This window comes from Alishewanella maricola (assembly GCF_016343785.1).
Lineage (GTDB): Bacteria > Pseudomonadota > Gammaproteobacteria > Enterobacterales > Alteromonadaceae > Alishewanella > Alishewanella maricola.
Genome location: NZ_JAEINI020000005.1, coordinates 172,766 through 230,436 on the forward strand (window position 1 = coordinate 172,766; position 57,671 = coordinate 230,436).

Here is a 57,671-nt window from a genome sequence, read left to right on the forward strand (position 1 = left end):
GTTCTTGTTTAGCGCAAGTGTATAAGCAATTAGGCGATAAAGCGGCGGATTTAGATAGTCCAGAGTTATTGCTGAATTTCTTCCATGCGATGCAGCAATTAACCCGTGAGCAAAAATTGCTGGCCTATCATGACCGTTCAGACGGTGGTTTATTGGTTACGCTGGCCGAGATGGCCTTTGCCGGTAAAGCCGGTCTGCAAGCGGATATTAGTGAATTAGGCGCTGATGCGCTTGCTGCGCTATACAGCGAAGAGCTCGGTGCGGTGATTCAGGTGAAAACCGCGGATTTAGCTTATGTTCAGCAAGTGTTAGCCAAGCATAACTTAGCGCCGTTAAGCCACTTATTGGGTGCAGTCAGTGCCAGCGATGAGTTTGTGATCACGCAGCAAGGTAAAACCGTCTTTAGCGATAGCCGCAGCCGCTTACGCCGCATTTGGGCGGAAACCACCTATCAGATGCAAGCGTTGCGCGATAACCCAGCTGGCGCTGAGCAAGAAATGGCGGCGAAAGCCGATCAGCAGGATCCGGGCTTAAATGTAAAATTAAGCTTTGATGCTAACGTTGATGTTGCCGCGCCTTTTATTTTAAAAGGTGCTGCACCGAAGATCGCTATTTTGCGTGAGCAGGGCGTGAACTCGCAACAAGAAATGGCCGCGGCGTTTAACCGCGCCGGCTTTAATGCGGTTGACGTGCACATGAGTGATATTTTAGCTGGTCGCGTTAAGTTGGCCGACTTTAACGGTTTAGCTGCCTGTGGCGGTTTCTCGTACGGTGACGTATTAGGCGCCGGTGAAGGTTGGGCCAAGTCGATTCTGTTTAACGCGCAAGCACGGGAACAGTTCCAAGCCTTCTTCGAACGGCAATCAACGTTTGCTTTGGGTGTCTGTAATGGTTGTCAGATGATGTCGAATCTGAAGAGCCTGATCCCCGGTGCTGAGCACTGGCCGCACTTTGTCCGTAATAAGTCTGAGCGGTTTGAAGCACGTTTTAGCTTAGTGGAAGTGCAGCAAAGCCCGTCATTGTTCTTTAGCGGTATGGCCGGTTCTCGTATGCCAATCGCGGTATCGCACGGTGAAGGCCATGCGGAATTTGCCAGCGCTGCGGCCTTTGCTGCGGCCAATCAAAGTGGCAATGTGGCGATGCGTTTTGTCGATAACTACGGTCAGGTAACAGAGCAATATCCGGCGAACCCGAACGGTTCACCAGCCGGTATTACCGCCCTGACCACCACTGATGGCCGCGTGAGTATTATGATGCCGCACCCAGAGCGGGTATTCCGCACCGTGGCGAACTCGTGGCACCCGGATGATTGGCAAGAAGATAGCCCATGGATGCGCATGTTCCGTAATGCGCGAGTGTGGTTAGGTTAACCTTTCGCTAAATGGAAAAACGCCAGCAAAACGTGCTGGCGTTTTTGTTTCTGCTGCTCGTTACATCATCCCTTTTAAAAAAGCCACCACACTGCGGCCGAGTGCGCTAAGTGCATAGCCGCCTTCTAGCATGGCGACAATGCGGCCTTCGCAATGCTTATCCGCCAGTTGTTTTAACTCGTTGCCAATCCACTGGTAATCGTCTTCGCGCAACATAAAGTGCGCCATTTCATCTTCGGCATGACCATCGAAACCCGCAGACACTAAAATGAGCTGTGGCGCGAACGCATCAATAGCCGGTATCCAATGTTCAGAGACTTGATCGCGCCATTGCTGGCTGCGACAGCCACCGGCAAAAGGTAAATTGATGATGTGATCATTCTCGGTATCCGCACCGGTATAAGGATAAAGCGGATGTTCAAAAGAGGAGCAAAACAGTACCCGAGGTTCGTGCTGGAAAATATCTTCGGTACCATTACCGTGGTGGACATCAAAATCGACAATGGCTATACGGGATAAACCATAGTGATTGAGTGCATGTTCAGCGGCTACCGCAATATTGTTAATTAAACAAAAGCCCATGGCTTGCTCACGGGTGGCATGATGGCCAGGTGGGCGGACGGCACAAAATGCTTGTTCATTGTTGCCCGCCATAACACGGTCGACCGCATTGATACCACTTCCTGCGGCGTGCATGGCGGCTTCAAGGCTTTTCGGGCTCATCACGGTGTCAGGATCTAACCAAATATGCCCCTCGGTCGGCGCTTTGGCAAAGAGTTCATCCACATAATGTTTACCATGGGCTAAATACAAACTTTCACGACTGGCTGGGGTGGCATCGAACTGCATAACCACATATTCCATTCCCGAGCGGATGATTTGATCATTAATGGCCGACAGCCGTTCACCGCACTCGGGGTGTTCGACGCCGTTGTCATGGTAATAACAGCTGGGATGACTAAAAATGGTAATAGCCATCAGTTTTCTCCTTTACCTGGGATGGTTAATTTTAAATAGACTTCTGTGGGATCGTCGCTTTTTAAACGCACAAAACCGGCATTTTCAAACACTTTTAGCATGGGTTTATTTTCAGAACGAACAAAAGCCTGCATGGAGTTAAGACCTCGGCTGGTTGCAATATTGATCATCTCGGCCAATAAGCGTTTAGCCATACCACGGCCTTGTAATACTTCGCGAGTCACGAAGGCCACTTCGCAGCTATTTTCATTTGGGATCAAGTAATAACGTCCCACCGCTTGGATCTCCACCACCGAGCCTTTTTGTTTCACAATACACAAAGCCAAGTCTTTTGATTGATCAACGCTCACTAAGGTACAGGATTTTTCTCTGCTCATTTGTGTTGGCACAGAGTTGTAGCGCATTTGCAGCGTTTCTTTGGTGTGCGAATAAAAGAACTCTTGCAAACGCCGTTCATCAGACGGGTTTAGTGGCCGAATATCAAATTTTTCGCCATTAAAGGTTAACTCTTTAAAGCCCACTGGGCCAAGCTCAGGTACATCGACCGGTGTTTGTAATTGATAATGCGGTACCCAATAATTTTTGCGAACTTCGGCTAATAACTGATTCCGAAACTTTGGGTGTGCCACTCGAATTAACTCAAGCGCGCGCTCACGAATACTTTTACCGCGCAGTGAAGCAACGCCAAACTCGGTGACCACATAATGTACATGCGCACGGGTGGTGACTACGCCGGCACCTTCTTTGATATGTGGCACTATGCGCGAAATGGTGCCGTTTTTCGCGGTAGAGGGCAGGGCAATAATCGGTTTACCGCCTTGGCTCATGGAAGCACCGCGGCTAAAATCGACCTGCCCACCGACGCCACTGTAAAACATATGGCCAATCGAATCAGAAACAATCTGACCGGTCAGATCCACTTCAATCGCGCTGTTAATCGATACCATGCGATCGTTGCGGGCAATATTAATCGGTGAGTTAACATATTCGCTGGGATAAAAACCGATATGAGGGTTTTTATCGACAAAGTCGTATAGCCTTTTTGTGCCCATACAAAAGCTGGTGACGCTTTTGCCCGGGTGAAAGGTTTTACGCCGATTATTAATCACGCCTTTTTTAATCAAATCTAAAGCGCCATCGGTTAATAACTCGGTATGTAAGCCTAAATCTTTGTGATTGCTTAAATAACGTGTGACCGCCGCGCAAATTTTGCCGACACCAATTTGGATGGTGGCGCCATCTTCGACCAGTAGTGATACATATTGGCCGATCCGCTCGGTGCGCGCATCTAATTCGGGAGGTTCGATTTCCGGTAAGGCTTGTTCGGCATAGAAGAACGCATCAATGTCATCTTTATGTATAAAGGATTGGCCATAGGTTGTTGGCATCGCTGGGTTAACTTGCGCGATAACTATTTTGGCGGCTTTCGCTGCAGCCGAAATGACATCGACTGCAACCCCTAACGAGTGATAACCGTGCTCATCAGCAGGGCTGACCATAATTAATGCCGCATCTAAAGGTAAAATACCGTCCGTGAACAACGCCGGGATGTCGGTCATAAAGCAGGGGGTATAATCGGCACGCCCTTCTGCGACCGCTTGGCGAATAGTATGACCGCCGATAAATAGGGTATTTACTTTGAACAGATGCTGAAATTCGGGAGAGGCCCAACGGTTGTCAGAGAAGGTCACCAATTGCACAATTTCAATATCGTGCAGACTTTTGGCATTAGCAATTAAGTCGTCAATTAATAACGTGGGGACCGCAGCATGCGAGCCAATAAAAATACGGCTACCGGATTTTAATAACTGTTGCCAATTCAATGAAATGGTTTTTTGCGCCATGTGAACTCCGCAGCGAAAATGCTAGACCTTACTGTAGTCTAGATTGTGCAGCGGGAACAGACCCAACTTTGGTCGGATGCAGCTGGCTGCAGCCTTTAGTGAACCTGCTGGCAAGCGCCAGCAGGAGAGGTTTATCGTTTGAAGATATTATAAGGTCCAGCGTAAGCCAATCATCGCAACAAACGGATCAATATTGACATCCACTTGTTGAATGGTATTACCTTGTACTCGAACTTGCGCATCGGTATCGATGTCCATTTTACTGATCATCAGATGCAGCCCTAAGTTTTCGGAGAACTTCACATTAACGCCGGCTTGAGCCGCTAAACCCCAAGAGTTTTTCAGTTTGATGGTTACCGCATCACCATTGTTCGCCGCACCTAAAGCCACCAAGGTTGTCACTAATTGTTGATCGGCTTCGGTATTAAAAAAGTTAGTGTAATTCACCCCTAAACCCACGAACGGTTGAATGTTATCGCTGCCAATATCAAAGTGATATTGTGCCAATAGCGTCGGGGGTAAATGTTTGGTTTTACCAATCTTTAAACCATCTAAGGCGCCATCACCGCTCATTTTATGCGTAAATGGGGTGGCAGCAATCAGTTGTACTGCCCAATTGTTTTCAAATTTATAATCGAATGTTAAGCCAAGTTGGGTATTGTTATTAACTTTAACGCTGGTAGAGCCTGCAGGTAAACCGGCAACGCTTTCTACAACATCAAGATGGCTACTGCTATCGTTTGGCTGCACGCTAATTGCGCCGACATTGACAGAAAAATCAGCTAAGGCGGTGCCACTGAAAACGGTTAAACTTAAGGCTGCTGCGGTAAAGATGGCTTTCATGTTGTTCTCCAGATAATTAACTGTCGCTATTGTGCGCGGTTAGTCTGCAGATACTTTGGGCTGGATCAAAAAAGCCTGTCGGGAGACAGGCTTTTTGCTGTGGAGTTTGTTTTAAATCAATAAAAGCGCCACAGCTAATTTTGCTGTTGTTGACGAGGTGTATTTGCCTCGACGCGCGCAGATTGATTAGCGTCTGGGCGTTGACGGATCCGCTGCTCTTGTACTGGCCGTGTCGCAGGTTGCGCGCGTTGCTCTGGCGCACTGCGATTAAACGATTGGATCCGCTGTTCTTGTACCGGTCGCGTTACTGGCTGTGTACGTGGTTCTTGCACTGGTCGCATCACCGGCTGTGCACGTTGCTCAGGCGTACTGCGTTGCATGCGCTGTTCTTGCACGGGCCGAGTTACAGGCTGTACACGTTGTTCTGGCACACTGCGATTAACGGATGATATGCGCTGTTGTTGCACGGGTTGTGTAACTGGTTGTACGCGCTGCTCTGGCGCGTTGCGACTTAGTACGCTTTTGATACGTTGTTCTTGCTCTGCGCGCGCAACAGGCTGGATGCGCTGCTCGGATGCATTTCGGCTACGAGGTTGCGGCTGTTGTATTGCGGTGTTAGCACGATCAATCGGTTGGATCCGATGTTCATTGTGGCGATTAAAGGGTTGTATGCGTTCAGAGCCTACTCTGTCTTGCTGGCCTTTTACCTGAGAGGTCACAGGCGCAGTGATCGGTTGGGTCCGTTGCTCATTCTCTGCCCACTTTTCAGCAATCCGGCCTGTGTTGCGTTCTCGCTCATTCGGTCGGGTTGTCGACGCATTGCTGCGCTGCGCTTGACGGGCCGCTTCTTGTTCACGTCTTACATTACTTTGACGTAAACGACTGTCGGCAGGGATAAAGCTTCCGACGTTTTGTTCAGGCTGTACATTCGGACGATTAGAATGCTTACGCTCGTCACGCCAGTGGTTATTGCGGTGTACGATCTGGGGTTGACGATAATACACACCCCGGCGATGGTATTGATCATGTTGCCAGCGGGGAGCCTGGTGGAAATGCTGACGCTTAGGGTAATAGCGTGGGGGTTCATAATAGTAGTTATGTTGCACTACGACATGGCGATGCTGCCAATCGAAGATGCTGAAATAAAATGATGGCCGGATCTGAAAACCCGAGCCCCAGTAAAAGCTCACTTGATTGCGGTATGCAGCTGGGCCATGCCAATAAACCGGTGGATGGGTAGGCCACCACCAGTTACCATAGACAACGCGGGTGTCGTAGTAGGGCACATAAATCACTTCGCGCCGCGCCGGTTCAATCACAATCACCTCACGCTGACGTTCTACGATGACATGTTCACTATTACGCAGTGAACCTTGCGCATAGGCGCGTTCACGTAAACGTTGGATACTGGCTAATAAGGCTGCTTCGTCGGTTAAAAAGGCTTCACCAAGTTGCTGTGTCCACTGCAGATCTTCATTTAAGCGGTTTAGCAATTGAGGAAAGGCCGTTAACGCTTGAACGCTAGGATCCCAATCTTGTAAGCTCGCTGCTTCAACCGCCATTTCTGCCGTAAGGTTGGGGTTTTGTTCTAACCAACGTGCCGCTTGCACCACTTCTAATGGATAGGTGGCGGCGATCAGCACATGCGTCAGTACACTGTCGGGATACAGGGCCACTGGGGCCAGCATTTGATCAAATTCTGCATCACTGATTTGCACAGTGGCATTGTTACTTTGCGTTTGCGAAGCACAGCCTGTGCTCACTAATAGCAGGGTGAGCAATAACACCGATTGCAAAGCTCGATAGACTTGCATAATTCCTCCTCAGTGCTGCGTTTGGCAACTGGCCCACAACACTCGTTGGTGTAGCATACACTCAAGTTATAAAGGAAGATGGCTGAATCTTGGCTGAACTTTAAACAATCTTAGCACTAGTCTAGATATCGAGCGCGTTTAGTTGCTGTTACTAAGGATAAATCGACTAACACTAAGCCATCAACACAATTGGCAAACTCAGGATCAATGCCAAAAGCTAAAAACGTTGTGCCACCCGGGGTGCAAAGCTCACTGTATTGCTTATATAGCGTAGGTACACTGACTTTCATATTCGCTAGTAAATGTTTTAATTGGCTAAAGTCTGCAGCATAGTCGTTACCTGTAAAATGTTGGGCTAATTGCTGCACCGTTGGCGCCGCTAATGGGTAAGGACGTTTCGCTTCAGCGCTTGGTAGAGCAGACCCAAAATACAAACCATAGAAATACACTAATAAATCTCTGGCCGGTACGGGATAGCTATTTGACAAACTCACGCCGCCAAATAAATAACGCACCTGCGGATTTTGTTTTAAATAGGCACCAATGCCATACCATAAATATTCTAGGCTGCGCTTACCCCAATAGCGTGGTTGCACAAAACTTCGACCTAACTCTAAACCCTGAGCTAAGTAAGGCTGCATGGACGGAGAAAACTGAAATAAGGTTTGGGTATATAAGCCTGTTGGCCCTTGTTCTGCTAATACCTTGTTAGTATCAGCCAAGCGGTAAGCGCCTACAATTTCTAAATCTTCGTTATCCCATAACAGTAAATGAGCATAGTGGCTGTCAAAGCGATCAATATCTCGGCGTTGGCCGGTGCCTTCCCCGACAGCTCGAAAAGCTAATTCTCTTAAGCGTCCTATTTCCCGCATGATGGGCGAGCTTTGTTGATGTTGATATAAGTAAATTAATTTCCCATCACGGGTTTCACCCAACCGTTGGCACTGACTCATTGCCTTTTTTAATACTGCTCTTGGTTCAGGCCTTGCTATCGCGGTTTGCGTGATGAAAAGTGAGGGGCGATCGGTAGCAAGCCGGTATAGCTGCTTTTTGAACAGTTTTACTTTTACTGGAACCGGCAATGATAACTGGCTAAAGCTGTTACAGGGGATTTGTTCGCCAATACGAACCGCCATGGTTTTTCCTTTTTGTTTAAACATCTCTCTTACCAGTAACATGCTGGCTAGGGGTTTGTATAACGCTGAGGCAGCATAAAAAACCCATGAATTTCGTGCGGTCAGATGCAGTGGGACTATTGGTGCATTAGCCTGGCTGGCTAAGCGTAAAAAGCCACTGTGCCATTTACCATCGCGAACACCTTGCGGGCGTAAGCGTGATACTTCGCCAGCGGGGAATATTATTAAGGCCCCAGCTGCGGCTAGATGCTGTTGAATCGCCTCAAGCTTGTGCCGTTCTGTACCTCCATTAAGGTTATTAACAGGCAACAATAAGTTTTGCATTGGCGCTAAGCTCATCAGCAGTTGGTTGGCCATGATTTTCAGATCTGGGCGCAGCCCACTGACCAGTTTTAACAGGGCTAAACCGTCTAACGATCCTATTGGGTGATTTGCAATCAGCAACACTGGGCCGGTCGAAGGGATATGATCTAGCTCATCATCACGCACGCTATAGCTAAACTGAAAGTATTCTAATACTTGTTCAACAAACTCCATGCCTTGTAAATGTGGATAGCGAGCGGCAAAAGCTTGGAATTCCCGCTCGTGCAATAAATAGCTGAGGAGCATTTTGCCGGGGCGATACCACCAGGGCTTTGGTTGATCGGACATGAAGTGCTGTTCTAATAGTTGCTCTACGTTAAGCATGATTTATTCCCAAGGCAAGATAGACTGGCGATCTAGACGAATCCTTGTAGACTACTCATCGCAGATGACAAATAAGTGGCAGTTTTGTGGCAGTTTTGACACAGCAAACATATGAAATGCTGTAGCTGTTTTCGCAGTGAACGGGGATATTTAAGTACTATCTTAGCGACCCATTTAACAGTGCTATGCTAAGATAAAGCATTAATAGCAAGTAGCATTATAGGGGTTGTTTTGAGTATTGCGCTGATTATTCCCGATAGAAAACTAGATGATTTACAGCAACGTTTGCAGCAAGCCTTACCCACAACGCCAATTGAAATTTGGCCCGATATCGCAAAGCCAGAACACGTGACGTTTGCCGTGGTATGGAAGCAACCCACAGGCTCAGTGGCCAGCTTGCCGAATCTTAAAGCTTTGCAAAGTTTTGGTGCCGGTGTTGATGGGATCCTCAGTGATGCCAGCTTACCGCGTTTACCTTTGGCTCGGATTGTCGACCCGGCGTTAACCGAGGCAATGCTTAGTTATCTGGCGGGCATTGAAGCGTATTACCGTTTGAGGCTCGATCTGTTTCAGCAACAACAGCAACAAGCCTTGTGGCGACCGAAAAGTCCGCGGCGTTTAAGCACATTGTGTGTACTTGGCTTAGGTGAACTGGGTACGGCCACGGCATTACACTTTAAAGCTCAAGGTTATCAAGTGAACGGTTGGTCGCGCCGCCCACAACAATTAGCCGGTGTTCATTGTTTTGCGGGTACCGAGCAATTGGCTGCTGCCGTCGGTTCAGCGGATTTGCTGATCTGTTTATTGCCTTTAACTGCACAAACTGAAAACCTGTTAAATGCTGACTTTTTTGCCATGCTCAAGCCTGGTGCCATTCTGATTAATGTGGCGCGTGGTGCCATCGTCGATGAGCAGGCGTTGCTCGCCGCGTTAGACAGTGGCCAACTAGCGGCCGCCTGTTTAGATGTGTTCCGTCAAGAACCCCTTGTGGCGGAGCATGCGTTTTGGCGGCATCCTGCCATTATGATTACACCGCATATTTCTGCGGTGACTAAAGTGGAGACCGTGGTGGCGCAAATTGCGGAAAACTACCAACGCAGTTGTCAGGGGCAATCGTTGGTTAATGAAGTCGATTTACAACAAGGCTATTAACCCTACTGAAAATAATGACTTGAATAGTAGTATTATCTTTATTAGACTGATTCTGCTAATGAGATTTTGCAGTACTTAGTAGAAATAGAGAATAAGAAGAAGTCATTTGAGGTTTATTATGAGTAAAGCGTCCAATCGTGGTTTTGGCTTTACCACACTCGCTATTGCCGTGGTCCTTATGGCGTTAACAGCGTTTTTTACCAAAGCTGAAGCATTCAGTTGGCTGATCTAAAAAAACAGGGCTGGTTATCCAGCCCTGTTTTTTTATACCTGATGATCTTATTAATTCGACGCGTCGCTATTTAGTATGCCGTTCACGGTTCTCGCGTTTTTGCTCTGCATTTTTCTGCAATAACACATAGGTAGCACTGTAACCCCCATGCTGGCGCTGCGCGGTATGAGCGGCTAAAACGGGGGCAAAACTGGGTAACCACTTAAAAACATAGCTGCGCAAAATAGCAGGGTGTGGCTTACTGTTTCGGCCCATACCATGCTGGATCAATAACGTTCTGACGCCACGTTTATGGCAGTCGGTAATAAATTGCAGTAACTGACTACGAGCTTCTTGCAAGCTTTTACCAAGCAGGTTAAGCGTAGCATCTAATTGATACTTGCCTAAGCGCAGATTGCGATACACACCTTGTTGTACGCCATCTTTACAATAGGCAAATACGTCGTCGGGTTTAACTAAATCAACGTATTCCATGCTCAAATATTGAGGATCGTACTCCATCTCTTGTTCAGCGGCTTTGCGTCTGGCCTGCTGCGCTAAGGTAGGACTGAATTCGCCATTTTGTTGAAGTACCGCATCTTGCGGTAGGGGTTTAACATCGGCCATTTCGCTCAGAAACAGCTCAAATTCGTCTTGTGACATGTCTGACTCCGATGCTTACTGCTAAGAGCCGAGTATAGCCTGTCAGGCTGTTGGAAAAAAGCCGCTTATTTTGTTTGCGCTTGTAACTCAATATTCGCCAGATCATTGGCGGTTGCTGCGGCGGCTTGGGCTTTTTTACGTGCAGCAGCAAAACGCAGCAGGTAATAAGCATTGATCAATAAAACTAATAAGTTGGAAATCACCCCTTGCGGAATGGCGATGTGGCTGTAATACACAAACAATAAGCTGCAACCGATTAATGTAGCTAATCGTAGCCAGAACACATCTTTAATAAAAAAAGCGCCGATACAAATTGTTAGGCCAATCCAGCTGATAATATCGTAGAACAGATTTTCCATGTTAATGCTCCGGCATAGTGTGCGCAATGGCGCGCATTATGAGCAGAGTCGAGTAATTACTCAACTAAGATAAATTACATTTTTCAGATTAGTTTATTTAATGGATTTTTTGCTGGATTTGCCAAAGGCGATAACGCGAATACAAAAGGATTAGCGCCGCAGCGAGCGGCGCTAATGTCACGAATTACTGACGTAAATTAACCTGACTATTGGCAATTTCACGCGTCATAATTAACCATGCTTCGAGGTTTTGCCGCAATGCAGTGGGATCAATTTTATCCAGCGTATCATTTGGGGTATGGTGATAATCAAAGTAATCCGTACCATCCTGCATCAGACTCGCGACGGGTACGCCTTGTGCTTTTAACATCGACACATCTGGCCCCCCAGACGCGGTGTTCGGGCCCATAGCGATACCCAGCGGTGCTAATTTTTTCTGCAGTTCCTGGGCAAAGGCTAATGCTTGTTCACCCATACCGGTGTCAAAACGCCAAATACGACCTGCGCCAAAGTCTGATTCTGAAGCAAACACATGGGTATGTAATTGCTTATGGTGTTTAGCGGCATATGCGCGGGCGCCAATTAAACCGCCTTCCTCATTACCAAATAGCACCACGCGAATGGTACGCTCAGGCTTCTCTTGCTTTAATAAAGCGGCTGTCGCCATCACGATGCCCACACCGGCGCCATCATCTAATGCGCCAGTACCTTCATCCCAAGAATCTAAGTGTGCACTGATTAGCACGATTTCATCGGGGCGTTTGCTACCTTTGATCTCGGCAATCACATTGTGACTGGTAACAGTACCTGGGAGATTATTACTCATTTGCATGTTTAGCGTCAGTTCTGGGTTAATCGCCAGCATCTTGCTCAATTGCTGCGCATCGGGTACGGAAATGGCTGCCGCAGGAATACGTTCAATGCCATCTTCGTAACGCATTTGACCGGTGTGGGCAAAACGGTTATTGCTGCTACCGACTGAGCGGATCACTAAGGCTTTTGCACCAAGTTTTGCTGCTTCAACTGCACCCGTGGCGCGTGCCCCGACGACTTGGCCATAAAAACCACCGCGAATATCTTTCTCTAAGGCATGATTAATAAAAACAATACGATCTTTCACTTTAGAAGCGTCCGCTTTTTTGAGCTCTTCTAAGGTATTAAACATGACAACTTGGCTGTTGATGCCATCAAACGGGGTACCGATTGAACCACCCAAAGCGGTGACCACTAAAGATTGATGAAAAGGTGCTGCCACTTTTAAGCTCGCTTGACCACGCTCCCAGTACAGCATATCAAAGGGTTCGCGCCAGACTTTATCAAAACCCAATTCGGTAAATTTTTGCTCTGCCCACAGTACCGAGCGCATATCGGCCTCACTGCCGGCTAAGCGCGGACCTACTTCTACCGTTAACGATTCAACTAATTTGTAAGCTAAATCTTTATCAATAGTTACATTTTGGGCATGCACATTTAGGCTAAAAGCTGCTAGTATTGTTGTTATCCACACTTTCATGGTTTGTTCCCGCTGTTTAGTTTTGACTGATGTGGAAACGTTATCATGTTTTACGGATTAAACCTATGTAACTCGCTGGACGTCAGTTTTTGCTCGACCAGCCGAAAAATGGAGACGCTGCAAGGATGCAAGCATTTATTCAAACCTGCTATAACCCCACTCCTGTAACCCAACAGTTAACGGCGCTTGTTGTTGATGATACGGTGGCTGTGCGTGCTTACCTTAAAAGTATCTTGCAGCAACTTGGTGTAACTCAGGTGCTAGAGGCAGCCGACGGCGCCAAAGGCGAAGCCTTGTTTATGCAGCATCAACCACAATTAGTTTTTTTGGATATTCAGCTACCAGACATAAACGGTAAGGTATTGTTGCAACGTTTCAGGTGTGTTGACCAGCAATCACATATATTTATGATCTCGGCTTATTCCAGTGTCGATAACTTGAAAGCAGCTGTAGCAGGCGGAGCAAAAGCTTTTGTAGTGAAACCTTTTACTGCAGAAAGAATCTCAAGTCTGGTTCAACCCTTATTGTCGTGTAGTGTCTGATCTGGACTAGCATTATTTTGTCGTAATGAGATCAGGCTAGTATTAGTTTAATGAGCGGTGCAAAACATGAATTTAGAAGATATGCTGAAAAATTCAGCGGAAGCAGTGAAGTTACTGAAAGCGGTGTCGAATGAGCGCCGTTTAATTATTTTATGCCATTTGTTGCAAGGCGAGCTGTCGGTAGGTGAATTAAACAGCAAGTTGGATTTAAGCCAATCTGCACTTTCACAGCATCTCGCGTTATTGCGCAAAAATAAATTGGTGAAAACGCGTAAAGAATCGCAAACGGTGTTTTATCGGATCTCAAGCGATGAAGTAACCGAAGTCATTGCACTATTACACAAACTGTATTGCGCTGAGTAATTTGTCGCGCTGTGCACTGATTGTCGGCTGCTTTGTGTAGCCGAAATGAACAAACAAAAAAACCAGCCGAAGCTGGTTTTTTTGTTTTACATCGCCAATTAGGCTGCTTTTAACGCTTTTACATGGGCGTTTAAGCGAGACTTATGACGAGCTGCTTTGTTCTTATGGATCAGACCTTTGGCTGCCATACGATCAATAACAGGGACCATCTTGTTGAACGCTTCCTGAGAAGCTACTGCGTCAGCAGTTAATACTGCTGCGTAGGTTTTCTTGATGAAAGTACGCATCATAGAACGTTGACTGGCGTTTTGCTGACGACGTTTTTCTGATTGTATTGCGCGCTTCTTAGCAGACTTGATGTTAGCCAAGGTAACACTCCTAAAAACTTAAAACCGGACTCTTTAAAGGCCGCATAATATGCCTATTTACTGGCCCATTGTCAAATGCTTTAAACGAAAAGGCCCGTAATTAAATTGCAGTGAGCACTGGTAATTGATCTCAGTAACAGGTGAAAATAGCGCCGCAGCAAATAAAGGAGTCTCCCGTGTCAGGAAAATTACTAAAGTCAGGGCTGATTGTCAGCTTTATGACGTTGATTTCAAGAGTGTTAGGCCTGGTGCGGGATGTGGTGGTTGCCAATTTTGTTGGTGCGGGTGCTGCTGCTGACGTGTTTTTCTTTGCTAACCGTATTCCGAATTTTTTACGTCGACTCTTTGCCGAGGGCGCTTTTTCTCAAGCCTTTGTGCCTGTGTTAAGTGAAGTTAAAGCTAAACATGGTGATGATGCGGTTCGAGAATTAGTGGCCAAGGTGGCGGGAACGCTGGGTGTTATTGTCACTCTGGTGACGCTGGTGGGGGTGGTCGGCTCGCCTCTGATTGCTTTGCTGTTTGGTATGGGCTGGTTTATCGAATGGCTGAATGACGGGCCTGACGCGCACAAGTTTGAAATGGCCAGTGTGATGTTAAAAATTACCTTTCCTTATCTTTGGTTTATTTCTTTAGTCGCGTTATCGGGCGCGGTGTTAAATACCTATAACCGTTTTGCGGTAGCGGCCTTTACGCCCGTTTTCTTAAATATTGCGATTATTGGCTCGGCGCTGTATCTGGCTCCTGAGTTGGATGAACCCGCTATGGCATTGGCTTGGGGCGTGTTTATTGGCGGTATTGTACAGTTATTATTTCAATTACCGTTTTTAGCTAAAGCCGGTTTGTTGGTGCTGCCAAGATGGCATTGGCAAGATGAAAACGTGACAAAGATCCGTACTTTGATGCTACCAGCACTGTTTGGTGTTTCTGTAAGCCAAATCAATCTGCTGCTCGATACCGTGATTGCCTCGTTTTTACTAACCGGGGCCGTAAGCTGGTTATATTACTCGGATCGGTTAATTGAATTTCCATTGGGCTTATTCGGGATCGCGATTGCCACGGTGATCCTGCCGAACTTATCGCGGCATCATGCCACGGCAGATACTGCGCGCTTTGCTCACACGCTGGATTGGTCAGTGCGCTTTGTGGCGATGTTTGGTTTACCGGCGATGCTGGCGTTAATGGTGCTGGCACAACCGATTATCACGGTGCTGTTTATGCGCGGTGAATTTACCCAGCAAGATGTGTTAATGGTGTCGTACAGCTTATTGGCCTATTGCTGTGGCTTGTTAAGTTATATGCTAATCAAGGTGTTAGCACCTGGCTATTATGCGCGGCAAGACATTAAAACGCCGGTGCGAATTGGCATTATCGCTATGGTGGCCAATATGGTGTTTAATCTGATGTTAGCACCCTTTTTAAGTTATGTAGGCTTGGCTTTAGCTACGGCGATGTCGGCAAGTTTAAATGCGTTTTTATTGTATCGTGGTTTAAAAATCGCTGGGGTGTATCAATTAAGCCGCTTTAGTATGGTGATGCTGGCTAAATTTGCTTTGGCCAGTGTATTGATGGCTTCAGCGCTCTATGTCGTAAGCCCAAGCTTAAGTGTCTGGGTGGCGCTGCCTTTAACGTCGCAAATAGTGCAATTATCCAGTTTGTGTCTGTTGGCTGTAATAGCGTACTTTGCCTTGCTGTTCCTGTTTGGGGTGCGTTTGGCTGATTTTAAAGCAAAAACTGTTGCTGAAAGCCAACGGTGATCGGGTTATAATCGTCAGTTGACAAGCAACCGCAGGCATAATTTAAGGCAGGCATGGAGTTAATTCGCGGCATCCACAACATATTACCGCAGCATAAAGGCTGTGTGTTAACCATCGGCAATTTTGACGGTGTGCACTTGGGGCACCAAGCCGTGTTAGCTCAGGTTAAACAACTGGCACAGTCGAAGCAGTTGCCGTCTTGCGTAATGGTGTTTGAACCCCAACCTCTGGAATTATTCGCGGGCAGTGATGCGCCGGCTCGGATTTCTCGCTTTCGTGAAAAGTATTTAGCGTTGGCGGAATTAGGCATCGACCGATTACTCTGCGTTGGCTTTAATCGTGCTTTTGCGGCACAAGATCCAGAACAGTTTATTGAAGATTTACTGCTTGATAAGTTAGGCGTACAGCATTTGATTGTGGGTGATGATTTTCATTTTGGCCAAGCCCGTAGCGGTAATTACGCGTTATTAGAACGTGCCGCCTCAAAGTATGGTTTTGGTTTAAACAGCACCTCAAGTTTAAAACTGGAGCAGCAACGGGTCAGCAGTACGTTGATCCGCAGTGCCTTACAAGCCGACCAACTGCATTTAGCTGAAACGATGCTAGGGCGGCCTTTTGCATTAACTGGGCGAGTAAGACATGGTCGTAAGTTAGGCCGAAACCTTGGCTTTCCCACTGCGAATGTCTGGTTGTATCGTAAAAAATTACCGGTATCCGGTGTGTATGCCATCACTGCTCGCACCTGTTTTGGGGTGTTTCAAGGGGTGGCTAATATTGGTAATCGGCCAACCGTACAGGGTGTGCGTGAACAACTAGAAGCGCATCTATTTGATTTTAATCAAGATTTATATGGTAGTCAGATTGAAGTGGTGCTGCGGCACAAACTTCGAGCCGAACAGCGGTTCGACAATCTGGATGCATTAAAACAGCAAATCGCCGTCGATGAAGCGGCAGCGAAACAGTATTTTAGTCAGCAGCCTGCGCTACTGAACTCACTAACTTAACGGAATTTAAACGGATGAGCGATTACAAGCATACCCTGAATTTACCAGAAACGGCTTTTGCTATGCGCGGCAATCTGGCACAGCGTGAGCCACAAATGTTGGCAAAATGGACCGAAGCCGATTTATATGGTCAGATCCGTGAAGCCAAAAAGGGTAAAAAAACCTTCATTCTGCACGATGGCCCCCCTTATGCGAACGGTAATATTCACATCGGCCATGCTGTTAATAAGATCCTTAAAGACATTATTGTTAAAGCAAAAACGTTATCTGACTTCGATGCACCCTATGTACCGGGTTGGGATTGTCATGGTTTACCGATTGAATTGGTGGTGGAGAAAAAGTACGGCAAGCCCGGACAAAAATTAACGCCTGCCGAATTTCGAGAGAAGTGTCGTGAATATGCGTTAACGCAAATTGATGCGCAGCGCACTGACTTTATCCGCTTGGGCGTATTGGGCGATTGGTATAAGCCATATCGGACAATGGATTTTCAAACCGAAGCTAATATTATCCGCAGCTTAGGTAAAATTATTGAAAACGGCCATTTGTTGCAAGGGTTCAAACCCGTGCATTGGTGTACTGACTGTGGCTCGGCCTTAGCCGAAGCGGAAGTGGAATACCAAGACAAGATTTCACCGGCTATTGATGTGCGCTTTCAAGTCGTGGATGAATCGGTCGTCGATCGCTTTGATCATCCAGAAGCGCATCGGGGGCATGGCCCGTTGGCTGTGGTGATCTGGACCACCACACCTTGGACGATTCCAGCAAACCGCGCCGTGGCGCTTAATGCCGAGCTGAGCTATTCACTGGTGCAGGTTGAGCAAGGACCACAAGGTGCTGAGCGCTTGATTATCGCCACTGATTTGGTAAAAGAGGTGATGGCGCGCGCTAATATTGAACATTATCACGCCTTGGGGTTCTGCCAAGGCAAGCAGCTAGACTTAGTCAAGCTGCAGCATCCGTTATACGATTTCCAAGTGCCGGTGGTACTGGGTGAACATGTTACGACTGAATCGGGTACAGGATGTGTGCACACGGCACCAGGGCACGGTCAAGAAGACTTTGTTGTTGGTCAAAAATACCATTTAGAAGTGGCGAACCCCGTCGGTGCCAATGGCGTTTATCTGCCGGATACACCGATGTTTGCTGGCCAGCACGTTTTTAAAGCCAATGACACTATTGTTGAAGCATTAAAGGCCGCTGGCGCTTTGTTATTGCACAAAGCGTATAAGCACAGTTATCCCCATTGCTGGCGTCATAAAACACCCATTATCTTTCGCGCTACGCCCCAATGGTTTATCAGCATGGAGCAGCAAGGCTTACGACAAATGTCGTTAGAGCAAATTGCTAAAACCCGCTGGATCCCTGATTGGGGTCAACAACGTATTGAAAACATGGTAGCAGGCCGGCCCGATTGGTGTATTTCACGGCAGCGTACCTGGGGTGTACCTATTGCATTGTTTGTAGATAAGGATACCGGCGCCTTACATCCAAAAACCGCAAGTTTAATTGAACTGGTGGCGAAACAAGTTGAGTTGGGCGGCATTCAAGCTTGGTTTGATCTTGATGCAGCACAATTGCTTGGCGAAGATAGTGAGCGTTATACCAAAGTAACCGACACGCTCGATGTTTGGTTTGACTCGGGCATTACCCATGCTGCGGTGGTGGATGCGCGACCAGAGTTTCACCAGCCTGAGCAGATTGATTTGTATTTAGAAGGCTCAGATCAGCATCGTGGTTGGTTTATGTCATCCCTGATGACGGGCGTGAGCATGAAACAGCGCGCACCGTATAAACAAGTATTAACCCATGGTTTTACCGTTGATGGTGAAGGCCGCAAGATGTCAAAGTCTTTGGGTAATGTGGTATCACCGCAAGATGTCATGAACAAATTGGGTGCCGACATTTTACGTTTGTGGGTAGCAACAACGGATTACACCTCAGAGATGACGGTGTCGGATGAAATCCTTAATCGTGCGGCCGATAAATATCGCCGCATTCGTAATACTGCGCGTTTCTTGTTAGCAAACCTAAACGGTTTTAACCCAGAAACCGATGCTTTACCATTTAACCAATTGGTCGAGTTAGATTTGTGGGTGGTTAATCGTGCTGCACAGTTACAGCAAGAAATCATCGATGCCTACGACAATTATCAGTTCCATCAGGTCAGTCAAAAGCTGATGAACTTCTGTACTGTTGAACTGGGTAGTTTCTATCTGGACGTGATTAAAGATCGTCAGTACACCGCGCACAAAGACAGCCAAGCGCGTCGTAGCTGCCAAACGGCGCTGTATCATATTGTACAAGCCATGGTGCGCTGGATGGCACCTATCATGAGCTTTACGGCACAAGAAATCTGGGAAGCCTTACCGGGTCAACAACACGCGTTCGTGTTTACGGATGTGTGGTACAGCGGTTTTACCGAGTTACCAGCAGGGCGTTTCAGTAATTCTTATTGGCAGCAACTGCTGCAGGTACGTGACGAGGTGAACAAAGTGTTAGAAGCGGCACGTCGGGAAGAGCGGATTGGTGCCTCTTTGCAAGCCGAAGTGACCTTGTTTGCCGAGCCCAGTTTAGCAGCAGCCTTACAGCAGTTAGGTGACGAATTACGCTTTGTACTGATCACTTCTACGGCAACCGTTAGTGCACAAGCGCCGAGCGCTGACGCGATTGCTACGGCAATTCCGGGGCTAAGTGTATTGGTCACAGCGTCTAGCGCGGCGAAGTGTGAGCGTTGTTGGCATCACCGGCATGATGTGGGTATTGATCCGGCGCAGCCGGGGATCTGTGGTCGCTGTGTTGATAACGTCAGTGGCCAAGGTGAAACACGGGAATTTGCGTAATGCGTTTATTTCAAGAAACTGCATGGCGTTGGTGGTGGTTAATTGCGTTGCTGCTCCTATTGGATCAGTTGACTAAGCAGTTAGTGCACCAACAAATGGCCCTATTTGATTCAATTGAGTTGTTGCCTTTTTTTAACCTAACCTATGTACGAAATTATGGTGCAGCATTCTCATTTTTAAGTGATGCGGGTGGATGGCAGCGCTGGTTCTTCACCGGTATTGCGATCGGGATCAGTGTGGTCATTGCCGTTTGGATGAGCCGCTTAAAACGCCACGAAATCAAACTCAGTTTGGCATTAAGTTTGGTGTTGGCTGGCGCCATAGGTAATTTAATTGATCGTAGCATATATGGTTATGTGATTGATTTCTTTCATTTGTATTATCAGGATTGGCATTACCCCGCTTTTAATATTGCCGACTCAGTGATCTGTATTGGCGCTGCACTGTTAATTTGGGATAGTTTTAGCAGTGATTCTGGAGCAAAAAAATGAGTATGATTACCCCAAGCAGCACCGTGGTGTTTCATTTTGATATCAAATTGACTGACGGCTCTGCCGCTGAAAGCACCCGAGTGCACAATAAACCGGCTAAAACCCAACTGGGTGATGGCAGTTTATCTCCGGCGTTTGAAGCACAATTATTAGGCTTACAGGCCGGTGATAAAAAAACCTTTACCCTAGCGCCAGAAGACGCTTATGGTACGCCAAACCCTGATAATATTTATTATGTTGACCGCAGTAAGTTTTCTGCAGACGCCCCAGCCAAGGTTGGTTCTATTATTGGTTTCGCCATGCCAGATGGCTCTGAGTTACCGGGGCTCGTACGTGAAGTGGTGGGCGACTCGGTGACGATTGATTTTAATCATCCACTGGCTGGCCAAACCCTAACTTTTAATATCGAAATTGTACAAGTGAGCTGAAATGGACATTTTGTTAGCTAATCCTCGTGGTTTTTGTGCCGGTGTTGATCGGGCGATCAGTATTGTAGAGCGTGCGTTAGAGTTGTACGAGCATCCGATCTATGTACGACACGAAGTGGTGCATAACAAATTTGTAGTTGATGGCTTACGCCGCAGCGGCGCCGTGTTTGTCGATGAATTAGATGAAGTACCCGATGGCCATATCGTTATTTTTAGTGCGCACGGTGTTTCGCAAGCAGTACGCGAACGAGCTAAACAGCGTGGCTTAAAAGTATTCGACGCGACTTGCCCATTGGTCACTAAAGTGCATATGGAAGTCACCCGTGCCAGTCGTAAAGGCATCGAGTGTATTCTTATTGGGCATGCTGGCCATCCTGAAGTTGAAGGTACCATGGGCCAGTATGACAATGCCGATGGTGGCATTTACTTGGTAGAATCGGTAGAAGATGTCCATACCCTACAAGTTAAAAATCCCGCCTTGCTTTGCTACAGCAGCCAAACCACCTTGTCGGTAGACGATACTGCGGATGTAATTGATGCCCTAAGAACACGCTTCCCAGACATTGAAGGGCCACGCAAAGATGACATTTGCTATGCCACGCAAAATCGTCAAGATGCCGTGCGCGAGTTGGCATCAAAAGCGCAGTTAATGTTAGTGGTGGGAGCAAAGAACAGCAGTAATTCAAACCGCTTACGCGAGTTAGCTGAAAAACTGGGTTGTACTGCCTATTTAATTGATACTGCCAACGACATTCAACAAAGCTGGTTAGACGGTGTCAATAAAGTGGCGGTAACGGCCGGCGCATCTGCGCCAGAAGTACTGGTGCGAGATGTGATTGCCCAATTAAAAATGTGGGGCGGCAAGACGGTAACCGAAACGCAAGGTCGCGAAGAAGGAGTGGTGTTTGCTATTCCGGCTGAGCTGCGTTAAGTAGGAAATACCTCATGAAAAAGCTGCAGGATGTGCCTCGTCTCGAACTGCAGCTGCCAGATCTCACTCAGGCAAGTCATTTGCTTCGTGTGGTGGTGTTCTCGCAAGCTCTTGCGTTAATACTGGCATTAGCGCCTTATTCCTCTGAGCCGTTTTGGAGCAGCCTCGGTACTATCAGTCTTTTTATTCACTGGATCAGCTTAGGTAGCTGTTTAGTGTTTAGTCGTTTACAACCTCGTTTGCGCTTTATGTCACTGATGCCATTTGCCTTGGCGGTACAGCTAATATTACTCAGCGTGACCTTTGTATGCTCTTATCTCAGTTTTTGGTTCTTACAGGATGGCAACAAAGTATCTTTCTGGACTGAAGCTGCTAACAACTTGATTATTGCCTTTATTGTAGGTTTAGTGCTTATTCAGTTTTTAATTATGTATGATGAATTAGCCCGCAGTATCACTTCACAACAAAAAGCTAAGCTGAGTGCTTTACAAGCACGTATTCGACCGCACTTTCTATTTAACTCACTTAACACGGTGGCAGAATTAATCCATACAGACCAAGACGCTGCGGAACAAGCCTTGTTGAATTTAGCAGACTTATTTCGGGCGGCAATGGCCAGTGCTGAAAATATAAGCTTGCAAGATGAACTGGCACTATGCAAACAGTATCTAGCCCTAGAACAGTGGCGATTAGGCTCGCGTTTGGTGGTAAATTGGCAACTGCCCGAAACGATCCCCACACTAAACTTACCGGCGTTAACTATTCAACCACTACTAGAAAATGCGGTGCAATATGGTTTTGAAACACGAACGGTAGCGGGGGTACTAGATATCAAAGTGTATCTAGGTAAAAAACAGCTAAGTATTGTTATTGAAAACCCTGTCGCAACGAGTCATAAAAAGCAAAATAAAAACGGTATAGCCATTGCTAATATTCAGCAACGGCTAAAAATATTATTTGGCCAATCCGCTCAGCTGACAACTTATGAGTTGGCTGATATGTATCGAGTGAAACTTGTGTTACCGCTGGAGGGGGAATGAAAGTATTAATTGTTGACGATGAACCCTTGGCAAGAAGCCGCTTACAACGTTTATTAAAACCGATAAATCAAGTTAGCTGTGTTGGCGCGGCTGAGCATGCAGCTCAAGCTTGGGAGATGATTGGTACATTACAGCCAGATGTTGTGTTATTAGATATTGATATGCCAGGTGAAGATGGATTAAGCCTAGCTGCAAGGATCGCTGAATTAGCGTTGCCCCCCGCTTTAGTATTTGTAACTGCTCATCCTGAACATGCATTAAAGGCCTATCAAGTGTCTGCAGCCGATTATCTTTTAAAGCCAGTAGTTCCTGAGCGATTGCAGCAAACCTTAACTAAAGTGGGTGCATTAACTCGAGCTCATATTGAGCGGCAACACGGTACTGAAACCAAATTGGCTTATCAATGTGGAAATGTGACAAAAACAGTGCCTCTGGCACAAGTTTATTACTTTGTCGCCGATAGTAAATACGTTAAGGCCATCTTTGAGCATGGCGAAGCTTATTTAGACTTGTCTTTGGCTGAATTAGAGCAACGTTATACACAATTGTTAAGGATCCACCGCAGTTATCTTATTAATCCACAGTATTTTTCTGCTCTAAAACAACATGCCGGACAATATGTTATTCAATTATCATCCTGCGCCGAATCCCTCCCCGTTAGTCGTCGCGCGTTAACGCAAGTTAAACACGCACTGCAACTAGACTAACACTGACCGTTTATCGGCTAATCCTACCGTTAGTCCTTACACCACTTGGTTTATCAAGTTAATCCTTTATAGTAATAAAATGATAGAACTATTGGAGCAAGTCATTAATGCGACGTAACGCAGGCTTTACCTTGATTGAACTGATGATTACTGTGGTCGTGCTCGGCATTGTTGCGACTATCGCGGTGCCTTCTTTTATTTCTCTTGTGCAGTCTAATCAGTTAACTGGTCAAATCAATCAGTTAGTAGGTGCTTTAAGTGCTGCTCGTACTGAAGCGATTAAAATGAATCAAAATGTGGTGTTCTGCCACAGTAGTGATGGCGCAACGTGTTCTGATATTGATGATGGCGCATGGCAAGGTTGGTTGATAGGCCTAGCGCCAACTGATCAAAGCGCCGGGATTGTTGCTGGCAGTATGATGGCTACGGGTTTCTTACAAACGGGGCAATTGATATTACGCGCGAACAACAATATTGCTGATGCTGACTCGCAAGTACGTTTTTCACCCCAAGGTCTGGTGCGAACGACCAATGGTAGACCACTTAATGGTGTGCTTCGCGTTTGTATCAATAACAGCAACGATAACAATACTCGAGATTTGATCATTCGGTCGGGTGGTCATATTGCGGTTGATACTTTGACCCTTACCAGTTGTACAGCGCCATAAGGAGTTACTAATGCCTGCTTTAAAGATGATGAAAAAACAAAAAGGTATTACTTTGCTAGAAGTATTAATTTCAGTCGTAGTGCTGTCGATTGGCTTGCTTGGAATTGCTGGTTTACAAACCGTCAGTCTGAAAAGTACCAACATGGCACACGAGCGCGCAATGGCTGTTATCTTAACTGAAACCTTATTTGAAGTTATGCGTGCCAATGCTGCCGCTGCCAGAGCCGGTGACTTTGCTATGGATTGCAGTTCTCCAGTGGCGGGTACTGAACAATGGTTTGATGATGTTCGGGCGGCGACCTCTCCAGAAACCTGTGCCGTAGTTGCATGGAATAACGGCGTTTATACCGTGACAATTGATTGGAGTAATCAGCGACTTGATGTTGACTCTAGAATTGTAATGGAAACACGCCCATGAAATGGCAAAAAGGTGTGACCCTAACTGAACTACTGATTGCATTAGTATTAGGTATTTTATTACTCGGCGGTGTATTAGGTGTTTTTCTGTCAAATCAAACCACGTCTAGAACCACTGAAGACTTATCTAACTTACAAGATCGTATTCGCTTAGCATTTCAAGTGATGTCTTACGATTTACGCAGCGCAGGGTTTTTAGGTTGTAACAATTCAGAGCGAGTGATTTCCGTGGTACAAGTTGCGGGTGCTTTACCTGTATGGCTAAATTGGCAGGGGGGGCTTGTTGGCACCGCAGCTGATGCTGCTAATAATGAGTCTATGCGCATTATGTACGCGGCTGGGCAAAGTGCCAGCATAAACACGCATGTTCCACCGCGGATGAACCTTAACCAAGACACTAATTTGTCTGTTGGTGATTTAGGTGTCATTTGTGATGATACTTTAACATCGATCTTTCAGGTTTCAGCTGTTGGTAATAACTGGGCTGAGCATGCCGCGGCAGGTTTGAATTGTTCTGCTGATCTGGGTTTTGCCAATCCGTTTATTTGTGCAACTGCTCGTCCAAGAGTTTATCCTGCCGATGCCATGCTAATGCGTTTTGAAACGGTGCGTTGGTTCGTTGCTGCCAGTGAAGTGGATAATACGTTAAATTCATTATTTCGGGAAATAGTGGTGAATGGCGCTGTGGTGCAAGAAGAAGTGTTATTTGGCGTTGAAAGGCTAAGTTTTGCCTATCAAATGCGTAACGCGGCTTTTGGTCCGGTGCCATTTTCCGCTGCTTTAGATATGACGCAGGTCACAGGTGTCAATGTCACCATTTTGCTAGACGCAGCGGCTTATTCAAACATTACGATGGCCAATGATACGCGAACTATCGAGTTTTTTACGACGGTTAGAAATCGTTAGAGGTGTTTATGTTACCAAGAATAAAGCAACAGCAAGGTATTGCCTTAGTCGTCACGCTATTACTGCTGGTGGCCATTACAGTACTCACGCTGTCTAGTATGCAGCGTTCTACCTTGCAAGAGCGAATGACAGCAAACTTGTATGAGCATCAATTATTTGTTCAACAAACCGAATCAGCGCTGCGCGTGGCAGAAAATGTGTTGGCTGGCCTGTTACCTAATCCTGCTACTGCAGTGGGTACACCTGGATTTTACGGTATTCCAACAGCAGGCCAAGCTGATCGTTGGGAGGACCCTGCTACGGTATGGCAAGCTGCTCCTGCGGTGAATGAAATGCTCGATTTACAAGCGCGTTACATTATTGAATATGTTGGTGACTGGCCAACACCTGCGGCACCCGATTGCGACAGTGCAACAACCATTGAAGCAGATTGTTTATCGCCAACCTTTAGAATTACCGCTCGTACTCAGCCTGCAGACAATCGTCCAGGTGTGATTATGCAAACCATCTGGCGTTTATAAGGCTAGTGAGGAAAAAATTATGCAAGCTTTAATGAAAAAATCCGTTTGGTTTATGTGTGGTTTGAACTTTGGTGTTGCCATGTCGGTTTCCGCTGCGACATTATCTATTCCAAACGTCCCTCTGCAAACGGGCAGTGATGTTCCGGCAAATATCATGTTTTTGTTGGATGATTCGGGGTCTATGGCTTGGGAATATATGCCGAATGCCATTGCCAATAATTACAGTGCACCAACTTCAAAAGTCTGTACAGAATATAGAGGCAATGGAAACTGCAAAACGGAGAAAACAATCAGAACGGGAGCTAATGTGCAAAACTATTGGTATTACTCTTCTGAAGTCAACAAAACCTACTATGACCCAAATGTTGTTTATCAAATACCTCCGAATGAAGGCGGCACCTTAACTAATGTTCCAACTTATACTAAAGCTTGGATGGATGGTTTTGACAAAAGTAACTCCAGAGATCTGAGTGATGAATTTGACATGATTACCAATGGCGGGACCTTAAGGTTTACGGAAGGTGGTTTCTATTACAACTATGCGCCTAGTGCCACCGATCTTGTCAGTTGTAATAGTAATCCGCAACAAAACAAATGTTATAGCTATGTCTCAATGAACAGTGCAACTGCTGCACAAAAGTCAAACTTTGCGATTTGGTATTCTTATTATCGTAGCCGTAAACTGTTAGCTCGCTCTGGTGTTGGTACCGCGTTTTATACATTACCCGATGATGTTCGTGTGGGCTATGGTGCTTTAAATAAAGGGTTAAAAAGTGGTGTTCGCGAATTTAACAATAGTGGAAGAGAGAAATTCTATGAATGGCTGTATGACAGTGACGCTTCGGGCGGCACCCCTCTTCGTCGAACTTTAGAGTATGCGGGGGAGTATTTTAAAACTGATGAGCCTTATCGAGCGGATCCAACAAAATCTAGCAGTGCGTTGGTGAGCTGTCGTCAAAACTTCAGCATTTTGACAACAGACGGATCGTGGAACGGAAATAATCCTAATAGTAGAATTGGCAACGCTGACGGTGATTCCAATTCAATTACCTTAGGCGATGTTGCAAGTTACTATTATAAAAATGACCTGATGTCAGGCTTAACCAACAATGTACCAAAACGTAAGACAACTTCGCCTAATTGGCAACATATGGTGACTTTTGGTGTAGGTTTAGGGGTTGAAGGTACATTAGATCCTGAAGTGGCTAAAAATTGGGCGCCAAATGATAGCCGTTGGCCAAACCCAAATAATGACGATCGTAAAATTGATGATTTATTACACGCTGCGGTGAATGGCGATGGTGAATTTTTCAGTGCTAAAGATCCGGTAACCTTTAGTAAGCAAATTACTACTGCATTAAAAGCGATTTTAGACCGTATTGCTTCAGCGTCTAATTTAGCAGCCACCACAACGTCATTGTTAGAAGATAACAGTGTGTTCCAAGCTTCGTTTAATACTGCAAGTTGGAGTGGTACGTTAATTAGCCGTGATGTGGATGATTTATCCTTACAGTGGTCGGCAAACTTTCCTGCGTGGCAGAGTCGTAACATTCAAACTAGTCGCACTATTTTAGGTATTACAACGTCATTTCCGTTTACATGGGATAATTTATTACCACTTGTGGAGCGTCCTGCATTAGAGTCAGAAATTGTGGTTAATTATTTGCGTGGTGATCGCAGTAATGAAAAACCGTCAGGAACCTTAAGACAGCGCGTGTCTATTTTAGGTGATATTGCACATTCTTCTCCCGTTTATGTCGGCGCACCACAAAATCGTAATTATCAACGTTACGGCTGGGCGGGCTCGTCATCTTATGCGGCTTTTGTTGCAGATAAAAAAGATCGCGCTCCGATGGTATTTGTGGGGGCTAATGATGGCATGTTGCATGGTTTTAATGCTGATACCACCAGCTCAACCAAAGGTATTGAAACTTATGCTTATGTTCCGCAAAAAATGCTGACTGCCGCAGCACAATTAGCGTCTTATTCTAAAGAAACCTACGCACATCGTTTTTATGTTGATGGTTCACCGACAGTCGGTGACGTTTACATTAACGGTCAATGGCGTTCTGTCTTGGTCAGCTCTCTAGGCCGAGGTGGTAATAGTGTTTTCGCTTTAGACGTTACAGATCCGACCAATATTACCTTGTTGTGGGATCTGACTATTCCAGAATTAGGTGTGATGACAGCCAAACCCGTTATCACCCGTTTGAATAATGGTCGCTGGGCAGCAGTAATGCCCTATGGTTACAATAACAGCACCAATAAAAGTGGTTTGTTAGTCATTGATATTCAAAATGGTGGCACGCCGATTAAGCTTGAGTTACCGAATACTGCAGGCGAGCTAGGTCAGCCAGAAGGCTGGGATATGAATCGCAATGGTAATGCCGATTGGTTTTTTGCTGGTGACTTAAACGGCAATGTTTGGAAATTTGACTTATCTTCAATCTCTGCAACAAACTGGGGGGTGGCTTACAACAATACACCACTGTTCACTGCTAAAGATGCGGGTAATAAAGCGCAGCCAATTACCGGCGGTATAACGTTATCGAGCCATCCAACAACTGGCGAATTATGGATTTTCTTTGGTACAGGAAAATATTTAGAAACAGGTGATAGCTTAAATACAGATACACAAAGCTGGTATGGTATTGTTGATGGCACAATTATTAGCAATCGTGGTCAATTAGTACCACGCTATATGACGAATACGACCTACACCAACGGAACTATTACTGAGCAAACAAGGACAGTGACTGCTGGAAGTTCGAATGATTTGGTCAATAAACGTGGCTGGTATATGGATTTAATCGATGCTAGAGAGCGTGTCACCTCAAAAGCTCGTGTTGTCGGCACTAACTTGATTTTAAATACGATTATTCCCGATTCTGATCTATGTAATCCGCAGGGTGATGGTTGGGTTATGGCAATAGACCCTTTTAGTGGCAGCCGCTTGAAATATCACTTGTTTGATTTATCCAATGATGGCGAATTTAATGATTCAGATGGCATCACGACAACGAATGGGCAACAGAGCGTTATCAATGTAGCGAGTGGTCTTAAATTTGAAGGAATGCCAGGTGAACCTGTTTTTGTTGGTGAGCAGATGCTAGTGGGCGATTCAAGAGTCTCTATTGATTCTCGCTTAGTCAACTTACAATTAAGAAGAGGCCGGATCTCCTGGCGTGAGGTAGTAAACTAATGCAAAAAATACGTGGTGTTACCTTGATTGAGCTAATGATTGCCGTTGCTATTATCGGTATCTTGTCGGCTATTGCGTATCCCTCATATACCAACTATGTGCTGCGCTCTAATCGAGCCGCAGCAACGGCTTGTTTAGTAGAGCAAGCGCAGTTGATGGAAAGAACCTACACACAAAATATGAGCTATAATCCAGCGGGCTTTGTCTTACCCAACACGCAATGCCAGCAAGAGCTGGCAACACGCTATGCTTTTGCGCTCTCTACTATAACCGCAAGAACTTTTACGCTTACCGCTACACCAACGAGCATCCAGTCAGGTGATGGCTGTGGCGCATTGACGTTGAATCAGGCTGGGCAAAAAGGTGCGAATGGTGAAGTTAGTGCCGCAGCTGTACAATCGTGTTGGTAGCAATATTTTCACAATATTGACTTGATCTATTAACCGCTGCTGCTATGTTTATTTTCCGAGGATAAAAAACCGAGGTCAATATGAAGCAGCAGCGTGGTGCAACATTGATCGAAGTATTGATCACCTTACTGATTATCAAAATTGGTTTACTTGGCGTGCTAGCTGGGCAACTGCTGGCACTGAAGTGGGTTACTGATGCCACTCAGCGCACTACGGCTATTGCGCTCTCTCAAGAAATTGTACAACAACTGCATAGTTTTAATTCTCCTCACAAAGCCAGCGATTTTCAGCTTGCTGAACAGCCTGCCTCTGAATGCAGTGCCCATCTTCCTTGTCAATATACCGAGGCGCGCCAATATCTTTTGTCACGTTGGCAAGCGAAATGGCAGGGCTCTGCGCATAGTTATGGTTTATTACTCGATCCACAGTTTTGTTTGCAGCAGCACAATGGCCAGCTGCAATTAGCGGTAAGTTGGCAGCAAAATGCAGCATTTGCACAGGGCATAGCGCCTACCTGTAAGGTAGGAAATGGCCGCTCTGGTTTATCTTTAGCCCAAGAGTAACTTCTGATGATTCGGCGGGAAGCTGGTTTCTCTTTAGTGGAATTACTGATTGCAGCCGCGTTAGCCCTGATGTTGTTATTGTTGATGTTAACCACTTTTACTGCGCTAAATCAAAGTTCGACGCAAACACGGCAATTAGCCCAATTGCAGCAAAATGGTCAGTTGGTATTAAATTTACTGCACAATGAATTAAAAAATACGGGGTTTTGGGGTGGGTTACCGCAACAGCAATTAGCCGAAGCCGCAACCTTACCTTTACCGGCCGGCGACTGTGTTGCTGAAGGGTTAGATAGCGGCAGTTTTCCGATGAGTGGTCAGTCTTTTCTCACTTTATATGCTGCCAGGGCAACCGGTGGTCGGCAATTAGGTTGTTTAAATAACCTGATCAGAGATACAGAGTTTTTACAGTTAAAACGTAGTATTGGCTTAATTGTGGCACCTGATGAAATGCGCGCGAATCGGTTTTATTGGCAAGCTGATTGGCAGCAAGGTCGATTTGTTGCGGTTGATGCCGCACAGCTGAATGCTGGGATGTTGTTTCCTTATCAGCATCTAGTATTTTATTTGCAGCAGCAAAACCAAAATGGTCAAACTATCCCGGTGTTAATGCGTAAAAGATTAGTTCGCAATGCAGCGGGGGCAGCCAGTATCAGTACGGATTCTATTATTGATGGTGTTGAGCGGCTACATTTTGAATTTATGATTGATAGTGATTTGGATGGTCGGCCTAACTTCAGCTTAGCGAGCCACCAAATGACAGTAGAGCATTGGTTGCAACAACAAAGCCGGATTGTGGGTTTGCAATATCATGTGTTGTTAAGGTCTCTGGAACCTGACCATCATTATAACAATACACAGCAATATCAACTTGGTAGCATTCAGTTTGAGGCGCCAGGTGATGCCTATCGTCGCTTGCAGTTAAGTGGCGCTGTCTATTTTGAAAACGCTGTTCTGGCAGAGCAGTAAAACGGTTAGTTACATTATTGTTATTGATACTTCGGAGGCGCTATGAGAAATCGCGGCATGGTTTTACTCACTGCACTGTTGTTCTTAACGGTTATGTTATTAGTTGTAGGCAGTAATTTATTTATCAGCAAGTTAAGTGCTAAGTCTGCACAGGCAGCTCAGCAGCAGTTGCAGTTAGAGTTTCGTGCTTTAGAACAACATTTGATGATGTTAAATAATGTTGATCCTGAAGAATTACCTCGAAATAGCTGGGATATGCCTGCTTGTCCTGCCATTTACGCAGCGTGGAGTGATCCTGAATTGCAGTGTGAGCTGCTATTTGTTGAAACAGCTTTACGCAGTGATGAGCGGCCAGTGTTCGCTCGTTATAATAGCATTTTGCTGCGAAAACGCTTTCGGTTTGCGGAGGATAAGCCATGATGCGCTTTCTTCTATTGTTAGCCATTTTAGCGCTACCAGTACATGCGCTTTGCCCACCTTTAACCCCCGAGGCAACGCAAGTGAAGCTTCAGCATGATCTGAACGGGCAACTGTGGTTGCAAAGTAGTGAATCAGCTCAGCAGTTGCTATTAACTGAAGATAAACTGGGGAAGGTTGTCGCTCACCTTGAGCTTACCACAACGGGTATACATTCGCGTATTCAAGCTCAACCCTTAGTTGAAGATCGTAACCTTGATGGTGTCGTCGATCATATTTGGTTACTCAGTCGTGAAGGTTTACTTTGGCGTTTACCCTATGCCGATGGTCAGTTTGGTGTTGCCCGAGAAATGGCAGATTTAACCGCAAGTGGCCTACGCTTTATTGCAACCGCTGGCCTACTTAGAACGAAGCTACCAACGACCCTAGCGCCACCCAGTTGGGGTATTGCCGATCAGTATTTAGTATTGGTTATTGGCCGTCACCCGCAAACCGGGCACGATAGCATTATGCTATTACGATTTGGTTTAAATCGGTTGCAGCAAAGCGTTATTCATTATCAACACCTCGCCGACCGAACCTTATTAGATCCAGCAGAACAACCCCAAACACTCAGTGCACAAGATTGGCGCGCATTACTGTCTAATGCCGGTTGGAAGATACATTTACCAGGCAAAATTAGCAGCAAACCGTTGGTCGCTGCCGGTGTTTTGTATGCCCCTGTCGCCAAAACAGACACTGCTGCAGAGTGTGAAACAGAGCAAACTGAGCAGTTATTATATGCGCTGCAAGTGCATACTGGCGGTCGAGTTTATGCAGAGCGAATGATGACGGTGCCTTTTCTGGCGGATGCGCAACTGCGTTTGCGTCAAAATGCGGATAAAAGCATTAAATTAGAGTTAGGTTCAGACTTTCAAAACCGCTTGTTATTAACGAATTTACGTAAAGTGAGTGCAGAGTGTTATCACTGCAGTGAGCCGTTAAGTTTGGATAAGTTTCCTATTTGGCAGCGTTTAGCAACCTATCGAAGTGAACAAGGGGCTCACTAATGCAAGCGCGTGGTGTCACGCTTATTGAAATGCTGATTGTAGTGCTACTGATCGGCATATTAGGGGCTATCGCTTATCCCGCTTATCAGCAGTATGTGCTGCGCAGTTATCGCGCTGAAGCGGTGAAAACCTTGCTCATTCTCGCGAATAGGCAAGAGCAAAGGTTAGCAGATTATGGTGCTTATACCGCTGACTTGGCTCAGTTAGGCTTTGTGCAAAGCTTATCTGAGTCAGGGCGTTATCGAATTACTGTTGAGCTCACGGCAGGGCAATTTGCCTATCAGTTGCGCGTAACGGCAGAGGGGCCGCAAACCCAAGATCGTGACTGTTTACGTTTTAGTCTTAATCATCTGGGGCAGCGCAATCATACTTTAACTGAGCCGCTGTCGTGTTGGAACTAACGGCCGTTTAGCGACCTGTTAAATCGGACAAGCCTGCTCATAGCGCTTTAAACGATTGCGGCCAGCTTGGTTTAACACTAAGCGATAATGCCATTGATAGCGACTAGGAGGGCAATAGTAAAAGGTGCCATTTTCCAGAGCATCTAAGCTACCGTCGCGCCGAAATTGTAATTGTTGTCGATGGTAGCTTAGTCGATGGTCGTTTTTAAGCGCGGGCAGTTCGCGTAACAGCACGGTTTCATTATTAATTGGATCAAGTAACAGCAATTGAATGGGATCGTGCTGCCATTGTCCTTGACAGTGTTGACCTTGGATCGGACAGATTTTGACCGGTTGTTGGCTACTGCTCGCTTGGATCCTCGCAAAGTGTAAATGTCGACTGAACTGTTGCATGTAGCTGCTGGCGTGTTGCCGATGCATCAGTTCAGACATGGCCGGAGCAGCAATGGATAACAGGATAACCAGTACAAGTAGAGCAACAAGTAATTCGATTAAGCTTAAACCGCGTGAGATCATGGCGACACTCCTGCTGTATCAAACAATCAAGAGTGTAGCCAAGAATCCATGAAAGTTGAATTTAAATTAAAAAAATGTTTATTTATGGCAGATCATAAATAGTTGGGATTGGTTGACGCTTGTGTTGCGTCTTTTGGAAAATTTGCACTAAACGCTCTGAAACCGCAGCATCGACTGTTTTACCTTCCAGAAAATCATCAATTTGCTGATAGGTCAGGCCAAGCGCGGCTTCATCGGCTTTTTGTGGTGCTAGACACTCTAAATCAGCCGTAGGCGTTTTTTCAACCAGTGTGGCGGGTGCACCAAGATGTTTTGCCAAGGCACGAACTTGACGTTTGCTTAAACCAAATAACGGTGCCATATCGCAAGCGCCGTCGCCCCATTTAGTATAAAAGCCGGTAATGTTTTCAGCAGAGTGATCGGTACCTATCACCAAGCCACCTTGCAGGGCCGCGATATGATACTGTGCCACCATACGACAGCGCGCTTTAACGTTGCCTTTGGCAAAGTCGGCTTGAGCTGCATTGGCTTGAGGTAAGCCTTCAATACCTGCTAGGGTGCTTTGATGTAAGGCATCGGCGGCGGCTTTGATATTTACAGTGACAACATGGCTAGGCTGAATAAAGCCCAATGCCAGTTGTGCTTCGTCTTCGTCTTTTTGTGTACCATAAGGTAAACGGACAGCGATAAAGCGATAAGTATTTGCTGCGCCGGCATTCAGCTCATCAACAGCGAGTTGTGCTAAGCGGCCACAGGTCGTCGAATCGACACCGCCACTAATACCTAACACCAATGTGTTTAAGCCTGATGCGGTAAGTCGCGATTTAATAAAATCAATGCGGCGACGGATCTCGTGTTCAACGTCAATTTGCGGCAATACCCGCATTTCCCGGATAATATGTTGTTCCATAGTCATAATAGCCTCATTGATTAGTACCTGTTTATCTTAACGTATCTCAGCAGAAGAAGATCAACTAATTATTAGACAAAAGCTGAAGCCTTATGCGGCTTGTATTATACTGCGGCTATCAATGAGGGAATGGACGAAAAAACATGAAAAAAATTGAAGCGATTATTAAACCTTTCAAGCTTGATGATGTGCGAGAAGCGTTAGCTGAAATTAACATCACAGGTATGACTGTCACCGAAGTAAAAGGTTTTGGTCGGCAAAAAGGTCATACCGAGTTATATCGTGGTGCGGAGTATATGGTCGATTTTTTACCCAAAGTGAAATTAGACATTGTCGTACCCGATGACCAAGTTGAGCGTTGTATTGAAGCGATCGTGACAACCGCACAAACCGGGCGTATTGGTGACGGTAAGATCTTTGTATTCGATGTAGAACGCGTGGTGCGCATCAGAACGGGCGAAGAAGACGAAGAAGCGCTTTAATCGTTAAATAACGCTAATTGCTTGCGTGATATGGGCTTGCTTCGTGTCGTCGGTCGCTTACGACTAGCATGTTTGCGAACAATTCGTTGTTTTTGTTCTTTCCAATCCGTTTGATGCTGTTGCAGCCAGTGTTTTAAACGCTGGCGAGCCAGTTTAATCGCTTGCTCGTGCGGCACAACGGGCGCGGGATAATCGATATCTAATCGACATACATACTGCTGTTGTTGTTGGCGGTTCAGCAACCAGGGTTGATGCAACCAGCCATCTGGCACCTGCTGTAATTCAGGCAACCAATGCCGTATAAACTTTCCTTCTGGGTCTTTCTGAATACTTTGTTTCACAGGATTGTACATGCGATTGGGATTAATGCCCGTGGTGCCAGCTTGCATTTGAATTTGTGGATAATGGATCCCAGGCTCGTAATCGACAAAGCAGCGGGCTAAGTGCAAAGCAACCGGGCGCCAGTGCAACCAAAGGTGATAACAGGCAAAAGCCACTAACATGGCTCTGGCACGAAAATGCAGCCAGCCGGTAGCTAACAAACTGCGCATGGCCGCATCTATCATCGGGTAGCCTGTTTGCCCCGTAGCCCAGGCCTGAAATAATACCGCAGAAAAATCATTTTCTCTCATGCCATCAAAGCCACGATGCAGATTACGCATTTCTAGTTCAGGTTCATCTTCGAGCTTTTGCATAAAATGACAGTGCCAACGCAGGCGACTATAAAAAGCATCAAGACCGCGTTGTTGATTCTCGTGCTCAGTGGTCTTGCGCTGTTGCCAGGCCTGTTGTTGCAATTGGCGCATACTGAGCAAGCCATAACTTAAGTAGGGGCTTAAGCGTGAGCAGGCCTGCGGAGCTTTACTAGCATAAGAGATGCCACCCCGATAGCTCTTCACTCTATTGGTTAGAAAGCTCTGTAAGGTGTTACTCAGTGCTGCTGCCTGCTGCGGTGACTGACAAAGTGGCAAATCTTTACTGCGTATTGGCCATTGCAGAGGGGCTTGCCAGTTAGCGGCAGTAATAAAAGGAAGCTGTTTGGGAATAGGAAATAATGGCTGTGTTAGCCACTCATCCGCTTGTTTAAACCAAAGATCACGATCGGCAAGCCGCCGAAATACCGCAAACTGCCGATACTGATGCCAAGGTATTGCTAGCTCATGCCATAGCTTTTCTACCGCCAGGTCGCGCTGATAACTCCATAAATTACCGGTTTCTTCATGGCTATACACCGCCGTAATGGGAAACTGCTCGGTTAGTTGTCGAAAGACTCGGCTTGCGGCGCCATAGAAGACCAATAAAGGCTGACCCAAGGCAGAGAACTGTTGCTGTAGCTGTTCTAAAGCTGAACAAATAAAAGCCCAATGGCGCAAAGAGGTATCAGGTTGCTGCCAGTAATCGGGTTCGATGATATACACCGGTAAAACCGCTGCACCTTGTTGTGCAGCGTAGTGCAAGGCGGCATGGTCGGCTAAGCGTAAATCGCGTTTTAGCCATAACAGATGCATGGGCTAGTCCAACTCTTTTAACCAATTATGCCATTGAGCAGGGATCGGTGTGTTGGCTTGTGGGCGATGAGCTGTTTTATCCTTAGCGGTGAGTTCGGGTAACATGTGTCGAACAAAATCGGCTTTTGGATCATAGGCCAATGCTTGCTTTATCATATTAAAAGGGCGCGCTTCACTATTACCATAACCGGCAATATAGGCCCAATTTCCCCAGTTGCTGGCGCATTCGTAATCGAGCAGGCGTTGTTCAAAATATGCCGCACCCAAACGCCAATCTATGGCTAAATCATGGATTAAATAACTGGCCACATTTTGTCGACCGCGATTACTCATTAAACCACTTTGATTAAGTAAGCGCATATTGGCATCAACAAAAGGAATGCCAGTTTGACCAGCACACCATGCTGCAAACTTACGCCGTTGTGTTGCGGTAAGCTGCGGTGGTTGAAAATTCGGCTGACCTTTTATACCCGTTTGGCTAAACCAACGAGATTGGTATTTACGCATTTGCCAGCGAAAAAACTCTCGCCATAACAACTCGAACTTAAGCCAATAGGTTGAATCATTCGCTTGTACTTGTTGCTCAAATTCAACAATTTGTTGCCACAGATCGCGCGTGGATAAACTGCCCAGCGCTAAAGCGCTAGAAAAGAAACTGGCGTAATGCTCACCTTGCAGCGCATTACGCGTTTCTTTGTAATGTAAAATATGCTGCTCTTGCCAGATGTACTGCTGCAAGCGTTGCCAAGCAGCTGTTTCAGTAATAATGGGGGGGGTAGCCGCACTGCTCGCATGTCGATAATCATCTAATGCTGACCAATTGGCGTGGTGATGCTCAGCCTGTTGCGGTGTTAGCCAATGTTGTTCAGAGCGGGGAATAAAAGGTGGAACGGGTAACGATACTTGCAACAGCGGTTCGTGGTTTTTGCGAAACGCAGTAAAACGGTCTGGCACTCGATTGATATCAAGCCGAAGTGCTGCACCGAATAAGCTGTTGCAATCGATCAGTGTTAGCGTTATCGGGCCTGCTAATTGCTGCAACGCAGCGTACTCGTGCGGCGAGGTAGGCTCGGCCGCAATCAGCGTTGTGGCATTCAGCTCATTTGCCAGTGCCTGCAAGGTACTGGTGGTATCACCAAACCGTAATATTAAACCGATCTGCTTAGTGGCTAAGGCCTGTTGCAGCTGTAAGATAGCCTGTATCTGTTGATTTAAACGCCATAAATTCGCGCGATAAAGCCCGTATTGTTTGCCGAAAAATTGGGCTTTATCTAATACTACTACCGCGTGTAAAGTACCGCTGCCAGCATTGAGCAGCGGGTTATCACGTAAGCGTAATGCCTGATTCAGTAAAACTAAGGTGCTCATAATTGCTCCAGCTTATTCAGCAACACAGACGCGTGCTGTTTAATTGCAGCTTGCTGTTCAGGCGTTTTGCGTTGCCAGTTTTTGAAAGCCAGTTGCAGCCGAGCGTTTTGACCTAATTGCTCATGGTTTCGGTCTAAAAAGTCCCAATACAGTGCATTAAACGGGCAGGCTTTCTCACCGGTAACATCTTTTACTTTGTAATGGCAATTTTTGCAGTAATTACTCATTCGATTTACGTAAGCGCCGCTAGCCGCATAGGGTTTTGACGCTAACTCTCCGCCATCGGCAAACAACGCCATGCCCATGGTATTCGGCAGCTCTACCCATTCATAGGCGTCGACATAGACCGCCAAATACCAATCGCATATCGCTTGCACATCTAAGCCCGCCAAAAGGGCAAAATTACCGGTAATCATTAAGCGCTGAATATGATGAGCATAGCCGTATTCCATCGTTTGCGAGATGGCTTGCTGCATGCAGCGCATCTTGGTTTTGCCACTCCAAAAATAACTGGGCAGCGGCGTCGTAGCAGAGAAATAATTTTGCGCGGCATAATCTGGCATTTTTAGCCAATACAGGCCGCGTACAAATTCACGCCAGCCTATGAGCTGGCGAATAAAGCCTTCGGCGGCATTTAAACTGACTTTCTCGCTACGCCAAGCGGCTTCGACTTTTTGGCACATCCAGCGCACATCAAGTAAACCCGCATTTAAATACATGGAGCAGAGGCTGTGAAATAAAAATGGCTGATCAACCAACATCGCATCTTGATAATCGCCAAAGTTGACCAGTTGTTGTTCGATAAAATGCATAAAAGCTTGGCGCGCGTCTTTACCGGTTACAGCATATTGAAAATTATCGACAGAGCCAGGGTTATCAGCAAATTCAGTCGCAACCAACTGACACACTTGCTGAGTAATGTCATCGTGGCTAAATTTAAGGGGGGGGATGGCCACTAAATCGGGTGGACAGGCTTTACGGTTTTCTTTATCAAAGTTCCACTGCCCACCAACCGGTTGTTGTTTAGCATCCAGCAGTAAGCCGGTGTAGCGGCGCATTTGCCGATAAAAGTACTCCATGCGCAGTTGCTGCCGGCCGCTAGCCCATTGGTTAAACATCTCTTTCGAGCAGAGAAAACGGTCGTCTTCGAGGATGGTGACAGGCCGCTGAAAATGCGCTGACCAACCGAGAATTTCTTGATGCAGACGGTATTCACCGCATTCCGTTATGGCAATTTCTGACATATCGGTTTGCGCAAGCGCATAGGCTACGGCGTCTGTCATGCTATGGATGCCGGCTTGCTGGCCATATTTAACGTAGCAAACTTTGCGGCCCTGTTGCTCTAGAACAGCAGCGAAATGGCGCATGGCACTGAAAATAAGCACAATTTTATGCTTGTGATGTTTCACATAGCTGGCTTCACTGCCAACTTCAGCCATTAAAATGACGTCATCCGCACTGGCTTCGCGCAGGCTGGCGATCGCGGGGCTAAGTTGATCACCTAAAATAACAATAAGTTTGGGCATTACGTCAGACCACTACAATCAATATCGCCTGATACGGGATTAACCGCCCATTTAGATCAGCTAGATCAGCATTGCGGCCAGACTAAATCTGAGTATGATGGTGGCAATAAATTTAAGAGGTATGTGCTGTGAAAAGAAAATTAGTTGCTTTGCTTATGGTTACAGGCAGTGTATTGGCTTATCAAGTTCAAGCTACCGATCAGGCGTTAGCCGCCTCAACCGCTAAAACTGAACGTCAGGTTGCCGCAGAGGTACCCGAGTTGCATCAGCATAATGCTGGCGATGAGCATACGCATTCTGCTGCAGAGCATTCACATGAGGCCGATGATTTTACACAGCTTGGTACTCATGTGCATGGGGTTGCCAGCCTGACATTGATTTTAGAAGGAAATGAGTTGCAGTTAGCATTGCAAGCTGCGGCGGCTACTATTGTGGGCTTTGAACATGCCCCGCGTACTGCCGAGCAAAAGCAAGAATTAACGCTGGCATTAGACATCCTATCCCAAGGTCAGTGGTTAAATTTAAGTAAGGATGCAAACTGTGAAATTCAAGGCAGTGATGCGAGCACGGATCTGACCGAGCGCACCTACAGTGGTCACGGCGATTTTTATGCCAATATCAGTTTTTTATGTCAGCGCCCGGCATTGTTACAACAGCTTGATGTGAGTTTATTTAATCTGCTCCCGTCGCTTCAAACGATGGATGTGCAGTGGGTGTTAAATGGTCAACAAGGTGCCGCTAAAGCGACGCTGGGTAACAGCCAAGTGCGCTTTTAAATAAAGCCTAATGCATCCGCACAACAGTGCTGTAATGCGTTTTAGCCTATTACTATCTGTAGATTGCAGATGAGTGCGTTTGTGAGCACATTTATTGGTTAAACAGGCGCTAGCCGATAAAAAAACCGGTCATTTAACGTGACCGGTTTTTTTGTAGGCAGATAAACGGAGTATCATTACCAAGTATATTCTTCTACTTTATCTGCTTTCATACTGTAAGCCGCATTTGCTAAATCGTGAGACATGCTTTCGGTCGTAATAGTACCAATTATCCAAAAGGGTGAATAAATCATATCTGCACGCAGGTTAGATGCACCACTCACATAAATAATTTGATTTGGTGGTGGTGGCGGTACGTGGATACAGGCGCCAAAGTATGGCACGAGAAAGAAGCTCGTTACATTCTGATCAGCATCAAATTCCAGAGGAACAATAAAGCCAGGGATCTTGATTTTAACGTTATTGAACTCGGGTTTAACTTTGGCAGACTGCAAAATTTGCTGCCAGGCTTGTGCGGCAGGATCTTCACCATTGTAGTTTTCTTCAAACGGTGAAGGTTGGCTATAATCATGCGCCACTTCGGGCATGGCCATTAACGCCTGTAAATCATCTTCAGGCATTAAATCTGTCCACTCAATGGTTTTGACTTCGTTGGCATGCACGCTAAAAGCCAAACTTGCGGCCAGTACCAGAGAAAACGCAACAGACAACTTCTTGAACATTGGAGCTTCGCCTCTTAATTTTGCATAATAGCTTATAGGCTATCATAGCATGCATAATGGAGTACCTGTGACCACCAAGCCGAAAATTCCTGCTATTGAACTCAAAGATCTGCAATTCTGGTATCGCGCCGGTGCTTGGCAATTGTCACTACCGGCAGTAACACTCGAACATGGCCAACATTTATTTATACAAGGCGCTTCAGGTTCGGGTAAAACGACCTTGTTGAATTTGCTGGCGGGTATCACAGCACCCAGTGCCGGAGAATTATGGGTGCAAGGCCATGCCATGCATCAACTTAGCGCAGCAAAGCGCGATAAGCTGCGAGCCAGTCAAATTGGTGTGGTGTTTCAACAGCTTAATTTAATTCCTTATCTTTCAGTTTTAGATAACGTACTGTTACGTGCCACCTTTGCGGGTCAAGCAGCTATCACTTTACAGCCACGTGCCATCGATTTATTAAGGGCGCTAGGACTCACCGATGATTTACAGCGGCAGCGTGCCAGTGCCTTAAGTGTTGGCCAACAGCAACGGGTGGCCATTGCGCGCGCCTTGTTAACGCAACCCGCTTTGTTAATCGCTGACGAGCCGACTTCGGCGCTGGATGCGAATAATCGCGATGCCTTTATGCAAGTACTGTTAACCGAAGCGGATAAGTGTGCAACAACAGTCATTTTTGTTAGCCATGATCAGCAACTCAAGCGCTATTTTCACTTTGAGTTGTCGATGGCTGATTTGGCTAAAGGAGTGGTGGCATGTTAATCAAACTGGCACGTCTGAGTTTATGGAATCGGAAAGGTACAGCGTTAATGACTCTGTTGTCGCTAACGCTCAGTTTAGTGTTGCTATTGGGCATCGAACATATTCGTAAGGAAGCGCGCAGCAGTTTTACTAATACCGTATCGGGTACGGATCTAATTGTGGGTGCGCGCTCTGGGCAATTAAATTTATTGTTGTATTCGGTCTTTAGAATTGGCAATGCAACCGCTAATGTCAGTTGGGCAACCTATGAGCGTATTGCTAAGCATCCACAAATTAGTTGGACCATTCCGCTAGCCCTGGGTGACTCGCATCGAGGTTATCGTGTGCTAGGCACAAATCAAGGTTACTTTGAGCATTATCGCTATGCCAACCAGCAAGCTTTAAGCTTTGCAGCTGGCGAGCAATTTGCAGGCGTCTACGAGGCGGTATTGGGGGCAGAAGTCGCTAAACAATTAGGCTATCAGCTTGGACAAGAAATCACGCTGGCGCATGGTGTAGGCGCCGTCAGTTTCTCTGAGCACAAAGATAAGCCTTTTGTGATTAAAGGTATCTTAGCGGCCACGGGCACACCAGTTGATCAAACCGTGCATATTAGCCTTGAGGGCATAGAAGCGATACATATCGATTGGCAGCAAGGCGCGCCAATGCCTGGGCGTAAAATTAGCGCTGAACAAACCTTAGAAATGGATTTAACCCCAAAGGCGTTAACGGCTTTTATGGTGGGGCTTAATTCAAGAATGGCCACTTTTGTTGTGCAGCGGCAAATTAATGAGTTTCGTGGTGAGCCGTTAACCGCTATTTTACCTGGTGTGGCTTTAGCTGAACTGTGGCAAATGCTCAGTATGGTTGAGAATATTTTGTTGTTAATCACGCTCATGGTGCTTGCTGCCGGTTTAGTTGGCATGATGACAACTTTACTGGCATCGATGCGCGAGCGGCAGCGTGAAATGGCCATCTTACGCGCGGTAGGGGCGAACCCGTGGTATGTTTTTTGGTTAATTCAATTAGAAGTACTGTTATTAACTTTGGTTGCTATGTTGCTGTCGGCAGCAGTTTTGTTGTTAACGTTATTTGGTTTGCAAGATTGGCTAGCAGCCCATTATGGCCTGTTTATTAGCGTGATGCCTTTTAGCACCGAAACATTGTACTGGGCGGGCGGCATTTTAGCGGCAGCCAGTGTCTTGGCGTGTATTCCGGCATTTGTGGCCTATCGAAAAGCCTTGACCGATGGTTTAAGCGTAAAATTATAAGGTTTAACATGAAATTATTTATGGTGTATTTGGGTGGTACCGCTCCGGGCGCGAATATTGAAGTGCATGATATACGCTTTGTTGTCGGTGAAAGTATTAAAGATACTTATCCGCAGTTACGGCAGCAATGGTTTGGTGAGGCTAAAGGCCTACACCTAGACAGCTATTTAGAAGTGCATGATATTGATGGTTATCACATCACGTTGGTTGCTGAGCCGGTGCAGCAAGAGCAAAAGCTTTATTTTGTTAACTTTGGTGGCTATTACCCATCGCAAATGGCAGAGCAGCACGAGTTTATGCTGTGTGTGGCAGGCTCTGCGGTTGAAGCTAAAAAGCGTGCCAAGGCGGCGTTACTGACTAAGGCACAAAGCTCACACAAAGATGATTTATTGGAACTTGATAACTTGATTCAGCTCGATCAGCTGCAAGGTTACTATATTGAGCTACAACCGAGCGGGGCTAATCAAGCACAGCAGCCGGACTGGTTTGGTTATGAGGTGATTGGCTAAACTCAGTAGGTTCCTCACCTTTTAGCGTTAACCAAATCCAATTGAGGGTAGCTGATAGCTCTAATTTACGCGGTAAGCGTAATGAGGTTTCAGCTGCTTGCTCGGCCACCACAAAACTAAAAGCATAATTTTGCTGCTGTCCCATGCGCAGATCGGTTAACACAATTTGCTGTTTTTGCTGCTCTAAGGCATAAAAACCATGGCTGAAACTGGCTAGCTTCTGCACGTCAGGATGCAAAGCATATTGCTCAAGCAAAAGAGGGTCTTGTTCAAATCGCACCAATTCAATGGTGGCTTCCTTTTCGAGTAGTGAATAAAACCCTTCGTAATAGGCTTCATCCGTTCGGATCAACACGCGCCAAAGTAGCGTATTTAACGCGGTAGGTTGCACCAACAATTTCGTGGAGTGGTTAAAGATCTCTGTTAATTGGCTTTTCACTACACCGGTTACATGTTGTTGCGCCGCCACACTCCATAACAGATAACAGCTTGAAAAGACTAATCCTGCCGTATTGGCAGCGAGTAGTGTTTTGCCCTTAAGTAATACCCAAATGACGCCAAGTAATAGCGGTAAGGTATACAAGGGATCAATAATAAAGATACTGCCAACACCGTACGGATAGTCAGAAAAGGGCAGGGCAAGCTGTGTCCCATAGATGGTCATGGTGTCGAGTAGTGGATGGGTGATCAATACCAGCCACAAGCCGAGTAACCAATGTTTGTAGTGGGCCATTTCATTATGAATGCGACAGACGAGCAGGGCGAGCAAAGGAGAGAATAAGGTTAGATAAAACAAAGAATGACTAAAACCGCGATGCTGTACCATATTGCTAAGGTCATCGCCATAATCGATTAAAACATCTAGATCAGGCAGTGTTCCGGCAATAGCGCCCCATAAGGCGGCTTTTTTAATTGAGGTGTGTTTACCCACTACTGCAACAGCGACCGCTGAACCCAGTGCTATTTGAGATAGTGAATCCATATAAACAATATGCTCTTTAAAAAGGTTTGGGGGTGCTAAGCGTTATAATGCTCAAAAGAGCCATTGCGTAACTGTGCCGCAAGAACTCGCCATAACTCTCGATAATCATCGCAAAGTGTATGAATACATTTATCAATGTCTAGGTAATAGGCTGCACGTTTGCCATTTAGTTCAATCGGATTACTGATTTGCTGAAACTGAAACCCAACACGATTGAGCATTCGCGCTAAAGCGGGGGCAACCGCTACATAGGCATGCTTTAAATTTAATAAGCGTGCTTGCTCTAGGGCTGCGAGGTATAAACCGGCAGAAATGTAGCGATAGTGTGTTTGAGTATCAGAATCTGAAACCGCGGCGACTTGCGATAAAATGGGGTTTTGTTGGCTTTGAATATTTCTTCTAAATGAAGCGGCAACCGCTAAACGAGAAAACTCACTCACGGCTTCACGATCAAAAGCGCTGGGAACTAAGTCAGGTTGAGTGAATTCGTCTTTGAAATAATGTTCGATAGGCAACAGTTCGGCGTCGTTGTTTGAAGCAATTAACCGTAAAGTACCCGCAGATTCGCCTGTTTTGCGATGTTGCAATAAGCAGTGAATAGAACGGCGGTCGTAATCATCTAACTCCAAACCTGAAGGGCTGACAGGTTCATAGGCTAATTCTTCACAGTAGACTTGATGTCTTAAGCGGAAAACGCGGTCTCGATCTTCGCGGCTAAAAGCTTTTTTAAGCTCAAAATCTTGGTTAAAACAGGTGGTCCAATGTAAGTTTTGTGGTGCTTTCTCTGTAACAGTCGTCACACACTGTTCAGACGGCGCGACAACAGCCTGATTATTTTGATACATAGCAAAACCCTAAATGCGGCAAAAGTGTTTATTTTTTTTACAGCAGTTATACGTTCATTGGGTGAAAAGACCTAACACACCAGAATAAAAACATGCCGCGAATCAACTACTATGCCGACAAGATGCAACGAGATCAATGCAGAACAGCTGTTTTTTTACCAACATAAGCAGGATCTTACTTAATATAATGAAATATCTAATTAAATATTTTAAGGCTGATAGCGGGTTCTACTATTTCTATGTTAGAAATCGCTTAATAAAATTATTTTAAGATTAACTTATGCTTAATCGTTTTACAAAATGAGCGGTTTTATTGCAAAAAAGTATATCTAGTAGGAAAGCTCAGTAACACAGAATGTTGTTGCAGAAATGAAAAACGGCGCTTAAAAAGCGCCGTTATCAATGTGGTGGAGCTGGCGGGAGTTGAACCCGCGTCCGAAAAACCTAGATCGTCAGTACTACATGCTTAGCCATTCATTTAGTTAACCCTATGAGCGCCGAGTGGCAGGCTATCGTCGGGCGAGCCTGATTGATTTTAACGGTTTGTCTCCAGGCGAAGACGCGACGCGATCCTATTAGGGGTGATCTTCCAGAGTCTCAGCTTATAGGCATGCGTGAGGGGAAGAGCTATCTACTGCCTATTAAGCAGCGATTGCGTAGTTTTCGTCGTTTGCGACTAGTTTTTTGCGGCTTTTTTACGAGGCCTACCGCACCTCGGCATGCACTTAAGATTTCGTGAGTCCCGTCGAATCCAGAATCAGCCCCGAATTCTGTGGTCTAACACTAACACCTTCAGTGAATTTCTAGTATACGCCTTTAATCTGCTAATTACCAATGGCACAGCAGTGTGTTACTACAAACATTTTTACTTTATTAGGTTCACTTGCACGCTTTTCAAGCGTCGAATCAAAATAAAAGCTTGTTTAGCGTTTTGAATGCTTCATCATGCGCTCTTTTTCACGAGACCAATCGCGATCTTTAATATCATCACGTTTGTCGAAGTTTTTCTTACCTTTTGCCAAGTGAAATTCTAATTTTACCCAGCAGGCTTTCCAATACATCGCCGTGGCGATAAGGGTATAGCCATCACGTTCTTTTAAACCAATTAACTTCATTAACTCGCGTTTATGCAGTAATAACTTACGGCTGCGGTCAGGATCGCAAATGACATGTGTAGAGGCGTTATTCAAGGGTTGGATCTGCGCGCCAAACAAATAAGCTTGGCCATCTTGTAAGATGACATAAGCATCCGATAAGTTAACCTTACCGTCCCGAATACTTTTTACTTCCCAGCCTTGCAGGCTCAGACCGGCTTCAAACCGTTCTTCTAGAAAGTATTCATGGCGCGCTTTACGATTTTGCGCGATGGTGCCATTGTTCTTTTTGTTTGTTTGCTTTTTACTCATAATTCACTTTTTTGGCTAGTTGCAGCCATCATGTATTCATATTCAGTTATGCAGGCTACACGGTGCAAGGTTGTCGCTGGGCGTTATTCTGTTACAATCTGTGGCCTGATGTAAGGGGAGTGAGTATGCCACAAATTGAGCGCAGTGCCTTGGTTTTTTACAGCGCGCAACAAATGTTTGAACTGGTAAATGATGTCGATGCTTACCCGCAATTTTTACCAGGTTGTAGTGCTGCCAACATAGTTAGTCGTGCTGAGAAAGAGGTGGTGGCGAAGTTACATATTTCCAAGGCCGGTATTGGTCAATCTTTTACAACTCGTAATCATTTGCATCCTTTTCAACGTATTGAGATGCAATTGGTCGATGGGCCATTTAAACATTTACGTGGTGGCTGGGAGTTTGAACCTTTAAACGATCAAGCCTGCAAAGTGATTTTAAAGCTAGAGTTTGAATTTTCTAGTCGGTTAATACAGTTTGCTTTTGGTAAGATTTTTCAAGAGTTAACCGCGGCCATGGTGCAGGCTTTTACACAACGGGCAAAACAAGTTTATGGATAATTCCAGTGCGGGGGCGGCAGCTGCCGATCGTATTACGGTTGAAGTGGCTTATGCCTTACCTGAGCGTCAGGTGCTGTTAACACTTGCGGTAAGTCGTGTGGCAAGTATCGAACAGATTATTAAGCAGTCAGGTATCTTACAACAATTCCCACAGATCGATTTAACGTCGCAAAAAGTGGGTATTTGGAGTCGGCCGGTTAAGTTATCCGATCAAGTAAAAGAGGGCGATCGTATTGAGATTTATCGCCCATTAATTGCTGATCCGAAAGATTTACGGCGGCGCCGAGCAGAAAAAGCTAAAGAAGAAGGCCGCGCTGATAGAGTAACAGGCGGCCGGCCAAATTAACTACAGGTACTTTTGAAAAGTGGCTGAAGTGACTTTATGCCGAGTTTGATAAGTGAGTACACTTACCGCTTGATACCGTACCTAAGTCAGTGGTTTGTATGATTTTAGGCCGTTTTGGCGGCGTTTTGCCAAGCCGCTAAAGCGCTAAATTTAAACACTGGTTTAAAAAGATACTGCAGCGACAGGGGAATACCCAAAACAACAAAACCACAGATGAAGTCCAAAGGCTTCATCTGTGGTTTTTTGTATTCATAAGCTAAGTCGCTTTGCTTAAAAACTAAATATCCAGCGGTTTGTCAAAGTCAGCGTGTTTAGTGAAGTCGCCATTGATATTGACTAAGCGGTCTTCTTTAAACTCGACCACTAGCCGTTTTTCAAAGTTGTTACCACGACCACCTTTTAAAGCATAAAAATAATGCCAGGTGTTGGTATCAAACGGATTGGCGGCAACAGGGTTGCCTAAAACATAAATAACTTGCTCTTTTGTCATTGCCACTCGTAGCTTATCCACGTCTTTTTGTTCTAAGAAGTTACCTTGTGGAATATCAATACGGTATACCCAGCTGCTACATGCCGTGCTTAAGCCTAAAGTGGCCACGAGTAATGCTGTCTTTAATACTGCTTTCATAATGATCATCAATTTAAAGTGAATAACGCTATCATACCCTATGATAGCTGTGCAGAAAAACCCTGAATCAGACTACAGGCGCACATAATAGTTCCCGAGCATTAGCTAAAGCATTGGCACTGATGTTTTCACCGGCGAGTAAACGGGCAATTTCTTGGATACGTTCATCATCAGATAGCTGACGCATACGTGTTTCTGTGGCTTGGCCGTCAGTATATTTTTCAACAAACAATTGTTGGTGACCTTGGCTAGCGACCTGCGGTAAATGTGTTACACAAATAATTTGTGTGCTGCGGCCTAATTGGCGTAACAGGCGACCGACACCGGCAGCCACAGGCCCACTGATCCCGACATCAACCTCATCAAAAATTAAGGTGGGTGTGGTGATCTTATCGGCTAAAATAACTTGAATGGCTAAACTGATCCGCGACAGCTCTCCACCCGATGCGACTTTCGCCAGCGCTTGTAAGGGCTGGCCAGGGTTAGTGGAAACGGTAAAGCTAATTTGATCTAAACCCATGGCGCTAGCGTGTTCTAGTGGTAAATTTTGTAAATCAATAGCAAATCGGGCATTAGCCATACTGAGTTCGTGCATATTTTGGGTGATTAACGCACTTAATTCTGTTGCCCCTAGTTGCCGAGCTTCTGTGAGCTTGGTTGCCGCTACTTGATACACGTCTGCAGCTTGGTTAATCGCCTGTGCTAATTCGTTTAGGCGTTTGTCATGGCCGGTTAATTCAGCCAGTTGTTGGCTCAGTTGCTGATGTAACTCGGCTAGGTTTTCAACATTAACTTGATGCTTGCGAGCTAAATTAAGCCAAGTGCCCATGCGCTCATCAATTTCTTGTAAACGCTCAGGATCCAGTTCTACTTTATCGGCATAGCGGCGTAATTCACGACTGGCTTCTTCGGTTTGCAACAAAGCGTCATTCAACATGTTTTGCACATCTTGCAAAGCCGGATCGAGCTGAACTAATTCATCTAATTGCTGGGTTAAATGCGATAACGCACGATAAATATTTTGATTATCGTCATCGTACAGTTGTTGTAGGCATTGGTGGCTTTGTGTCAGTAGAGTATGGCCATGGCTCAAACGGCTGTGCTCGGCTTCAAGTTGTTTGAATTCAGTGGCTTGTGGCGCAAATTGATCGAGCTCAGCCACTTGATATTCTAACAATTGGCGCTGGGCATCACGTTGCTGCTGCGATTGCTCCAATTGGCTAAACTCTTGCTTGAGTTGTTGCCAATAGCGATAACTTTGACGTGTTTGTTGCAGTAACTCTGGTTTACCCACAAAAGCGTCTAATAATTGGCGTTGATAATCAGCTTTTTGCAGTAATTGATGTGCATGTTGACCATGAATGGCGAGCAGATGCTGCCCTAGTAGTTTTAACTGCTGTGCCGGTACTTGTACGCCATTAATATAGCCTCGTGAGCGGCCTTCAGCACTGATTACCCGCCGGACAATACACTCATTTCCCATGAGTAAATCTTGTTGTTGTAGCCAGTCTTTGGCGGTAGTCAGTTGGCTAATATCGAAGGTGGCAACAATATCGGCTTTGTCTGCACCAGGGCGGAGCACTGCCGCATCGGCACGCTCTCCTAAACAAATAGCAAGGGCATCAATAGCAATGGATTTACCGGCACCGGTTTCACCAGTAATAGTCGACATACCTGCGGCCCAGTCAATTTCCAACGCACGCACTATAGCAAAGTTACTGATATGAAGATGACACAGCATATATCCACTCCGACAACTGTTTAAGTATACAGTGTAAATCTATACAGTATTTTTTGTTTTGGCAAGTTGTCGATGCACAAATATTTGCCGGTTAATACAGTTTACTGCCCCAGCCTAATTTATTGCGCAGGACATGATAATAACTGTAGCCCGGAGGATGCACCAAGCGCAGTGGGTTGGGGTGTTTACGAATATAGATATCGTCGCCCGGCATAACAGCCAAAATAACATGACTGTCGCAGCTTATTTGCAGATGGGCATCATTCGTTTCAGCGACTTTTAAGCGTATCTCACTGTTACCGGAAACGACTAAGGGTCTGCTACTTAAGGTATGTGGAAACATCGGCACTAAGCTCATGGCATCCAGATCCGGTGTTAATATAGGGCCTCCACCGGATAAGGAATAGGCGGTAGAGCCTGTAGGCGTGCTGATAATTAAACCATCAGAGCGCTGGCTATAGACAAATTCATTATTGATATAGGCCTCAAATTCAATCATGTGGGCCACTTTGTCGGCGTGTAACACCGCTTCGTTAACCGCACTGTTACTACTTTTTATACTGCCGTGTCGATGCACGGAAATTTCCAGTAAGTTACGTTTCTCTGTCACAAAGTTACCGGCCAGTACATCTTTTAGCGGCTGCTCAAAATTCTCAGGCGCCAGATCGGTTAAAAAGCCTAGATTGCCACGGTTCACGCCAAGTACAGCCACATCAAAACGGGCTAACACCCGCGCGGCGCCCAGCATATTCCCATCTCCACCTACCACAATCGCTAAATCACAGGTTTTGCCCAATTCAACCAAATCAAGGATCACCGCATCAGCCAGTTGTAAGCTTTGAGCGACTTGCTCTTCGACAAATACACTGAGGCCTTGGGTTTTTAAAAAGTGATAAAGGCTGGCCAATGTTTGATTCGCGCCAGGGTGATGGGGTTTTCCAATTAAACCAACTTTGGCAAATGTAGAGCTCATAGCAACAGTCTTCCTTATCCAGACCCGTTCAGTATATACATAACCCACAAGAAGTTGCAGCCTTGTCAATCAACTAAGCTTTTGGGCAAAGCGCTATGGACTTAACATCTTTAGACAAAACCGCTTTATCGAGCGATTATGCAAAACTGCTTGAATTTGAGAATAAAAACCCCATTACTTCTTTAATTGAATTACAGGTATTGCGCATGGCTGTGACATTAAGCAGAACAGAGCTGATTTTAAAGTTGATTGTTGAGCAATATTTGCTCGATGGCCAGCCCGTAGCGTCAAAGTTGATCGCTGAGCATAAACAGCTCGATGTGAGCTCTGCAACGGTGCGCAACACCATGGTGCAACTGGAACAACAAGGATTAATTCGCTCACCGCATACTTCGGCAGGGCGGATCCCTACCACTTTAGGTATTCGTTTATTCATTGATAAAATGCTGCAGTTGGCGCCTTTGAGTGACAAGTGGCAAAATGAAATAACCAGCCGCTTACTACCGCAATTGCCGGTGTCATTAATGTGTCAACAAGCCGGACAATTATTAGCGAACTTAACCGGTTGTGTGGCCATTGTTAGCGCTCCTAAAGCCGCAGGGCGCGAAGTGCGGCAAGTGGACTTAGTGCGCTTAGCCAGCGATCGTTTGTTGTTGGTGGTGGTCGATGAAGACGGTGACATCCTGCATCGTATTATTAATTGTGAGCAAAGTGTCGATTCAGCCACCATGAGCAAGGTGTTGTGCTTACTTAATGCCGCTTTAGCCGGTGGACAATGGCAAGATGGCATGGTGCGTTTAAACACGATTTTGCGCAATGAAACGGGCCTTGGCCAGATCCTCATTGAAAAAGTGTTAGGCCAATTAAGCTTAGATGAGTTTGTGCAGCATCAACCCTTGATTTATGGACAACATCAATTATTGCTAACGCCGGATTACCAGCAAAACCCTGCATTACAACAAGTCGTGCAAATGCTGGAGCAACCCTCGGGTTTAATTACGTTGTTACAAACGGTCACCCGTGATGCTCAACCTAAACTCATTTTAGGTAAAGAGTCTGGATTTGTTGAGTTATCGCAATTAAGTTTAATCGCCCAAAGCTATCAAACGCAGCCACATCGCTTTGTCGCTTTGCTTGGCCCGCGGCGGATGGATTACGCAAAATTAATCCCTTTACTCGAAGGATGCGCGGCACAATTAAATTTAAACTTGAATCGGCAGAATTGATCCCCATAATACCCCTACATTAATTGGAGTATTGTAACAATGACTGAGCAACAAAAGCCTTCCGAACCCACAGAAGCAACGAATCAGGCCACTAACGATGCTAATACCGATACGGTAGAGCTGTCTTCTGAGCAGACCATTATTGCTAAGCTGGAAGATGAACTGGCTAAAGCGCAAAGCCAGTTGGCCGAACAACACGAATTAATGCTGCGCATTAAAGCTGATGCTGAAAATGCTCGCCGTCGTGCTAGCCAAGATGTTGAAAAAGCGCACAAGTTTGCGTTAGAAAAGTTTGCCGGTGATTTATTACCCGTTGCCGACAACCTTGAGCGCGCACTGAACTTTATCAACCGTGAAGATGAAGCGTTTAAAGGCATCATTGAAGGCGTAGAGCTGACCATGAAGAGCTTTTTAGATACAGTAGCTAAGTTTGGTGTGGTGCAAATTGACCCTGCGGGGCAGCCGTTTAACCCGGAACAACATCAAGCGATGAGCATTCAGCCGTCAAATGATGTACCGCCCAATACCGTGACCTTTGTTATGCAAAAAGGTTATGAGTTAAATGGTCGCTTGTTACGTCCGGCTATGGTTGGCGTATCAAAAGCAGCAGAGTAACGCCCTCGTAGCAAAGCTAACGCGCTGTTAAGCGTTGGCTTTGCTGCCTACCGCAGTTCATTGGTTTTTCTTCGTTAAATCACCCGCAAAGCACAACAAGCGCTAGCCTCTGTTCGAAAAAACTGTTAATTAGTATAAAACTGATTTCTTAGGTAAATGTTGTGAGTTGCCGCCCTGCTATTAGCCCTGCTTTTTTAGCCTCTGCCCGTGCCGTTATTCCCAATGAACGTTGGTTTGACGATGCGTTATCCTGCTTAGCTTTTGGTACTGATGCCAGCTTCTATCGTTTAAATCCGCAATTGGTGTTGCGAGTCGAATCTGAGCTTGAAGTGGTGTCGTTGCTAAAACTGGCTTTGCAACACCAAGTGGCGGTGACGTTTCGCGCTGCGGGTACCAGCTTGTCAGGGCAAGCGGTAACGGATTCCGTATTATTGGTGCTTGGCGAAAATTGGCAGCAATATCGCATTTTTGGTTTAGGGGAACAGATCCGTTTAGGCCCCGGCGTGATTGGTGCACAAGCGAATAAATGGCTAGCCCCTTATGGTCGAAAAATAGGGCCGGATCCTGCCTCGATAAATAGTTGTAAAATTGGCGGTATCGTCGCCAATAATGCCAGTGGCATGTGCTGTGGTACGGCGCAAAACAGTTTTAATACCCTGGCGGGAATGCGGGTAGTCTTATTTGATGGCACCGTGCTAGATACCGAAGAGGCCGATAGTGTGGCGCGTTTTCGGCAATCGCATGCGGCATTACTGCGTCAATTGGCAGAACTGGCACAGCAAACTCAGCAAAACGCCGAGTTATTGGCGAAGATTCGCCATAAGTACCGCTTAAAAAATACCATGGGGTTTTCACTGAACGCCCTCACCGAATTTAGCGATCCTATCGATATCCTCAGCCATTTAATGGTGGGCTCCGAAGGCTGCTTGGGTTTTATCAGCAGTGTCACCTATCACACCGTGGCTGATCATGCGCATAAAGCGACAGCGTTATGGGTTTTTCCAGATATTGTCAGTTGCTGTGCCGCAGTGAGTTTATTGAAAACGGCGCCGGTCGCGGCAGTAGAGCTGTTAGATCGACGAAGCTTACGTTCGGTATCAGGTAAAGCCGGTTTACCCCCTTGGGTTAAAACGTTATCCGATGGTGCTGCCGCTTTGTTGATTGAAAGCCGAGCTAACTCACCGGCGGCCTTGCAGCGGCAATTAACAGAGATAGCCGCCTTATCTGCACAATTCAGCCTTGAGCAAAGCGTTGATTTTAGTACCGACGCGAAGGTATCAGAGCAATTGTGGGCGATCCGCAAAGGTACGTTTCCAGCGGTGGGCGCCGTTCGTGAAACCGGTACTACGGTGATCATTGAGGATGTCACTTTTCCGTTAGCCGATCTCGCCGCAGGTGTGCAAGCATTGCAGCAATTATTTGACCGTTATCAGTATCACGAGGCGATTATTTTTGGGCATGCGTTGGAAGGCAATTTACATTTTGTGTTCACGCAAAGTTTTAACGACGCTGAGCAAGTGGCGCGCTATGATGCGTTTATGCAAGATGTCGCGCATTTGGTTGCCGTTGAGTATGGTGGTTCATTAAAAGCCGAGCATGGCACTGGACGCAATATGGCGCCCTTCGTAGAGTTGGAGTGGGGGAGTGCGGCTTATCAACTTATGTGGCAGCTTAAAAAGTTATTCGATCCTAAGCATATTCTTAACCCAGATGTGGTGCTTAGCCAGGATAAAACCTTACATCTGCAACATCTAAAAGCCTTACCTGCAACTCATGCGTTAGTGGATAAATGTATTGAATGTGGCTTTTGTGAGCCGGTGTGTCCGTCACGTAAACTCACTTTAACGCCGCGACAACGCATTGTGGTGCAAAGAGAAATTAGCCATTTACAAACAACAGGGCAAGCGCCGGCACGTTTAAAGCAGTTAACAAAAGATTATGCTTATCAAGGTAATGCCAGTTGCGCAGCTTGTGGCATGTGTAGCACAGCTTGTCCGGTGGGTATCAATATGGGCGATTTAACACGGCAATTACGCAGCAAAGATAATCAGTCGTGGCAGCCAATCTCAAGACAAGTCGTTACGCAATTTGCCAAAGTAACTCAGTTGGCAAAGTTGGGCTTGCGAGTGGGGCAGTTAGCTTACGGTGTACTGGGTAAAAATACACCCATGTGGCACAGTGCCATGCCCACCGCCAACCGCATGCCAGTGTTGCCCCAGCAAACGGGTTTAAAACCGGTTTTGTATTTAAGCAGTTGTAGTAACCGAGTGATGGGGCCTGCTAAAGGTAGCAGTGATGGCCGTTCACTACAGCAGGTAAGTGCCAACTTACTGGCTAAGGCTGGCTATCAATTGATTTTGGCCCCCGATTTAGCCAGTCAGTGTTGCGGTATGCCAATGCAATCAAAGGGGCAATTTGCCGCGCAACAACAGCAGCAACAGCAACTTAACGCCTGGTTGTTGCACCATAGTTTGCAAGGTCAGATCCCTATTTTTTCGGATACCAGCCCTTGTAGTTTAACCTTGCAAGGTAAACTCGATCCACGCTTAAAACTCTATGACAGTATCGACTTTATTACAGAGTTTGTGCTGCCAAAGCTGACACTCAGCAAGGTAAACCAGCCCATTGCGTTGCATATAAGTTGTAGTGCGCAGCAGTTAGGGCAAGCAGATAAACTAATGACATTACTTCGCGCTTGTACCGAGCAGGTCGTGCTGCCTGACAATATCAGTTGTTGTGGTTTTGCCGGAGATAAAGGTTTCTTTATGCCTGAATTAAATGAGTCGGCTTTATCTAGTTTAGCTTCTCAAGTAAGTGAGTGCTCACGAGGGGTATCCAGTAGCCGAACCTGTGAAATCGGTTTAAGCCGACACAGTGGTTTAGAATATCAGCATCTGATGTATGTGCTAGATCAGTGCAGCTAATTATCAAGTAATTGCGAAGAGGGTTTTAGCCATTGGCTTTGCTCTAATTCGTTAACCGTAAGGGGTTTACTAAAGTAATAGCCTTGATAAAAATGGCAATATTCGTCTTGTAAAATGGTGAGTTGCTGTAATTGTTCCACCCCTTCTGCGGTCACTTTTAACTCTAGTTCTTTGGCCAGATGAATGATCGCTAGGGTGAGTCGTCTGGCTTTTGGGTCGGATAAATTACTCACGAAGCTGCGGTCTATTTTTAAAATATCTACCGTGTAGTTATTCAAGTAACTTAATGAAGAGTAGCCTGTACCAAAGTCATCTAAAGCGATGCTAAAGCCTTGCATTTTCAAATGCTCTAGCTTCTTCGTAATATGATCTTTTTGTTGAATTAAAATGCTTTCGGTAATTTCTAAGGTGAGCGCTGTTGCTGGTAATTGTTGTTTTTGGAGTAATTGTTGAAGCAATTCAGGCAGCTGCGCATCGGCGATATCTGGTACACTCAAATTGATACTTAACGTCAATTCGGGCAGCGTTTTACGCCATTGGGCTAGTTGCGCTAAGCCCTTATGCAACATCTGTTGGGTGAGTAGGCTAATTAGCCCTTCTTCTTCGAGCAGCGGGATAAAAGTATCTGGAGCAATCGGACCAAACTCGCTGTGCTGCCATCGTGACAATAACTCAAAGCCTTTTAACATCCCTTGGCTATTTACGATAGGTTGATAAACGGGATAAAACGCCTCGTCTAATAAGGCTTGTTTCAAGCTTTGTTGTATTTGATAACGCTTGCTGATGTTCGATTGCATCGTACTGTTATAGCAGCGAATTTGATAACCCGGTGTTTTCTTGGCTTCATGTTGTGCCATATTGGCTTGTTGCATTAATGTATCGGCATTAGCTGTTTGATCATGAGAAGCGCATAAACCAATACTTGCCGATAAATTAATATTGGCATGAAACGCCTCGGAGTGTTGCGAGAGTTGAAATAGCAATTTTTCTGCCAGTTTTTGCACTGCATTGACATCTGCTGAGTGAATTAAAAGCCAAAACTCATCGCCATTTTGCCGATACAATTTATCCTCTGCACGCAGTTGCTGTGCTAATTTCCATGCCACTGTTTGCAACAGTAAATCACCTGTGCCATGGCCATATACATCATTGACCAAATGAAATTTATTGAGATTCAATTTAAGAATATAAAAAGGCTGGCGATTTTGCTGCAAATGCTCAATATCTTTTTTCAACAGCCACAAAGTGGGCAGCGCAGTAAGGGTGTCGAGGTGCTGCACTAATTCGGGCTGGCGCATTATTTGGCGCTTTTGCTGTTGAAGCAGTCGGCTGCGTTTAACGCGGGCTTCAACCACCATAAGTAAACGCCAAGGGGCAATGGGTTTATGAATAAATTCATCACCGGCTAAACGCACGGCAGCGAGTTTTTCATCGGTGCTCTCGTCTGCTGACATAAATACAATAGGAATGTTGACTAATTCATTGTGTTGGCGAATAACTTGCCCTAGTTCTAAACCATGACAACCCGGCATATGTAAATCGATTAAAACCAACTCTGGCTGGTGTTTAATCATTAAAGTCAGAGCGTTTTTGGGGTCGTTAGTACAGAAAATTTGATAGCCTGCCAGTTGTAAGGCTTGACGATAAAAGCGTAATACATCGGCATCGTCATCAACTAATAAGATCCGATAAGGGTTTGCTTCCTGTGGTTGTAACAGGTTCGCCAGCATCTGAATTAATGCCTGTGAAGAAACCGGTTTCGCTAAAAAATGACTACTGCCAGCCCGCACTGCGGCTAGCCGGCTGTCAAAGGTATCAAAAGCAGAAATAAAAATAACAGGGAAATTAATACCTTGCTGCTCACGCAGCGCTATTAGATAATCGGCTCCTGCCGTTTCGCCTTCAGGGAATACCATGTCGCAAATTGCAGCAATCGGCTGCTGTTCAGCAACGGTCGCAGAAAGTTGCTTAATATCTTGTAATTCAATAACATGATAGCCAGCCGCTTCTAATGGCGCTCGATGATACTGCAGCATGTCAGTATCATCATCAACAAACACTATTTTAGCGTGGTTAAAACCTAACGCGGCTAAGGGTACTTCAGGCTCATCAGCAACGTATTCATCTGTATAGTGGTTATTAAGCTCCTGAATTAAATCGGCGAGCTGCAGTTTTATCGTAGTGTCATTACTGACTTTAGTCGGTTCAACACTCTGTAACAAATGGTTGAGCGACTTGGCATAACGAGAAACATCCGGAAAGCCATAAATGCTGCCAGAACCAGCAAGTTGATGAGAGAGATGTTGCAGTTGCGTCAAAGCACCGAGATCGGTGTTTTGCTGCAGTGCCATCCAGTTTTGCTGAATACTTTCTGCTTTGTGTCGCAAATTCAGTCGATATTGAATTTGCATGGCTCGCCATTTATTTTTGTCGGTTTGCTTCATGCGATTTAAACTTTCTACTTTCTTTAAATAACTTTAGCAAAGTTCTATGAGAAAAATAGCGTTTTTTTAGTTTGTCGCAAAAGTAGTGACGAAACT

Annotated in this window: 55 protein-coding genes and 1 other RNA gene (1 of these 56 cut by a window edge); 33 read left to right on the forward strand and 23 right to left on the reverse strand. The window is 45.8% G+C overall.

The genetic code is table 11. From position 1 onward, the window contains the following. On the forward strand, window positions 1–1,370 hold the 3' portion of the coding sequence (gene purL, locus JAO78_RS09595; RefSeq protein ID WP_226751127.1) for a phosphoribosylformylglycinamidine synthase. 2,521 nt of this gene lie to the left of the window's left edge; the window shows 1,370 of its 3,891 coding nt (coding positions 2,522–3,891); the start codon falls outside the window, past its left edge; its stop codon occupies window positions 1,368–1,370. A gap of 60 nt (window positions 1,371–1,430) precedes the next feature. Here purL and JAO78_RS09600 read toward each other — a convergent pair whose 3' ends face one another. The 5 genes from JAO78_RS09600 to olsF form a co-directional block, all read right to left on the reverse strand. After that, window positions 1,431–2,348: a histone deacetylase family protein gene (locus JAO78_RS09600; RefSeq protein WP_226751128.1), complete on the reverse strand. Its 918-nt coding sequence runs from the start codon at window positions 2,346–2,348 to the stop codon at window positions 1,431–1,433. After that, the gene (locus tag JAO78_RS09605) at window positions 2,348–4,192 is read right to left on the reverse strand and encodes a bifunctional acetyl-CoA hydrolase/transferase family protein/GNAT family N-acetyltransferase (RefSeq protein WP_226751129.1); all 1,845 of its coding nucleotides are present in this window, start codon (window positions 4,190–4,192) and stop codon (window positions 2,348–2,350) included. The genes JAO78_RS09600 and JAO78_RS09605 overlap by 1 nt, the downstream gene beginning before the upstream one ends. 147 nt (window positions 4,193–4,339) lie before the next feature. Next, complete coding sequence (locus JAO78_RS09610; RefSeq protein WP_226751130.1) at window positions 4,340–5,035, reverse strand: OmpW/AlkL family protein; 696 nt, start codon at window positions 5,033–5,035, stop codon at window positions 4,340–4,342. Between the two features lie 134 nt (window positions 5,036–5,169). Beyond that, window positions 5,170–6,849, reverse strand: a complete 1,680-nt coding sequence (locus JAO78_RS09615; RefSeq protein ID WP_226751131.1) for a DUF3300 domain-containing protein — start codon at window positions 6,847–6,849, stop codon at window positions 5,170–5,172. A 116-nt stretch (window positions 6,850–6,965) separates the two neighbouring features. Then, complete coding sequence (olsF, locus tag JAO78_RS09620; RefSeq protein WP_226751132.1) at window positions 6,966–8,672, reverse strand: bifunctional ornithine lipid synthase OlsF; 1,707 nt, start codon at window positions 8,670–8,672, stop codon at window positions 6,966–6,968. A 231-nt stretch (window positions 8,673–8,903) separates the two neighbouring features. Here olsF and JAO78_RS09625 point away from each other — a divergent pair, with 231 nt between their 5' ends. Further along, window positions 8,904–9,824 (forward strand): 2-hydroxyacid dehydrogenase, encoded by a 921-nt coding sequence (locus JAO78_RS09625; protein ID WP_226751133.1) that lies wholly within the window; start codon window positions 8,904–8,906, stop codon window positions 9,822–9,824. A gap of 298 nt (window positions 9,825–10,122) precedes the next feature. On the opposite strand, the gene smrA is transcribed toward JAO78_RS09625, so the two are convergent. From smrA to JAO78_RS09640, 3 genes are all read right to left on the reverse strand, one after another. Further along, window positions 10,123–10,698 (reverse strand): DNA endonuclease SmrA, encoded by a 576-nt coding sequence (smrA, locus tag JAO78_RS09630; RefSeq protein WP_226751134.1) that lies wholly within the window; start codon window positions 10,696–10,698, stop codon window positions 10,123–10,125. Window positions 10,699–10,763: 65 nt separating this feature from the next. Further along, complete coding sequence (locus tag JAO78_RS09635) at window positions 10,764–11,057, reverse strand: hypothetical protein (RefSeq protein ID WP_226751135.1); 294 nt, start codon at window positions 11,055–11,057, stop codon at window positions 10,764–10,766. 184 nt (window positions 11,058–11,241) lie between these two features. Then, window positions 11,242–12,570, reverse strand: coding sequence for a M20/M25/M40 family metallo-hydrolase (locus tag JAO78_RS09640; RefSeq protein ID WP_226751136.1), 1,329 nt, complete (start codon window positions 12,568–12,570; stop codon window positions 11,242–11,244). 125 nt (window positions 12,571–12,695) lie between these two features. Here JAO78_RS09640 and JAO78_RS09645 point away from each other — a divergent pair, with 125 nt between their 5' ends. Together JAO78_RS09645 and JAO78_RS09650 are read left to right on the forward strand one after the other, a co-directional pair. Next, the gene (locus JAO78_RS09645; RefSeq protein ID WP_226751137.1) at window positions 12,696–13,112 is read left to right on the forward strand and encodes a response regulator; all 417 of its coding nucleotides are present in this window, start codon (window positions 12,696–12,698) and stop codon (window positions 13,110–13,112) included. A gap of 66 nt (window positions 13,113–13,178) precedes the next feature. Next, complete coding sequence (locus tag JAO78_RS09650) at window positions 13,179–13,475, forward strand: ArsR/SmtB family transcription factor (protein WP_226751138.1); 297 nt, start codon at window positions 13,179–13,181, stop codon at window positions 13,473–13,475. Window positions 13,476–13,573: 98 nt separating this feature from the next. Here JAO78_RS09650 and rpsT read toward each other — a convergent pair whose 3' ends face one another. Beyond that, window positions 13,574–13,843 (reverse strand): 30S ribosomal protein S20, encoded by a 270-nt coding sequence (gene rpsT / locus JAO78_RS09655; protein ID WP_226751139.1) that lies wholly within the window; start codon window positions 13,841–13,843, stop codon window positions 13,574–13,576. Window positions 13,844–14,019: 176 nt separating this feature from the next. On the opposite strand from rpsT, the gene murJ reads away from it, so the two are divergent. The 19 genes from murJ (at window position 14,020) to JAO78_RS09755 (ending at window position 32,561) form a co-directional block, all read left to right on the forward strand. Then, the gene (gene murJ, locus JAO78_RS09660) at window positions 14,020–15,597 is read left to right on the forward strand and encodes a murein biosynthesis integral membrane protein MurJ (RefSeq protein ID WP_226751140.1); all 1,578 of its coding nucleotides are present in this window, start codon (window positions 14,020–14,022) and stop codon (window positions 15,595–15,597) included. Window positions 15,598–15,650: 53 nt separating this feature from the next. Beyond that, on the forward strand, window positions 15,651–16,601 hold the full coding sequence (gene ribF / locus JAO78_RS09665) for a bifunctional riboflavin kinase/FAD synthetase (protein ID WP_226751141.1): 951 nt from the start codon (window positions 15,651–15,653) through the stop codon (window positions 16,599–16,601). Between the two features lie 14 nt (window positions 16,602–16,615). Further along, window positions 16,616–19,444, forward strand: coding sequence for an isoleucine--tRNA ligase (gene ileS, locus JAO78_RS09670; RefSeq protein WP_226751142.1), 2,829 nt, complete (start codon window positions 16,616–16,618; stop codon window positions 19,442–19,444). After that, window positions 19,444–19,935 carry a signal peptidase II gene (lspA, locus tag JAO78_RS09675; RefSeq protein ID WP_226751143.1) on the forward strand — a complete coding sequence of 164 codons (492 nt, stop codon included), beginning with the start codon at window positions 19,444–19,446 and terminating at the stop codon, window positions 19,933–19,935. Before ileS ends, lspA begins: the two co-directional genes overlap by 1 nt. Further along, complete coding sequence (gene fkpB / locus JAO78_RS09680; RefSeq protein WP_226751144.1) at window positions 19,932–20,363, forward strand: FKBP-type peptidyl-prolyl cis-trans isomerase; 432 nt, start codon at window positions 19,932–19,934, stop codon at window positions 20,361–20,363. The genes lspA and fkpB overlap by 4 nt, the downstream gene beginning before the upstream one ends. A gap of 1 nt (window position 20,364) precedes the next feature. After that, on the forward strand, window positions 20,365–21,294 hold the full coding sequence (ispH, locus tag JAO78_RS09685) for a 4-hydroxy-3-methylbut-2-enyl diphosphate reductase (RefSeq protein WP_226751145.1): 930 nt from the start codon (window positions 20,365–20,367) through the stop codon (window positions 21,292–21,294). Window positions 21,295–21,308: 14 nt separating this feature from the next. Further along, window positions 21,309–22,334: a sensor histidine kinase gene (locus tag JAO78_RS09690; protein WP_226751146.1), complete on the forward strand. Its 1,026-nt coding sequence runs from the start codon at window positions 21,309–21,311 to the stop codon at window positions 22,332–22,334. Further along, window positions 22,331–23,041: a LytR/AlgR family response regulator transcription factor gene (locus JAO78_RS09695; protein WP_226751147.1), complete on the forward strand. Its 711-nt coding sequence runs from the start codon at window positions 22,331–22,333 to the stop codon at window positions 23,039–23,041. The genes JAO78_RS09690 and JAO78_RS09695 overlap by 4 nt, the downstream gene beginning before the upstream one ends. A gap of 107 nt (window positions 23,042–23,148) precedes the next feature. Beyond that, the gene (locus tag JAO78_RS09700; protein WP_226751148.1) at window positions 23,149–23,709 is read left to right on the forward strand and encodes a GspH/FimT family pseudopilin; all 561 of its coding nucleotides are present in this window, start codon (window positions 23,149–23,151) and stop codon (window positions 23,707–23,709) included. Window positions 23,710–23,719: 10 nt separating this feature from the next. Next, a complete protein-coding gene (gene pilV, locus JAO78_RS09705; RefSeq protein ID WP_226751149.1) occupies window positions 23,720–24,127 on the forward strand; it encodes a type IV pilus modification protein PilV in 408 nt (135 codons plus the stop codon). Then, on the forward strand, window positions 24,124–25,032 hold the full coding sequence (locus tag JAO78_RS09710) for a PilW family protein (protein WP_226751150.1): 909 nt from the start codon (window positions 24,124–24,126) through the stop codon (window positions 25,030–25,032). Before pilV (JAO78_RS09705) ends, JAO78_RS09710 begins: the two co-directional genes overlap by 4 nt. Before the next feature lie 8 nt (window positions 25,033–25,040). After that, a complete protein-coding gene (locus tag JAO78_RS09715; protein WP_226751151.1) occupies window positions 25,041–25,553 on the forward strand; it encodes a pilus assembly PilX family protein in 513 nt (170 codons plus the stop codon). A gap of 19 nt (window positions 25,554–25,572) precedes the next feature. After that, a complete protein-coding gene (locus JAO78_RS09720) occupies window positions 25,573–28,755 on the forward strand; it encodes a pilus assembly protein (RefSeq protein WP_226751152.1) in 3,183 nt (1,060 codons plus the stop codon). Then, window positions 28,755–29,165, forward strand: coding sequence for a type IV pilin protein (locus JAO78_RS09730; RefSeq protein WP_304504383.1), 411 nt, complete (start codon window positions 28,755–28,757; stop codon window positions 29,163–29,165). Before JAO78_RS09720 ends, JAO78_RS09730 begins: the two co-directional genes overlap by 1 nt. A gap of 80 nt (window positions 29,166–29,245) precedes the next feature. Further along, complete coding sequence (pilV, locus tag JAO78_RS09735; protein WP_226751153.1) at window positions 29,246–29,728, forward strand: type IV pilus modification protein PilV; 483 nt, start codon at window positions 29,246–29,248, stop codon at window positions 29,726–29,728. 6 nt (window positions 29,729–29,734) lie between these two features. Then, window positions 29,735–30,694 carry a PilW family protein gene (locus tag JAO78_RS09740; protein WP_226751154.1) on the forward strand — a complete coding sequence of 320 codons (960 nt, stop codon included), beginning with the start codon at window positions 29,735–29,737 and terminating at the stop codon, window positions 30,692–30,694. A gap of 42 nt (window positions 30,695–30,736) precedes the next feature. Then, window positions 30,737–31,114, forward strand: coding sequence for a hypothetical protein (locus JAO78_RS09745; RefSeq protein WP_226751155.1), 378 nt, complete (start codon window positions 30,737–30,739; stop codon window positions 31,112–31,114). Continuing rightward, on the forward strand, window positions 31,111–32,160 hold the full coding sequence (locus tag JAO78_RS09750; protein ID WP_226751156.1) for a hypothetical protein: 1,050 nt from the start codon (window positions 31,111–31,113) through the stop codon (window positions 32,158–32,160). Before JAO78_RS09745 ends, JAO78_RS09750 begins: the two co-directional genes overlap by 4 nt. Further along, the gene (locus JAO78_RS09755) at window positions 32,160–32,561 is read left to right on the forward strand and encodes a type IV pilin protein (RefSeq protein ID WP_226751157.1); all 402 of its coding nucleotides are present in this window, start codon (window positions 32,160–32,162) and stop codon (window positions 32,559–32,561) included. The genes JAO78_RS09750 and JAO78_RS09755 overlap by 1 nt, the downstream gene beginning before the upstream one ends. 18 nt (window positions 32,562–32,579) lie before the next feature. Here the strand turns inward: JAO78_RS09755 and JAO78_RS09760 are convergent, their stop codons facing one another. Both JAO78_RS09760 and nadE read right to left on the reverse strand, forming a co-directional pair. Continuing rightward, window positions 32,580–33,077 (reverse strand): GspH/FimT family protein, encoded by a 498-nt coding sequence (locus tag JAO78_RS09760; protein ID WP_226751158.1) that lies wholly within the window; start codon window positions 33,075–33,077, stop codon window positions 32,580–32,582. 82 nt (window positions 33,078–33,159) lie between these two features. Beyond that, complete coding sequence (nadE, locus tag JAO78_RS09765; protein ID WP_304504384.1) at window positions 33,160–33,987, reverse strand: NAD(+) synthase; 828 nt, start codon at window positions 33,985–33,987, stop codon at window positions 33,160–33,162. A 143-nt stretch (window positions 33,988–34,130) separates the two neighbouring features. Between nadE and glnB the strand changes: the two genes are divergently transcribed. Next, window positions 34,131–34,469 (forward strand): nitrogen regulatory protein P-II, encoded by a 339-nt coding sequence (gene glnB / locus JAO78_RS09770; RefSeq protein ID WP_226751160.1) that lies wholly within the window; start codon window positions 34,131–34,133, stop codon window positions 34,467–34,469. On the opposite strand, the gene JAO78_RS09775 is transcribed toward glnB, so the two are convergent. The 3 genes from JAO78_RS09775 to JAO78_RS09785 are packed head-to-tail and all read right to left on the reverse strand — an operon-like array spanning window position 34,466 to window position 38,871. After that, window positions 34,466–35,977, reverse strand: coding sequence for an FAD-binding domain-containing protein (locus JAO78_RS09775; protein ID WP_226751161.1), 1,512 nt, complete (start codon window positions 35,975–35,977; stop codon window positions 34,466–34,468). The genes glnB and JAO78_RS09775 overlap by 4 nt on opposite strands. Window positions 35,978–35,980: 3 nt before the next feature. Continuing rightward, on the reverse strand, window positions 35,981–37,345 hold the full coding sequence (locus JAO78_RS09780) for a DASH family cryptochrome (protein WP_226751162.1): 1,365 nt from the start codon (window positions 37,343–37,345) through the stop codon (window positions 35,981–35,983). Further along, window positions 37,342–38,871 carry a cryptochrome/photolyase family protein gene (locus tag JAO78_RS09785; protein WP_226751163.1) on the reverse strand — a complete coding sequence of 510 codons (1,530 nt, stop codon included), beginning with the start codon at window positions 38,869–38,871 and terminating at the stop codon, window positions 37,342–37,344. The genes JAO78_RS09780 and JAO78_RS09785 overlap by 4 nt, the downstream gene beginning before the upstream one ends. A gap of 128 nt (window positions 38,872–38,999) precedes the next feature. On the opposite strand from JAO78_RS09785, the gene JAO78_RS09790 reads away from it, so the two are divergent. Then, window positions 39,000–39,647 carry a ZrgA family zinc uptake protein gene (locus JAO78_RS09790; RefSeq protein WP_226751164.1) on the forward strand — a complete coding sequence of 216 codons (648 nt, stop codon included), beginning with the start codon at window positions 39,000–39,002 and terminating at the stop codon, window positions 39,645–39,647. Between the two features lie 176 nt (window positions 39,648–39,823). Here JAO78_RS09790 and JAO78_RS09795 read toward each other — a convergent pair whose 3' ends face one another. Continuing rightward, window positions 39,824–40,369, reverse strand: coding sequence for a DUF3299 domain-containing protein (locus JAO78_RS09795; RefSeq protein WP_226751165.1), 546 nt, complete (start codon window positions 40,367–40,369; stop codon window positions 39,824–39,826). Between the two features lie 67 nt (window positions 40,370–40,436). On the opposite strand from JAO78_RS09795, the gene JAO78_RS09800 reads away from it, so the two are divergent. Genes JAO78_RS09800 through JAO78_RS09810 form a run of 3 tightly spaced genes read left to right on the forward strand, consistent with a single transcriptional unit; the run spans window position 40,437 to window position 42,888 of the window. Next, entirely contained in the window at window positions 40,437–41,129 is a 693-nt protein-coding gene (locus JAO78_RS09800) for an ABC transporter ATP-binding protein (RefSeq protein ID WP_226751166.1), read from the forward strand. After that, entirely contained in the window at window positions 41,123–42,379 is a 1,257-nt protein-coding gene (locus tag JAO78_RS09805; protein ID WP_226751167.1) for an ABC transporter permease, read from the forward strand. The genes JAO78_RS09800 and JAO78_RS09805 overlap by 7 nt, the downstream gene beginning before the upstream one ends. Before the next feature lie 8 nt (window positions 42,380–42,387). After that, a complete protein-coding gene (locus tag JAO78_RS09810; protein WP_226751168.1) occupies window positions 42,388–42,888 on the forward strand; it encodes a DUF1543 domain-containing protein in 501 nt (166 codons plus the stop codon). Here the strand turns inward: JAO78_RS09810 and JAO78_RS09815 are convergent. The 4 genes from JAO78_RS09815 to smpB all read right to left on the reverse strand — a co-directional run bounded on the left by JAO78_RS09815 (window position 42,839) and on the right by smpB (window position 46,121). Then, a complete protein-coding gene (locus JAO78_RS09815) occupies window positions 42,839–43,870 on the reverse strand; it encodes a metal-dependent hydrolase (RefSeq protein WP_226751169.1) in 1,032 nt (343 codons plus the stop codon). The genes JAO78_RS09810 and JAO78_RS09815 overlap by 50 nt on opposite strands. Window positions 43,871–43,905: 35 nt before the next feature. Further along, complete coding sequence (locus JAO78_RS09820; RefSeq protein ID WP_226751170.1) at window positions 43,906–44,715, reverse strand: PEP-CTERM/exosortase system-associated acyltransferase; 810 nt, start codon at window positions 44,713–44,715, stop codon at window positions 43,906–43,908. A 405-nt stretch (window positions 44,716–45,120) separates the two neighbouring features. After that, window positions 45,121–45,480: a transfer-messenger RNA gene (ssrA, locus tag JAO78_RS09825) on the reverse strand. A gap of 158 nt (window positions 45,481–45,638) precedes the next feature. Then, window positions 45,639–46,121, reverse strand: a complete 483-nt coding sequence (gene smpB, locus JAO78_RS09830) for an SsrA-binding protein SmpB (RefSeq protein ID WP_226751171.1) — start codon at window positions 46,119–46,121, stop codon at window positions 45,639–45,641. A gap of 125 nt (window positions 46,122–46,246) precedes the next feature. Here smpB and JAO78_RS09835 point away from each other — a divergent pair, with 125 nt between their 5' ends. Next, window positions 46,247–46,678 (forward strand): type II toxin-antitoxin system RatA family toxin, encoded by a 432-nt coding sequence (locus tag JAO78_RS09835; RefSeq protein ID WP_226751172.1) that lies wholly within the window; start codon window positions 46,247–46,249, stop codon window positions 46,676–46,678. Then, the gene (locus JAO78_RS09840; RefSeq protein ID WP_226751173.1) at window positions 46,671–47,024 is read left to right on the forward strand and encodes an RnfH family protein; all 354 of its coding nucleotides are present in this window, start codon (window positions 46,671–46,673) and stop codon (window positions 47,022–47,024) included. Before JAO78_RS09835 ends, JAO78_RS09840 begins: the two co-directional genes overlap by 8 nt. Before the next feature lie 277 nt (window positions 47,025–47,301). On the opposite strand, the gene JAO78_RS09845 is transcribed toward JAO78_RS09840, so the two are convergent. The 3 genes from JAO78_RS09845 to nadK form a co-directional block, all read right to left on the reverse strand. Further along, complete coding sequence (locus JAO78_RS09845; protein ID WP_226751174.1) at window positions 47,302–47,661, reverse strand: outer membrane protein assembly factor BamE; 360 nt, start codon at window positions 47,659–47,661, stop codon at window positions 47,302–47,304. Window positions 47,662–47,719: 58 nt separating this feature from the next. Next, on the reverse strand, window positions 47,720–49,393 hold the full coding sequence (recN, locus tag JAO78_RS09850) for a DNA repair protein RecN (protein ID WP_226751175.1): 1,674 nt from the start codon (window positions 49,391–49,393) through the stop codon (window positions 47,720–47,722). Window positions 49,394–49,484: 91 nt separating this feature from the next. Then, window positions 49,485–50,366 (reverse strand): NAD(+) kinase, encoded by an 882-nt coding sequence (gene nadK, locus JAO78_RS09855; RefSeq protein WP_226751176.1) that lies wholly within the window; start codon window positions 50,364–50,366, stop codon window positions 49,485–49,487. Window positions 50,367–50,461: 95 nt separating this feature from the next. On the opposite strand from nadK, the gene hrcA reads away from it, so the two are divergent. From hrcA to JAO78_RS09870, 3 genes are all read left to right on the forward strand, one after another. Then, window positions 50,462–51,592, forward strand: coding sequence for a heat-inducible transcriptional repressor HrcA (gene hrcA / locus JAO78_RS09860; RefSeq protein ID WP_226751177.1), 1,131 nt, complete (start codon window positions 50,462–50,464; stop codon window positions 51,590–51,592). Between the two features lie 39 nt (window positions 51,593–51,631). Further along, entirely contained in the window at window positions 51,632–52,207 is a 576-nt protein-coding gene (gene grpE, locus JAO78_RS09865; RefSeq protein WP_226751178.1) for a nucleotide exchange factor GrpE, read from the forward strand. A gap of 161 nt (window positions 52,208–52,368) precedes the next feature. Further along, complete coding sequence (locus tag JAO78_RS09870) at window positions 52,369–55,131, forward strand: FAD-binding and (Fe-S)-binding domain-containing protein (RefSeq protein ID WP_226751179.1); 2,763 nt, start codon at window positions 52,369–52,371, stop codon at window positions 55,129–55,131. Here JAO78_RS09870 and JAO78_RS09875 read toward each other — a convergent pair. Next, the gene (locus tag JAO78_RS09875) at window positions 55,128–57,575 is read right to left on the reverse strand and encodes a putative bifunctional diguanylate cyclase/phosphodiesterase (RefSeq protein ID WP_226751180.1); all 2,448 of its coding nucleotides are present in this window, start codon (window positions 57,573–57,575) and stop codon (window positions 55,128–55,130) included. The two genes, JAO78_RS09870 and JAO78_RS09875, sit on opposite strands and share 4 nt — an antisense overlap. Window positions 57,576–57,671 lie beyond the last annotated feature (96 nt).

Excerpts from the sequence above, each read along its gene's own strand:
- lspA (WP_226751143.1), top strand. The coding sequence starts at position 19,444 with ATGCGTTTATTTCAAGAAACTGCATGGCGTTGGTGGTGGTTAATTGCG.
- smrA (WP_226751134.1), bottom strand. The coding sequence starts at position 10,698 with ATGTCACAAGACGAATTTGAGCTGTTTCTGAGCGAAATGGCCGATGTT.
- JAO78_RS09650 (WP_226751138.1), top strand. The coding sequence starts at position 13,179 with ATGAATTTAGAAGATATGCTGAAAAATTCAGCGGAAGCAGTGAAGTTA.
- JAO78_RS09715 (WP_226751151.1), top strand. The coding sequence starts at position 25,041 with ATGTTACCAAGAATAAAGCAACAGCAAGGTATTGCCTTAGTCGTCACG.
- JAO78_RS09645 (WP_226751137.1), top strand. The coding sequence starts at position 12,696 with ATGCAAGCATTTATTCAAACCTGCTATAACCCCACTCCTGTAACCCAA.
- JAO78_RS09840 (WP_226751173.1), top strand. The coding sequence starts at position 46,671 with ATGGATAATTCCAGTGCGGGGGCGGCAGCTGCCGATCGTATTACGGTT.
- JAO78_RS09640 (WP_226751136.1), bottom strand. The coding sequence starts at position 12,570 with ATGAAAGTGTGGATAACAACAATACTAGCAGCTTTTAGCCTAAATGTG.
- nadE (WP_304504384.1), bottom strand. The coding sequence starts at position 33,987 with ATGGAACAACATATTATCCGGGAAATGCGGGTATTGCCGCAAATTGAC.
- JAO78_RS09785 (WP_226751163.1), bottom strand. The coding sequence starts at position 38,871 with ATGCCCAAACTTATTGTTATTTTAGGTGATCAACTTAGCCCCGCGATC.
- grpE (WP_226751178.1), top strand. The coding sequence starts at position 51,632 with ATGACTGAGCAACAAAAGCCTTCCGAACCCACAGAAGCAACGAATCAG.
- JAO78_RS09745 (WP_226751155.1), top strand. The coding sequence starts at position 30,737 with ATGAGAAATCGCGGCATGGTTTTACTCACTGCACTGTTGTTCTTAACG.
- JAO78_RS09875 (WP_226751180.1), bottom strand. The coding sequence starts at position 57,575 with ATGAAGCAAACCGACAAAAATAAATGGCGAGCCATGCAAATTCAATAT.
- JAO78_RS09810 (WP_226751168.1), top strand. The coding sequence starts at position 42,388 with ATGAAATTATTTATGGTGTATTTGGGTGGTACCGCTCCGGGCGCGAAT.
- JAO78_RS09805 (WP_226751167.1), top strand. The coding sequence starts at position 41,123 with ATGTTAATCAAACTGGCACGTCTGAGTTTATGGAATCGGAAAGGTACA.
- pilV (WP_226751153.1), top strand. The coding sequence starts at position 29,246 with ATGAAGCAGCAGCGTGGTGCAACATTGATCGAAGTATTGATCACCTTA.
- ispH (WP_226751145.1), top strand. The coding sequence starts at position 20,365 with ATGGACATTTTGTTAGCTAATCCTCGTGGTTTTTGTGCCGGTGTTGAT.
- pilV (WP_226751149.1), top strand. The coding sequence starts at position 23,720 with ATGCCTGCTTTAAAGATGATGAAAAAACAAAAAGGTATTACTTTGCTA.
- JAO78_RS09835 (WP_226751172.1), top strand. The coding sequence starts at position 46,247 with ATGCCACAAATTGAGCGCAGTGCCTTGGTTTTTTACAGCGCGCAACAA.
- JAO78_RS09780 (WP_226751162.1), bottom strand. The coding sequence starts at position 37,345 with ATGAGCACCTTAGTTTTACTGAATCAGGCATTACGCTTACGTGATAAC.
- JAO78_RS09750 (WP_226751156.1), top strand. The coding sequence starts at position 31,111 with ATGATGCGCTTTCTTCTATTGTTAGCCATTTTAGCGCTACCAGTACAT.
- glnB (WP_226751160.1), top strand. The coding sequence starts at position 34,131 with ATGAAAAAAATTGAAGCGATTATTAAACCTTTCAAGCTTGATGATGTG.
- JAO78_RS09700 (WP_226751148.1), top strand. The coding sequence starts at position 23,149 with ATGCGACGTAACGCAGGCTTTACCTTGATTGAACTGATGATTACTGTG.
- JAO78_RS09690 (WP_226751146.1), top strand. The coding sequence starts at position 21,309 with ATGAAAAAGCTGCAGGATGTGCCTCGTCTCGAACTGCAGCTGCCAGAT.
- JAO78_RS09755 (WP_226751157.1), top strand. The coding sequence starts at position 32,160 with ATGCAAGCGCGTGGTGTCACGCTTATTGAAATGCTGATTGTAGTGCTA.
- JAO78_RS09710 (WP_226751150.1), top strand. The coding sequence starts at position 24,124 with ATGAAATGGCAAAAAGGTGTGACCCTAACTGAACTACTGATTGCATTA.
- JAO78_RS09610 (WP_226751130.1), bottom strand. The coding sequence starts at position 5,035 with ATGAAAGCCATCTTTACCGCAGCAGCCTTAAGTTTAACCGTTTTCAGT.
- JAO78_RS09775 (WP_226751161.1), bottom strand. The coding sequence starts at position 35,977 with ATGCATCTGTTATGGCTAAAACGCGATTTACGCTTAGCCGACCATGCC.
- JAO78_RS09845 (WP_226751174.1), bottom strand. The coding sequence starts at position 47,661 with ATGATCATTATGAAAGCAGTATTAAAGACAGCATTACTCGTGGCCACT.
- ribF (WP_226751141.1), top strand. The coding sequence starts at position 15,651 with ATGGAGTTAATTCGCGGCATCCACAACATATTACCGCAGCATAAAGGC.
- JAO78_RS09795 (WP_226751165.1), bottom strand. The coding sequence starts at position 40,369 with ATGTTCAAGAAGTTGTCTGTTGCGTTTTCTCTGGTACTGGCCGCAAGT.
- olsF (WP_226751132.1), bottom strand. The coding sequence starts at position 8,672 with ATGCTTAACGTAGAGCAACTATTAGAACAGCACTTCATGTCCGATCAA.
- hrcA (WP_226751177.1), top strand. The coding sequence starts at position 50,462 with ATGGACTTAACATCTTTAGACAAAACCGCTTTATCGAGCGATTATGCA.
- JAO78_RS09720 (WP_226751152.1), top strand. The coding sequence starts at position 25,573 with ATGCAAGCTTTAATGAAAAAATCCGTTTGGTTTATGTGTGGTTTGAAC.
- JAO78_RS09600 (WP_226751128.1), bottom strand. The coding sequence starts at position 2,348 with ATGGCTATTACCATTTTTAGTCATCCCAGCTGTTATTACCATGACAAC.
- JAO78_RS09605 (WP_226751129.1), bottom strand. The coding sequence starts at position 4,192 with ATGGCGCAAAAAACCATTTCATTGAATTGGCAACAGTTATTAAAATCC.
- recN (WP_226751175.1), bottom strand. The coding sequence starts at position 49,393 with ATGCTGTGTCATCTTCATATCAGTAACTTTGCTATAGTGCGTGCGTTG.
- ileS (WP_226751142.1), top strand. The coding sequence starts at position 16,616 with ATGAGCGATTACAAGCATACCCTGAATTTACCAGAAACGGCTTTTGCT.
- JAO78_RS09615 (WP_226751131.1), bottom strand. The coding sequence starts at position 6,849 with ATGCAAGTCTATCGAGCTTTGCAATCGGTGTTATTGCTCACCCTGCTA.
- JAO78_RS09695 (WP_226751147.1), top strand. The coding sequence starts at position 22,331 with ATGAAAGTATTAATTGTTGACGATGAACCCTTGGCAAGAAGCCGCTTA.
- JAO78_RS09635 (WP_226751135.1), bottom strand. The coding sequence starts at position 11,057 with ATGGAAAATCTGTTCTACGATATTATCAGCTGGATTGGCCTAACAATT.
- JAO78_RS09740 (WP_226751154.1), top strand. The coding sequence starts at position 29,735 with ATGATTCGGCGGGAAGCTGGTTTCTCTTTAGTGGAATTACTGATTGCA.
- JAO78_RS09760 (WP_226751158.1), bottom strand. The coding sequence starts at position 33,077 with ATGATCTCACGCGGTTTAAGCTTAATCGAATTACTTGTTGCTCTACTT.
- JAO78_RS09820 (WP_226751170.1), bottom strand. The coding sequence starts at position 44,715 with ATGTATCAAAATAATCAGGCTGTTGTCGCGCCGTCTGAACAGTGTGTG.
- JAO78_RS09815 (WP_226751169.1), bottom strand. The coding sequence starts at position 43,870 with ATGGATTCACTATCTCAAATAGCACTGGGTTCAGCGGTCGCTGTTGCA.
- smpB (WP_226751171.1), bottom strand. The coding sequence starts at position 46,121 with ATGAGTAAAAAGCAAACAAACAAAAAGAACAATGGCACCATCGCGCAA.
- JAO78_RS09730 (WP_304504383.1), top strand. The coding sequence starts at position 28,755 with ATGCAAAAAATACGTGGTGTTACCTTGATTGAGCTAATGATTGCCGTT.
- fkpB (WP_226751144.1), top strand. The coding sequence starts at position 19,932 with ATGAGTATGATTACCCCAAGCAGCACCGTGGTGTTTCATTTTGATATC.
- nadK (WP_226751176.1), bottom strand. The coding sequence starts at position 50,366 with ATGAGCTCTACATTTGCCAAAGTTGGTTTAATTGGAAAACCCCATCAC.